Origin of the sequence: Marinomonas fungiae, from assembly GCF_001418205.1 — a bacterium.
GTDB lineage: Bacteria > Pseudomonadota > Gammaproteobacteria > Pseudomonadales > Marinomonadaceae > Marinomonas > Marinomonas fungiae.
Genome location: NZ_LIQF01000004.1, coordinates 286,653 through 343,012 on the forward strand (window position 1 = coordinate 286,653; position 56,360 = coordinate 343,012).

Genomic DNA, 56,360 nt, shown 5'->3' on the forward strand with positions numbered 1-56,360 from the left:
AAGGAGAAGCATTTCAGGCTGGGCGCTACGAGCTGGAGTTTGCTATCGGTGATTATTTCGCGGAGCAGGGCATCGAGATGCCTGAGCCGCGCTTTCTCGATGTGGTGGTATTGCGCTTTGGCATTGCAGACGAAGACAGCCACTATCACGTACCGTTACTCGTGACGCCATACTCTTACAGCACCTATCGTGGCAGTTAGTTGAGCATGGGTAGTGCTTTTCTGCACGCTAATGGTGCAAGTTTCATCTCAGACAAAGGTTTCACTGTTTAACAAATAACTGAAACTATTGTTTCATCAGGCTTTGACGGCGAAGCAATATTCTGGGCACGGTTCTTGCGATAGGAAACTAATCTCAGAATTTGCAACGCAGAGGAGTCGCTATGAAAGCAATCATCATTGGAGCTGGCATCGGTGGTATGTCAGCTGCGGCCGCACTGGATCAACAAGGTATAGATTGTGAGGTTTTTGAAGCCGTCAAAGAAATGAAACCTGTCGGCGCGGCAATCTCGATTTGGTCTAATGGCGTCAAATGCATGAACCATCTCGGCATGGGGAAAATCTTAGATGACCTTGGTGGTCCGATGCACAACATGGCGTATTTGGAAGGTTTTAGTGCTGCACAGATGACGCGTTTTAGCTTAAAGCCTCTAGTCGCTGAAGTGGGCGAGCGCCCATGTCCTGTGTCCCGCGCCGACCTGCAAGCACGCATGATCGATTGCTGGGGTCGTGGCAAAGTTCAGTTTGGCAAGCGTTTGGAATGCGTCAGCCAAGACGAAAACGGTGTGACGGCGACTTTTACCGATGGCACGACGGCTCACGGGGATTTTATGATCGCTGCCGATGGGGCTCATTCCATCGCTCGTGAATATGTTCTGGGCCACAAAGTGGAGCGTCGCTACGCTGGCTATGTGAATTGGAACGGCCTAGTAGAAATCGACGAAGCCATTGCCCCAGCGGATCAGTGGACTATGTTTGTTGCCGATGGCAAACGCGTTTCCGTCATGCCTATTGCTGACAACCGCTTCTACTTCTTCTTTGATGTACCTCTGCCAAAAGGGTTACCAGAAGATCGCTCGACGGTGATTAACGACTTAAAAGGCTACTTCGACGGCTGGGCCGAGCCGGTGCAACGTCTGATCGATGCCATCAATCCTGAAACCACCAACCGTATTGAAATCCATGATGTGGAACCCTTTAACCCATTGGTCAAAGGCCGTGTGGCGCTGCTAGGGGATGCCGGTCATAGCACCACACCGGATATCGGCCAAGGCGGCTGTGCCGCATTAGAAGACGCCGTGGTACTGGGGAAATGCTTCGCCGCCAGCTGCGATATCGAAGGCGCACTACAGTGCTACAACAACTCCCGGGTGGAACGCGTTAAAGACCTCGTCCTTAAAGCCCGCAAACGCTGTGAAGTCACCCACGGCTTTGACCCCGTAGAAACCCAAGCGTGGTATGACGAGCTTCGCGCTGAAACTGGCGTTGGCATCATCAGCGGCTTATCCAAAACCATCCTCGGCGGCCCACTGGGCTAACGCTCCGGCCTGAGATAATCCGCGTTCCTTCCCCTTGTTTCTTTAAGGGGAAGGTTAGGATGGGGTTAACTTCCTCGCAATCCTGATTCTATTCTAGGTTGCCAGCTTTTCCAGCTTCGGTGCTTACCAACTGCTTTGCTGCGCCATTCCATGCAATTCGCTTGCGCAAATTTCGGGTCGTTCCTCCCCTCGCCGCGTCAGCGCGAATCAAACGCATGGAATACCGCTAATGCGTTCTTGTAAGGGCCGTCTCGACCTGCGGCCATAAAACCAATAATCGGATTGGCTCTTGAGGCAGTAGAGGGTGCTTGCCTATCACCCCATTCGAGGCAATGCTCGGAACTTTCAAATGATATTAAGGTGTTACTTTTCTTACTGTCATTTGCAAAAAAAGACATTGTTATAATACCGCTTCTGTATAAACGTCTTCTAAAGCATCAAATACTTCTTCAGGCACTTCATACTTCAGCTGATCTCTACGCTTCTTAGAAATCTTGCCGTTTTGTTCTAAACAGAAGACTACCAACTTTGAAAGTGTTCTGTCATTAATATCGTACCGCTTATTGATATGGCGTTTTAGGGTGTCGTATTGGTTGAGATATGCCACTTCCTGCTTGATATAGTGTTCCATGGCTTCGTCACAGGCTTCCGCCATCAGCTCGGCACAGGCGGTGCCATCCCAATAGCGGTAGATGGACTCATGGCCTTTGAATTCAAAGGCGAAGTTTTCGGCATCAAGGTAATCCACTTGCCAGAAAGGGCGAGTCTCGGATGAGTAGGCGCTTAGTGCTTCTAAATATTCTCGCTCTCGGTTATAGAGTACCGCTGACACGGGCAGTAACAGGCCGTTCGCAAGTTGCCCGCTGCGACACAGTACGTGATGAAACATAAAGCGTGACAAACGGCCATTGCCATCCATAAAAGGGTGTAAGAATACAAAGCCAAATGAGATAACCGCGCCAAGCACAATGGGATCTACGTGCTCTGGCAACAGGTTGGTCAGTTGCTCCCACTCTTGCATGAGTTCTCGACATAAATTCGGTGAGGGTGGGACATACGTGACGCCGATAGAACCAGGGCCATTACTTAAGTAGTTCTGCTCATTGCGATAGGCCACGGCCCATTCATAGGGGTTGTTGATCGTGGCCTTTTGCAATTCTGTTAAATAGTCTTCATCGATTGCACGGGGGATGTGTGCTTGTCTCAGGAGGTTGGTGTAGCGCTGGATTTTATTCGTATCGGGCTGCTCTTTCTCGATAGCGAAAGAATCTTTGGTTTCACTGAGGTACACCCACGATAAAGCTCGGTTGAGCATGGCATCATCTAACTTATCAGTAAACTCTTTGGCTTTTTGAAGTGTGTTTTGTGCTAGAGCCTTTTCCAATCGTTCGGTGCGTCTCACAATGATGCTGTAGTCTAGTGAACCGATTAAATTGACATGGACGCGCCAGCGTTTATTTGCCTGGTTATCTGCGGTGATAAAACGCTTAGGATCTAATAAAGGGATATAGTTACCACGCGTCAATTCAGTGGTGCGTGGTAATAGCTGCTGGTTGAAATGCTCCCAGAGTAAACAGGCCATACGAATGTATTTGCCCATAGGCGAAGATTCATAGATTGCTAAAAGCTTGCTCTCGTCCACCTGAGGCAGAGCCTGAGAGAGTATTTGTAAATTAAGGTCTTCATATTTAAGAGCAAAGAGCACGTGATCGAGAATGTTCTCAGCAGGCGCTAATGCTGCGGGTATCGCTAAGGTATTCTCAATACGCTGAACCTTGGTTACGGGCATAACACGAGCTGACACCTGTAACGGCATGGCTGCGATGTCGGTGTATTCTAATAAGTGCGCGTAGCCTACGGGGGCATGTTTCATAGTTGGCCTAAAAAATATTTACAAAGCTAAGATTTTTCTTACATGGGGCTATTTGTCCGAGAAAATTCTTATAGTGTTAATATTTTTATTACAAAACGCGAATTACTCAAGAAAAAGTTTACAAGTAGGTGAGTAAGCACTTTAGAAAGGTGGTCGATCCTGAGGTATCAATTTGATGTGCTGAGAGGTCTCTTTGTCAGAGTGGATATTGGCTCGTTTGAGGAATAGATGAAGAAGAGTTAATTCTCTTATTATTTCTAAGGAATTTGAATAATGTTTAGAGTGCTGATTACAGTTCTAGTGACTATTGTTTCTTTGCTCGATTATCAAACTTATGCAGCCGCTGCTGAGGTGGATTCAGAAACAGGAAAGGTTGAACTTAATGAGTCCGTATCCATGACAGGTACGGCTGTCGCAACCTGGGAACGCCATCAGCTCGATGATGAGATTAGCTATAACTTAAGGCTTTATTTGGTTGTAGATGCTTCTGAATTAGATACACGATTAGTGGAAAAAATCCCTAATGGTCTTGCTTCAGACGAAATAGTGATTAACTTAAATTATCTTGATTATGGTGAAGGTCGGCTTGAAGCTATTCGAACCATTTTCGGAACTCCTATGTTTGACACCATTAGTCATGAAGTCGGCACTTATCAAAAGTTTGGCACGTTTACGATTGATCATCTCATGACGATTGTTGAATGTGATCATCGTGATTTTTACGCCGATTTCAGAAATTTTAAATCGAAAAAAGAAGGGCGGCATTTACCTCAGCCGTCTCTAGATTTGGGGTGTTCATAACGAAATAACCATTGACCAGCGACTTCCCAGACGCTCCCCCGGTATCAGGGGAGCGTGGTAAAGGATCAACGCTTATGTATGGCAAACCCTGCGGTGCCTGACGTTTCAAGCCCTGATTTGAGCTGCATATCTGGGATCGAGTAGTCGCCAAAGTTTTGCTTGCGAAAGGGGATGGGTTCTATACCCCAAAAGTTTTGTGCGATCTGTTTGAGGTTTTGGCTCGCTAATTCAAAGTCCTCGTTGGTAAATCTATCTGTACGATATAGGACGTGAGGCGGCAGTACGTCAAACCCTGGGTAAAATAACATTCCGTGTTGTATGGGGAAGAGTAGGTCGTTGATCGGGCCGTTGATTCCTCGCTCTCCAAAGTGTTCAGGCCATCCGCCGCAGGTGAAGGAGAGCATGGCGCGTTTGCCTTGCAGTGAGCCTTCTCCGTAGCGATCTCCCCAACGTTATCGTTCTGGTCGCCAACACCATAAATGCGCTCATGATGGAAAACTATGCCAGTCGCCTAACAACACCGAATCACAACCAGTTAGCGAGACTTCTGGAAGGTTTAGTTCAGTGCCTGTCGGAGCCTGTTAAGTGTTAGAAATTGATCTTTAAACTCTTTCGGAGGGATGGGGCGACTTAGGTAATAACCTTGTATTTGATCGCAGTCTAGCTGCTGTAATTGCTCCAGTTGTTCTTTGGTTTCAACGCCTTCAGCGATGGTTTTCATGCCGAGTTGTTGGGCGAGGGTGATCACGGCATTGACAATGGCATAGTCATTTGTGTCTGTTGTCATGTTGCGAATAAAAGATTGGTCGATCTTCAGTTTATAAACAGAGAAACGCTGTAGGTAGCTTAGGGATGAATAACCTGTACCAAAGTCGTCAATGGATGTCTGCACCCCCATTTGGTCGAAAGCTCTGATGGTTTCGATGGCTCTGTCTGGGTTGGTCATGGCGCCGCGTTCGGTGAGTTCTACCTCAAGTAAGTGTGAAGGAACTTGATATTCCTCTAGAAGCTTTCCAATAAGTGCAGGCAGGTCTTGGGTGCGAAACTGTACCACCGAGAGATTAACCGCCAACCTTACTGGTGTAATGCCTTGCTCTAACCATTGTTTAAGCAGTTTTACTGTTTCACGCAGTACCCATTCTCCAATGGCTAGGATCTGCCCGGTATCTTCGGCAATAGGAATAAATTCAGCCGGCGATACGGTGCCAAGTCTATGGCTATTCCACCTGAGTAGGACTTCGGCAGCGATCACTTGCCCCGTTTTTAAATCCATTTGAGGCTGCAAGTTGAGGGAGAGTTCGTTGGCATCAATCGCATCATGCAGTGAATTTTCCAATAAAAGTGTTCGTGTAGAGCGCGCTTGCATCTCTTTGGTGAAAAATGAGTAGCGGTTGCGGCCTTCTTTTTTGGCACTGTACATGGCGGTGTCGGCATGTTTGTAGAGGGTGTCGAAATCACTGCCGTCTTGTGGGTAGAGACTGATGCCAATGGACGGGGTGATAACAAACTGGTGGGGGTCTAGTTGGTAGCGTTGGCCGATGATATGGATTAACTCGATGGCTTTAGCTTCCGTTTGCTGCTCGTTAGCGTTCGGTAAAATGATAATAAACTCATCGCCACCTTGGCGTGCCACAAAGCCTGATTCCCCAATAAACTGTTTCATGCGTTCTGCAACACTGACGAGAAGGCGGTCACCTGTGCTGTGCCCCATGGTATCGTTGACATTTTTAAATCGATCGAGGTCGACAAATAGCAAGGCTACCCCTGCTTTCTTTTGCTCGCTGCATTGTAGTAGTCGGTTAAAATGCTTATACAGTGCGGAACGATTGGGGAGGGTTGTTAAAGAATCATGGCTTGCGAGCCATTCAACTTGCTGTTCGGCTTTCTTTCGATCCTCAATATCGATGCGAACGCCTAGCATACATGCTGGCTTACCATTCTCATCGACTTCGGTGACGGTGCAGCGAACGCCGACCCAACGATATTCTCCATTTGCATGGCGAATTCGTGCTTCATACTGATATCTGGTGGCTGGGCGTGAGCCTTCTAGAATAGATTTAATAGTATCTATTACATACTGGCGATCTTCTGGATGGATTTTTTTTAGCTCTTGGTTGCGATCGGCTTTGCCCTCAGTGGGAGGGTAGCCCAGCATTGTAAAATAGGAGGCGGAAGCAAACCAGATATCACGTTTGATGTCCCACTCCCATACACCTATATGAGTAACTTTGAGCGCGTTGTTCATCCGAATTTCCGCTTCTATGAGTTCGTCTTCTCTTTCTTTAAAAGCGGTAATGGGGTAGGCCTGACCAAGAACGGTATTGTTTGGCTGGCGTTGTTTTTTAATTTGATAGCAAGCGCTAGAGCCATCATGTTTCAAAAACCATTCTTCAGAGTCGTCTAAAGGTGCGCTAGAGAGCGGGTTTTGAATGAGACCTGAGGAGGGGGCGGAGCCAGTGTTGTCTTCCAATGCAATTGAGTCATTGATCAACTGTGAAAAAGCGTCATTACTATAGAGTAGACGGCCCTGCTGATCTTCTAACCAAACTGGGGTTACTACGGCCGCTAGTGTTTCATTGAGGCGTTCATTGCTTTGTTCCAATGTAAGAATGTGTTGTTGGAAGGCTTTATTTTTTACTCGTTGGCGGGCATAGATCGCAATCAACGCGATCACTAAAATGGATGTGATACAAGCGAACCAGAAGGACATGCTATTAAGCCCCTATTGTAGCAAACTACGTTTTTATTGTGTCGGGCCGTCCTTGCGTGAACAAACAAATATATATCAATGCTCCTTAGTATAGTGTTGCTATGTGAAAGGAGTACTGACCACCATAAACTATTTTCCAAATTGGTGGAATAGTCGCTGGTATGAAGAGTATCAGCCTTCTTCATGAAATCTCAGGTAAGCCTCGTGCCAGTACTGTCTGCGACAGGTTGCCGCTTTTGTAAGATTTATGCTCAGTTATTTGAATTTCTTTACCCAGTGTCAAGTATCCCTAAATCTCTAACGCAGGTAGCATTCTTGGTTAACTGATAGAGAACTATAGGATGTTTCGATGCGTATTAGTCTGTCTCACCAGCGAGTGGAAACACTAGGCTGGCCAGCATTGCTAAAGAATAGCATGCGTCTAATGAGTAAAGCGGTGTTAGCGGTCAGTGCGTTGGTCAGTGTGACGGCCTGTGCCGTATCTGAGCCAACCACGGTAAACCCAGCGGCGGATGAAGAGTTCAGTTACGCATGGTTAAAAGGCCATGCTCGTAATCTTGCCGAACAGCCGTTTGTTAGTGCAAAAGGTGATGTACCAGAAGTGCTTTCAAGCCTCGATTGGGATGAGTATCAGCAGTTACATTTCAAGCGTGAACAAAGCTTATGGCAGAAAGATGACACCGCTTACCGAGCGACTTTTTTCCATTTAGGTCAAGGCTTTATCACGCCTGTGCATATCAATGTGGTGGAAAATGGTAAATCCACGCCGGTCGACTATTCATCGAAGATGTTTGATTACGGTGATTCCCATGTGAATGGTAAGGCACTGCCGCAGGATCTTGGCTTTGCAGGCTTCCGCATGCAGTTTGGAACCGACTGGGAGCGCGACATTGTGGCGTTCTTGGGCGCGAGTTACTTCCGTGCGGTGGGGGCAGAGATGCAATACGGTTTGTCTGCCCGTGGTCTGGCCATCGATACGGCGATGAATAAGCCAGAAGAGTTTCCAGTGTTTACCAATTTCTGGTTTGAAAAGCCGACGCCAAACTCGGACGAAGTGACCATTTACGCGTTGCTTGACTCAGACAGCATCACTGGTGCGTATCGTTTTGATATTAAAGCGGGCGAGCCTTTGACGATGCGGGTGGATGCGGCTTTGTATCCACGTAAAGAGATTGAGCGTCTGGGTGTGGCGCCTTTGACCAGTATGTACATGATTGGTGAGAACGATCGTCGTACCAATTATGACTGGCGTCCAGAGATCCATGATTCGGATGGTTTGGAAATGCTGACGGGCAATGGTGAGCATATTTGGCGTCCTTTGGGCAACCCTGAGCAGCTGCGTTTCAATGCTTACATGGATAACAATCCGAAAGGCTTTGGTTTGATGCAGCGTGATCGTAATTTTGATCATTACCTAGATGATGGTGTGTTTTACGAGAAACGTCCGCATCTTTGGATTGAACCAATTGGCAACTGGGGTGAAGGGTCGGTGCAGTTGGTGGAAATCCCAACCTTAGATGAGACCTTCGACAATATTGTGGCGTTCTGGAACCCTGCACAAGAGATCGTGCCTGGCCAAGAGTTGCTCTACAGCTACAACATGTACTGGGGGAGTGAAGCACCAGTGCAGTCGGGCAAAGCGACGGTGCAAAGCACTTACACAGGGATTGGTGGTGTAGTCGGCAAAAAACGCGATTACTACAGCAAGCGTTTTGCCATCGACTTTGAAGGTGAAATTTTTCAAATGCTAGGCCAGAAAACCGAGGTGAAACCAGTGATTGAAACGTCCCGTGGGCGAGTGGAAATCACTTCAGCACGCCCTCAGCATCATATCGGCGGCTACCGTGCTATGTTTGATTTAGTTCCGGATGAGTCGGTTGCGCCGATTAATATCAAGGTACACCTTGAGGCCAATGGCCAGCCTATTTCTGAGACTTGGGTGTACCAGTGGAACCCTCCGGCTCCAGCAGATCGTGAGCTGTATAATGCGGGTCATTTGAAATAGTCATCCGATAAGGTTCGTTCAAACGCTCCATTTATGGGGCGTTTTTTTATTTAGCGGGTTGCGCTTTGGTAGACCATGGCGACTAGCTCGGGCTGTTTCACTCGATAGCGGCGCAGGCGTCCTTGAATATCATCGGGCAATGAGTGTTCGTCCTGCACTAAGACAAAATCATGCTGTTGATAAAATGGAATCAGCTCAGGCTGATTTAAGCAAAAGCTAGGTATGTGCTCAAATTCGCTTCTGAGGGCGTCAAGTAAGGTGCTCCCGTAGCCCTGCTGGCGATACTCTGGGTGGGTCACCAAGCCGGTCATTAATTGGCAATCCACAAAGGGTTTGATGCGCACGGCGGCGATGATGGTCGGTCCTTGTTTGATGACCCATAATGGCTCTGATTTGTTCGGTTTGCCGCTCGGGTAATAGGTCTGATAGAACTTTTTGACCAACGGAAACCAAAGCGCTTCGACTTGAGTGATGTTTGCAGAGGTACTCAATTTCCCGCCCTGATGCTAGTGATTTATCTGATATCCGCTATGATAAGCGTTTTACGTCATAGCTCAACGGGATATAACAAATGCGCTTACCACGACTGCTAGCCAGCTTGCTGCTATTGAGTTGCTCTTTGGGGCTACACGCCAGTGATTTAGCACAGGGTGTGAATGAATCCTTTGCGGACTACCGTGAGCGTTTGCGTCAGCACTTTTTAGAACAGAAAACATGGGTCAATCCTGCAGCACAAGAAGTAGAGATAGAAGCGGTGCTACCGTTTGAACACCGTCCGAGTGCCGAGTGTGTGACGGAGCAACGTGTAGGGGTATTGATGTTTCATGGCCTATCGGACTCCCCGTTTACATTACGAGACCCCGCGAAAGCATTGGCTGAGCAGTGTTTTCATACGCGTGTGATGTTGCTGCCCGGGCATGGCACAAAAGCCGAGGATCTGTTAGCCGTGACGCGCGATGATTGGCGCACCGCGGTGACCAATGCGGTGCAGCAGTTTTCTGACGAGGTGGATACCCTGTATCTGGCGGGCTTTTCCACCGGCGGTGCTCTAGTCACTGAATATGCTTGGTTGCACCCAGAGGATGTACAAGGCGTCGTACTGTTTTCGCCTTTGTTTAAGATCAATAGTGGCATTGATTGGTTGTCGCCAATCTTGGCTCCCTTTATAGATTGGCTGGATCATCACGAGTCGGATGATTACGCCAAATACGCTTCGATCCCGGTACCCGCGATTGCTCAGGCTTATAAATTGGCGAAAGAAGTGAAACAGCGCGTGTTAGATCACCCCGCTCAGGCGCCTGTTTTTGTCGCGCTTTCTGAAGAGGATGCAACGGTGGATTCGAGTGTCACGTTGGAGGTGTTTAAACAATCCTTTATGTCACAGCCAGAAAGCGAGATGGTGCTTTACAGTGTCAACCAAGGTAGTGGTTCGCAAGGCAGCGTACATATCATTAATACAGATTTACCAGAACAACGTATTTTTGGCTTGGCACACATGGCGGTACATGGTTCGCCAAATAATCCCTATTATGGCGTCCAAGGTGAGTACCGTATTTGTGCTTGGTATCTGGGAGAGGAAGAGCGTTACAACGAATGTCGCCTAGCACAAGATAACTGGTATGGGGAACGTTCCGATAGCTTATCAAAGCGCAGTAACTTAGCCGCGCGATTATCTTGGAACCCCTATTTTGATGATTTGATGCAGCGAGTATCTGGCTTTATTTCGACCACGTCCGAGAAAGCGCTTTAACTAGCGAATGCATTGGGCTGGCTGGAAATCTCTGAAATAAACATGTCGAGGATCCTATGAGAGAAGTATTGAGCTTGCTGAGCGACAGTAAGTTTCATTCTGGCGAGGAGCTGGGTGAAGCGTTAGGCGTAACCCGTGCGGCGGTTTGGAAACGCTTGAAAAAGTTAGAGTCCGTCGGCATTACCGTACACTCCGTGAAAGGGCGTGGTTATCGTATTCCAGAACGTCTGATTCTATTGGACGAGGCGCGCTTACGCGAGGCGGGTGTGGCCGAAGACATTGCCATAGATATTCCCTTTGAGACGCCGTCCACAAACGATGTGCTGAAGCAAAAAATTGCCTTGGGGGCACGTTTGCCAGCGTTAGTGGTGACTGAACACCAGACGCAAGGTAAAGGCCGCCGCGGCCGTGTTTGGGAAAGTGGTGTAGCGAAGAACATTACCATGTCATTTGCTTGGAAGTTTGAGCAAGGTCCTAGTGTGGTCGAAGGTCTGAGTCTGGCGGTGGGTGTGGTCATTGCCAAAGTATTGCGCAACTTGGGGGTGCCCAATCCAGGCTTAAAATGGCCCAATGATATTTTGATTGACGGGCAAAAAATCTGCGGCATCTTGCTGGAAATGATTGCCGACCAAGATGTCTGTCGTGTGGTGATTGGCATTGGTTTGAATGTGGAATCCACCCCTGAGCAGCAAGCGCGTGTGGATCAACCTTGGACGGATTTAACCTCGCGTTTGTCCTTTACGCCTGATCGCAATGAAATTATTGCTCAGATTACCGAAGGTCTGGTGGCGATGTGTGACGTGTTTGCGCATGGAAATGGTTTAGCCCATTACCATGCCCAGTGGCAGGCGTTTGATATGCTCTACAATCAACCTGTGATGATGTTTAGTGGTAATCGACAACAAGCTGGGATCGCACGCGGCGTGGATGCAAGCGGTGCACTGCGGCTAGAAACCAGTGAAGGTATTGAATTGTTGCACGGGGGCGAAGTCAGTGTGCGCAAACAAGTCTAGTACGCTAGTGATCGATGCGGGGAATACGCGCATCAAGTGGACTCTGTTTCAGGGTGACGTCATTGTCGATAAGTGGGCGCAAGATACGTTGGATGCGTGTCGTTGTGGAGCGCCTTCACAGATTGTCTTAGCCAGTGTCCGTGCTGCGGAGGCCGATGCGTCGCTGTTAGCAGAGATTCAAGCGACATTGCCGGATGCTTCGGTGACAAGTGTGCGCTCAGAGCGCCAAGCCTGTGGTGTGTGGAACTCCTATGTGGAGCCACATCGATTGGGAGTGGATCGCTGGTTAGGCGTGATTGCGGCGTTTAAAGAATACGGTGGTCCTGTCGTGATAGTTGATGCAGGCACGGCCATTAAGGCAGATTTTGTGGATGCTAAAGGTGTTCATCTGGGCGGCTATATTGTGCCGGGCTTGGATTTAATGGCCAGTAGCTTGATTGATAAAACCGCGAAGATTCGTTATCAGGAAAGTGAACAAACGGCTCAAATCGGTGAGATTCCGCACAGCACAGCGGATGCTGTGCAACAGGGTTGCTTGGAAATGGCGTTGGGCTTTTTGCAGCGATTGCACGGAAAGCACGGCGATGCGCGCTGGATTGCGACAGGTGGCTCTAGTCAGACGCTAATGGAGGTGCTTGCCATCGACTGCTGTTTAGACGAGCACTTGGTGGCTAAGGGCGCGAAATACGTATTGGATGAAGCGTTAGAAAGGTAGGACGTAGAATGAAGTGGGTCTTTTTGCTGCTGGTGTTGGCGAATGCTGGTGTGGTTGCTTGGCACGGTTTCGCTGCGGCAGATGTGCGCACAGAGCAGGCGCCGATTTATGCTCCGCCAGTCAGCGAGCGTATTTACTTAATTAGTGAGGCAAGACCGGAAGAGCCGGAGCAAGAGGTATCGTTAACCGAGTCGACATTAGCATCGGAACCTGAGCAGGCCTCTGCCGAAGCGATCTTAACGCAGCTGGATCAAGCCGTTGCCGCAGCGGTAGAGCGGAATGAAGGCGAACCGCGACAAGAAGAGAATTTGTTATGTCCGATGCTCGTCTTGGAGCGTGATGCTGATCGACGCCTAGTGTCTGAAACGCTGCGTAGGAATAACTTAGCGTTTACTCAAAATGAAACCAGTGGCAAACGTGACAAGTACTGGTTGTACATCGCAGCGCCGGAAAGCACCTCAAAAGCGCAAGATGTTGTGGCGGAGCTGAAATTGAAGCGGATTGACAGTTATGTGATTTCTCGAGGTGACATGAAGAATCGTATATCACTCGGTCTCTTTTCATCGAAAGAGCGAGCGCAGCAGGCGCAAGCGACTATTGCGCAGCGCTCTGGTATGCGTGTGAATATCTATGAGCATCAACGAACGGTTGCGTTGTATGAGTTGTTGTTAGATCAACCGATTACGGAAAACAATTGGCAGCAGTTTATGCAACAGTTGGATTTATCCAAGCTGTTAATAAAAATAGAAAAAAATCCTTGCTAGTGCTTGCAATTGAAAAAGCGATTCATATAATGGGCTCCACCTTTTGGGGCGTTGTGAGCAATGCTTAAAGTTTGTGGAGGGGTTCCCGAGTGGCCAAAGGGAGCAGATTGTAAATCTGCCACGAAAGTTTCGGTGGTTCGAATCCACCTCCCTCCACCATTTGCGGGCATGGTATAGTGGCTATTACCTCAGCCTTCCAAGCTGAAGAGGCGGGTTCGATTCCCGCTGCCCGCTCCAGTAATTCTGCTCATGTAGCTCAGTTGGTAGAGCACACCCTTGGTAAGGGTGAGGTCGGCAGTTCAAGTCTGCTCATGAGCTCCAGCATTTCTCAATGCTAAACCAAGCGAAAATCCAACCGCTTAGTTTTTTGTCTGAATTTTGGGCAAATACCACTTGCTAAATTTTAAACAAGTCGGTATCATCCTCCGCCCATACGAATGTAGGCCAGTAGTTCAGCTGGTAGAGCGTCGGTCTCCAAAACCGAATGTCGGGGGTTCGAATCCCTCCTGGCCTGCCATCTTTCGTATCCAATTTCTTAGCTAGGGATCACCTGAAGTATGAGTTCGAGTGCTGAAACTCAAGAGTCTCGCGGAGACGTTTTTAAGTGGGCGGTTGTTGTCCTTCTTATTGCTGTGGCTGTAGTAGGGAACAATTATTTTTCTGCTGAGTCATTGCTGTATCGCTTGATTGCTGTTTTGGTGCTGGCTGGTATTGCTGGCTTCGTTGCGCTGAATACGGCTAAAGGGCGTTCTTTTGCGAAATTGGCAAAAGAGGCGAAGACCGAAATTCGTCGTGTTGTATGGCCAACGAGACAGGAAACGGTTCAAACAACGTTGATCGTTTTGGCGGTTGTTATTTTTATGTCTCTCGTACTGTGGGGAGTAGATTCACTCCTTGGTTGGATCGTTTCCGCAGTAATAGGTTAGGAGTTGCTCGTGGCGAAACGATGGTATGTGGTACAAGCGTACTCAGGTTATGAAAAGCACGTGATGCGCTCGCTGAAAGAGCGAGTGGGCATTATGGGCATGGAAGATTTATTTGGCGATATCCTAGTTCCAACTGAGGAAGTGGTTGAGATTCGCGATGGCAAGAAGCGCAAGAGTGAGCGTAAATTCTACCCTGGCTATGTATTAGTTCAGATGGAAATGAATGACGACTCTTGGCACCTTGTTAAAGGTACAGCGCGTGTGCTTGGCTTCATTGGCGGCACAGCGGATAAGCCATCACCAATCACTGACCGTGAAGCAGATGCGATTCTGCAACGTGTGAATGATGGTGTGGATAAACCTCGTCCTAAAACATTGTTTGAAGTGGGTGAAGTGGTTCGTGTTAACGAAGGTCCATTTGCTGACTTTAACGGTGTGGTTGAAGAGGTTGATTACGATAAAAGCCGAATCAAAGTGGCAGTGCTTATCTTTGGGCGCTCTACGCCGGTTGATTTGGAATTTAGTCAGGTTGAGAAAACCTGATTGTATTAAACGGGTAGCCTTCGGGCAGTGACCCATCTGGAGTAAAAAATGGCTAAAAAAGTCCAAGCTTACATCAAGCTACAAGTTAAAGCGGGTCAAGCGAACCCAAGTCCACCAGTTGGTCCAGCACTTGGTCAACACGGTGTGAATATCATGGAATTCTGTAAAGCGTTCAATGCCAAAACTCAAGGCATGGAACCTGGTCTTCCAACGCCAGTTATTATCACTGTATACAGTGACCGTAGCTTCACATTCGAAACTAAATCTACTCCTGCTGCAGTTCTTCTTAAGAAAGCTGCTGGCATTAAGAGTGGTTCACCACGTCCAAACACTCAAAAAGTTGGTACAGTAACTCGTGCACAACTTGAAGAGATCGTAAACGCTAAGCAGGCTGATTTGACTGCAGCGGATATGGATGCTGCCGTTCGTACTATCGCAGGTAGTGCACGTGCAATGGGTCTAGAAGTTGAGGGTGTGAACTAATGGCTAAGCTAACTAAACGCGCTCGCTTGATCGCTGAAAAAGTAGACGCAGCAAAACTGTACTCTGTAGAAGAAGCAGTAGCTCTTCTATCTGAACTTTCTACTGTTAAGTTCAAAGAGTCTGTAGACGTATCTGTTAACCTAGGCGTTGACCCACGTAAATCTGATCAGGTTGTTCGTGGTTCTACAGTGCTTCCTAACGGTACAGGTAAAGACGTTCGCGTTGCTGTATTCGCACAAGGTGCAAACGCTGAAGCAGCTAAAGAAGCTGGTGCAGACGTTGTAGGTTTTGAAGACCTTGCTGAGCAAGTTAAAGCTGGCAACCTAGACTTCGACGTAGTAATCGCTTCTCCAGATGCGATGCGTATCGTTGGTCAACTAGGTCAGGTACTTGGTCCTCGTGGTCTTATGCCAAACCCTAAAGTTGGTACTGTAACACCTGATGTTGCGACTGCTGTTAAGAACGCAAAATCTGGTCAAGCGCGTTACCGTACTGACAAAAATGGTATCATCCACGCTGGTGTTGGTTCTATCGACTTCGCAGCTGATGCTATCAAAGGTAACCTAGAAGCGCTTCTAGCCGACCTACGTCGTGCTAAACCAGCATCTTCTAAAGGTGTCTACATGAAGAAAGTGACTTTGTCCTCTACAATGGGACCTGGTCTACAAATTGATTTAGGTGCGCTAAGCTTCTAAGTCAGAGCTTTGGGGTCTGTACAGCTTGCTGTATAGGCCGTCAAAGACCGCAGGAATCTAGCGATTTAATCAGAACGTTGAGAAACGTTTGTCCTGCGCAGATGGTGTGGCCCGATTCAGATTAACTGGATCCAACTCACCAGTAAGTACTCCGAATATTCGGAGAGTTGGTAAAATTTGGGGTTTTTATTGTGAAGACCCCTGCTAATCCAGGAGAAAACCAGTGGCATTAGGTCTAGAAGACAAAAAAGCCATTGTCGCCGAAGTTAGCGAAGCTGCCAAAGGCGCTTTGTCTGCTGTAGTAGCTGACTCTCGCGGTGTAACCGTGACTGACATGACAGCTCTTCGCAAACAAGCTCGCGAAGCTGGCGTTTACGTTCGTGTAGTACGTAACACTCTAGCTCGCCGCGCTGTAGAAGGCACAGACTTCGAATGCTTAAAAGATAGCTTCGTTGGTCCAACTCTTATCGCATTCTCTAACGAGCACCCAGGTGCGGCCGCTCGTGTATTGAAGACTTTTGCGAAAGGGAACGACAAATTTGAAGTTAAAGCATTGGCGTTCAACGGTGAGTTGATCCCAGCTGGCGACATTGATCGTTTGGCATCTTTGCCAACATACGACGAAGCAATCGCGAAACTAATGAGCGTTATCCAAGGTGCAACAAGCAAACTTGTACGTACTCTGGCAGCGGTTCGCGATCAGAAAGAACAAGAAGCAGCATAATTTTTATTTGCGCTTACTTGAATATTCAATTGGTTTTTGTTGCCTTAGGGCAACCACTAAATGTTAGGAAATCTGAGTCATGGCTCTAACTAAAGAAGATATCATCAATGCAGTAGCAGAAATGTCTGTAATGGACGTTGTAGAACTAATCTCTGCTATGGAAGAAAAATTCGGTGTAACTGCAGCTGTTGCTGCTGTTGCTGTAGCTGGTGGCGACGCTGCTGCTGCTGCTGAAGAGCAAACTGAATTTGACGTAGTTCTTACTGCTGCAGGCGATAAGAAAGTTAACGTTATCAAAGCTGTACGTGGCGCAACTGGTCTAGGCCTTAAAGAAGCGAAAGCAATGGTTGACGGCGCTCCAGCAACAGTTAAAGAAGGCGCTTCTAAAGAAGAAGCTGAAGCACTTAAGAAAGAGCTTGAAGAAGCTGGTGCTACTGTCGAAATCAAGTAATGTTACTTGTTTCACAAAAGTTCGACATCTAGTCGAAATGGCTGGTGGTTTTTTGCCACCGGCCTTTTTGGGTTTGTAAAACCCTATTAAAAATTTATTCTTTTTTTGAGAGAATGCTCTCTCAATTTCGGTAGGCCTGATTAAGAGGCCTTTTGCGTCAATGTGCACAAGCTGGGGAATGCTGATGGCTTACTCATACACTGAGAAAAAACGTATCCGTAAGGATTTCGGTAAACTGCCGCCCGTTTTGGATGTGCCATACTTGCTGGCAATTCAGCTTGAATCCTACCGTAACTTCTTGCAGGAAGGTAAAAATCCTGCAGAGCGTGGGGAACTGGGTCTGCATGGGGCCTTTAAATCTGTCTTTCCAATGGTCAGCTTTTCCGGCAATGCGGCGCTAGAATACGTCGATTACCGATTGGGCAAGCCAGTATTTGATGTAAAAGAGTGTCAGCTACGTGGTGTTACGTATGCCGCTCCTTTACGTGTTCGTGTGCGTCTTATCATTTATGATAAAGAATCTGCGAACAAGGCAATCAAAGACATTCGCGAGCAAGAAGTCTACATGGGTGAAATCCCATTAATGACAGAAAACGGTACGTTCGTAATTAACGGTACTGAGCGTGTTATCGTATCTCAGTTACACCGTTCACCTGGTGTGTTCTTCGACCACGACCGTGGCAAGACTCACTCATCAGGTAAACTTCTACACTCTGCTCGTGTAATTCCTTACCGTGGTTCTTGGTTGGACTTCGAGTTTGATCCAAAAGACTGCGTGTTCGTTCGTATCGACCGTCGTCGTAAACTGCCTGTAACAATCTTGTTACGTGCGTTAGGTTTTGATACTGAACAAATTCTAGATACTTTCTTCGATACTACGCGTTTCTACTTGAGCCGTGATGGTGTGGAAATGGAACTGGTTGCAAGCCGCCTACGTGGTGAAACCGCTTCTTTCGACATCACAGACCAAGATGGCAACGTGATCGTAGAAGAGACTCGCCGTATTACTGCGAAACATATCCGTCAGATGGAAAAAGCTGGTCTAGAGCGTCTCTCTGTTCCTCTTGAGTACCTATTGGGTAAAGTAACGGCTAAAAACCTTGTGCATCCAGGCACGGGTGAGTTGATCGCTGAAGCGAACACGGAGATGTCGGTTGATCTACTAGAGGCACTGGTTGCTGCTGGTATCAAAGAGATTGATGTTCTTTACACGAACGATCTTGATCACGGTCCGTTTATTTCTGATACCTTGCGTATCGATCCTACTAACAACCAGTTGGAAGCATTGGTAGAAATCTACCGTATGATGCGCCCTGGTGAGCCGCCAACCAAAGAATCTGCTGAAGGCTTGTTCCAAGGCTTGTTCTTCTCAGAAGATCGTTATGATCTGTCTGGCGTTGGTCGTATGAAATTCAACCGTCGTTTGGGACGTGATGAAGACGAAGGTCTAGGTATTCTAGATAACGACGACATCATCGCTGTTCTGAAGACATTGCTAGATATCCGTAACGGTAACGGTATGGTCGACGATATCGACCACCTAGGTAACCGTCGTATTCGTTCTGTCGGTGAAATGGCCGAGAACCAATTCCGTGTTGGTTTAGTACGTGTAGAGCGTGCCGTGAAAGAGCGTCTGTCTATGGCAGAAGCGGATGGCCTAATGCCACAAGATCTATTGAACGCTAAGCCAGTGGCTGCAGCGATCAAAGAATTCTTCGGTTCTAGCCAATTGTCACAGTTCATGGACCAAAACAACCCGCTTTCTGAGGTCACTCATAAGCGTCGTGTTTCGGCATTAGGCCCCGGTGGTCTAACTCGTGAACGTGCGGGCTTCGAGGTTCGAGACGTACACGCAACCCACTACGGTCGTGTGTGTCCAATCGAAACACCTGAAGGTCCAAACATCGGTCTGATCAACTCGCTATCTACTTACGCGCGTACTAATAGCTACGGCTTCTTAGAAACGCCTTACCGTAAAGTGGTTGATGGCAAAATGACTGACGAAACGGTTTACGTTTCGGCAATCGATGAAGCGAAATACGTTATCGCACAAGCGTCTGTGAACGTTGATGAAGAAGGTCGTCTAGTAGACGAACTTGTTCAGGTTCGTCACATGCATGAAACGACTCTACTACCAAAAGAGAAAGTAAACCTAATGGACGTGTCACCACGTCAGGTTGTATCGGTAGCAGCGTCGCTTATCCCATTCCTAGAGCACGATGACGCCAACCGTGCCTTGATGGGATCGAACATGCAACGTCAGGCTGTACCAACACTAATTGCTGAGAAACCAGTAGTTGGTACCGGTATGGAGAAGAACGTAGCGAAAGACTCAGGTGTATGTATCGTTGCTCGTCGCGGCGGTGAAATCGAGTCTGTTGATGCGAGCCGTATCGTAGTACGTGTGAACTCTGAAGAGACCGAAGCGGGTGAAGCGGGTGTGGATATCTACAACCTGACCAAATACGTTCGTTCAAACCAGAATACATGTATCAACCAGCGTACTTTGGTACTGAAAGGTGACAAAGTAGCACGCGGCGACATCATGGCTGACGGTCCTTCTGTAGACATGGGTGATCTAGCGCTTGGTCAAAACATGCGTATCGCCTTCATGCCTTGGAACGGCTTCAACTTCGAGGACTCGATCCTAGTATCTGAGCGCGTTGTAGAAGAAGATCGTTTCACTTCGATTCACATTCAAGAGCTAACGTGTGTGGCTCGTGATACGAAGCTTGGGCCTGAAGAAATCACTTCAGATATCCCGAACGTAGGCGAAGGTGCGCTATCGAAACTTGATAGTGCTGGTGTGGTTTACATCGGTGCAGAAGTAGAACCAGGTGACATCCTAGTTGGTAAAGTGACGCCGAAAGGCGAGACGCAGCTAACCCCTGAAGAAAAACTTCTACGCGCAATCTTTGGTGAGAAAGCGTCTGACGTAAAAGATACGTCTCTACGCGTGAAAACCGGTACTCGCGGTACAGTTATCGACGTACAGGTGTTCACTCGTGACGGCATCGAGAAAGACGATCGTGCGAAGTCTATTGAGAAATCTCAACTTGACCAAGTTCGTAAAGACTTGAACGAAGAGTTCCGCATTGTTGAAAAAGCAACGTTTGAGCGTCTAGCTGAAGCATTGGTAGGACAACAAGCGGAAGGTGGTCCAGGTCTTGCGCGCAATGCCATCATCACCGAAGAATATCTAGCGAACCTTGATCACCCAGAGTGGTTCAAGATCCGTGTAGCCAACGAAGAAGCGAGTGAGCAGCTTGAAAAAGCTCAAGCCGCTTTGATCGAGCGCCGCAAAGAGCTAGACGCGAAATTTGAAGATAAGAAACGCAAGCTACAAACGGGCGATGATTTGGCACCAGGCGTGTTGAAGATCGTTAAAGTATACGTAGCTGTAAAACGTCGTATCCAGCCAGGTGATAAGATGGCGGGTCGTCACGGTAACAAGGGTGTAATCTCTAAGATCATGCCTGTTGAAGACATGCCGTACGATGAAAACGGCGATCCAGTTGATATCGTACTAAACCCACTGGGTGTACCGTCTCGTATGAACGTAGGTCAGGTACTTGAAACTCACTTGGGTGCAGCAGCGAAAGGCTTGGGTCGTAAGATCGACGAAATGCTTAAGATTGAGCGTGAGAAAGCAGAAACTGTTAAAGAGCTTCGTGCTTTCCTAAATGAAATCTATAACGGTTACGAAGGCGATCTTCGTCCAGCTCGTACAGAAGACCTAGACAGCTTCTCTGATGAAGAGATTCTAGTGTTGGCATCAAACCTTGTGAAAGGTGTGCCAATGGCGTCTGGTGCCTTCGACGGTGCTAAAGAAGCTGAGATCAAGCGTATGCTTCGTCTTGCAGGCATCAACGAGAGTGGTCAGATCAAGCTATTCAACGGCCGTACTGGTGAAGCGTTTGAGCGTCCTGTAACCGTTGGTTACATGTACATGCTTAAGTTGAACCACTTGGTAGATGATAAGATGCACGCTCGTTCAACTGGCTCTTACAGCCTTGTTACTCAGCAGCCGCTGGGTGGTAAAGCGCAATTCGGTGGTCAGCGTTTTGGTGAGATGGAGGTATGGGCACTTGAAGCATACGGTGCTGCCTACACGCTACAAGAAATGTTGACTGTTAAGTCGGACGACGTGAACGGTCGTACTAAGATGTACAAAAACATCGTAGACGGCGATCACCGTATGGAGCCAGGCATGCCTGAATCCTTCAACGTATTGGTGAAAGAAATCCGTTCTCTTGGTATCGACATCGAGCTAGAAAACGAATAAGCACGAATCACATTTGACCTGCTGGGAGGGTTAATCCCTCCCAGCCTTACGAGTGGGGCGAATATCCATGAAAGACTTATTAGGTCTTCTAAAAACACAGGGACAATCAGAAGAGTTTGATGCGATTCGCATTGGCTTAGCTTCTCCAGATATGATTCGTTCATGGTCTTATGGTGAAGTTAAAAAGCCAGAAACCATCAACTACCGTACGTTCAAGCCTGAACGTGACGGTCTGTTCTGTGCCAAAATCTTTGGTCCTATTAAGGACTACGAATGTTTGTGTGGTAAATACAAACGTTTAAAACACCGTGGTGTCATTTGTGAGAAGTGTGGCGTTGAAGTTGCGTTGTCGAAAGTGCGTCGTGAGCGCATGGGACACATCGAGCTAGCTTCGCCGGTTGCTCACATTTGGTTCCTAAAATCTCTTCCATCTCGTATCGGTCTTATCATGGATATGACCCTACGTGATATTGAGCGTATTCTTTACTTTGAATCATTCATCGTGATTGACCCAGGCATGACAACGCTTGAAAAAGGTCAGCTACTAAACGATGAGCAGTACTTCGAAGCGCTAGAAGAGTTTGGTGATGAATTCGACGCTCGTATGGGTGCTGAAGCGATTCAATGCCTACTTCGCGATATGGATCTGCCTGAAGAAATCAGCACCATGCGTGAAGAGTTGGGTTCAACGAACTCTGAAACACGTATTAAGAAGCTGTCTAAGCGTCTGAAACTGATTGAAGCATTCCATCATTCTGGTAACAACCCAGAGTGGATGGTGCTAGATGTTCTACCAGTGTTGCCACCAGATCTTCGCCCTCTAGTGCCACTAGAAGGTGGTCGTTTTGCAACGTCTGATTTGAACGATCTTTACCGTCGTGTAATCAACCGTAACAACCGTCTAAAACGTCTTCTTGAGCTAGCGGCTCCAGACATCATCGTACGTAACGAAAAACGTATGCTACAAGAGTCTGTTGATGCGCTACTAGACAACGGTCGTCGCGGTCGTGCGATCACAGGTTCGAACAAGCGTCCTCTGAAATCTTTGGCAGATATGATCAAAGGTAAGCAAGGTCGTTTCCGTCAGAACCTTTTGGGTAAACGTGTAGACTACTCTGGCCGTTCTGTAATCACAGTAGGTCCTTCTCTACGTTTGCACCAGTGTGGTCTGCCGAAGAAGATGGCACTTGAGCTATTCAAGCCATTCATCTTCTCTAAGCTAGAACTTCGTGGCATGGCAACAACCATCAAAGCGGCGAAGAAAATGGTTGAGCGTGAAACGCCGGAAGTTTGGGATATTCTTGATGAAGTAATCCGCGAACATCCTGTGATGCTTAACCGTGCACCAACGCTTCACCGTTTGGGTATCCAAGCGTTTGAACCGATTCTAATCGAAGGTAAAGCGATTCAGTTGCACCCACTTGTGTGTGCGGCTTACAACGCCGACTTCGACGGTGACCAGATGGCGGTACACGTACCATTAACAATCGAGGCTCAACTTGAAGCGCGTGCGTTAATGATGTCTACCAACAACATCCTGTCACCTGCTAACGGTGAGCCGATCATCGTTCCTTCTCAGGACGTGGTATTGGGTCTGTACTACATGACGCGTGAGAAAATCAACGCGAAAGGTGAGGGCATGGCCTTCGCTGATATCAAAGAAGTACACCGTGCTTATGGTGCGAAACAAGTTGAGTTGCACGCGAAAATTAAAGTGCGTGTAAATCAAGTTGATACAACGCTTGAAGGGGAAAAGGTGCCTTCAACGTTCATCGTTGACACAACGGTTGGTCGTGCATTGTTGTTTGATGTGGTACCTGATGGCCTACCATTCTCGGTTATCAACCAGCCGATGAAGAAGAAAGCAATCTCGAACCTAATCAACGAGTGTTACCGTAAAGTGGGTCTGAAAGAGACTTGTATTTTCGCTGACCAATTGATGTACACAGGTTTCCAATACGCGACAGCGTCTGGTTCCTCTGTAGGTGTTGACGACTTCGTAATTCCGCCAGAAAAAGCAGAGATCATTGCTCGTGCGGAAGCAGAAGTTAAAGAAATCGAATACCAATTTGCCGACGGTCTTGTGACGCAAGGTGAGAAGTACAACAAGGTTATCGACTTGTGGTCTCGTACCAACGAAACCGTTACTGAAGCCATGATGAAAAACTTGGCGAAAGAAACGGTAATCGACAAAGACGGTAACGAAGTTGAGCAGCAATCATTTAACTCAGTTTACATGATGGCCGACTCTGGTGCCCGTGGTAGTGTGGCTCAGATGCGTCAGCTAGGTGGTATGCGTGGTCTGATGGCGAAACCGGACGGTTCCATCATCGAGACACCGATCACTGCGAACTTCCGTGAAGGTCTATCAGTACTTCAGTACTTTACCTCTACTCACGGTGCTCGTAAGGGTCTTGCCGATACCGCCTTGAAGACAGCGAACTCTGGTTACCTAACGCGTCGTCTAGTAGACGTTGCACAAGACTTGGTAATCACAGAAGTAGACTGTGGTGCAGAAAACGGTCTGCTGGTAAGTGCTTTGATTGAAGGTGGTGACGTAGTCGTTCCACTAGGTCAGCGCGTACTAGGTCGTGTGGTAGCGCAAGACGTAATCGATACTAAGGGTGACGTTGTTGTTGCTCGTGGCGTGTTGATTGATGAGCACATTGTTCGTGCAATCGAAGCAGCGGGTGTGGACGAGATGATCGTTCGCTCAGTAATCAGCTGTGAAACGAAGCACGGTGTGTGTGCAAGCTGTTACGGTCGTGACTTGGCTCGTGGTCACTTGGTTAACATCGGTGAAGCGGTCGGCGTTGTGGCAGCACAGTCTATCGGTGAGCCAGGTACACAGCTAACAATGCGTACCTTCCACATCGGTGGTGCGGCATCGCGAGCGTCAGCCGTAGACAGTGTTCAGATTAAGAGTGCTGGTACCGTACGTTTCCATAAGATGAAGAGCATTGAGCGTGAAACAGGCCAATTGGTTGTTGCATCGCGTTCTTCTGAGTTGGCGATTGCGGACGAAGCGGGTCGTGAGAAAGAGCGTTACAAGCTTCCTTACGGTGCGGTACTAAGTGTTCGTGAAGGTGATCAAGTAACAGCTGGTCAAGTATTGGCTAACTGGGACCCACACACCCACCCAATCGTTTCTGAGATGCAAGGTAAACTTGAATTCTCTGGTATGGATGAAGGCGTTACCATTCGCCGTCAGTCGGATGAGCTAACTGGCTTGACGACGATCGAAGTCCTCGAGATGAAAGATCGTCCTTCATCTGGTAAAGACATCCGTCCTACTATCTCGGTAGTAGACGAGAACGGCGCGCCAGTGATGATTCCTGGTACTGAGATGCCTGTACAATACATGCTTCCTGAGAAGGCTCTATTGAGCTTAGATCACGGTGCAACCATCAAGTCTGGTGAAGTATTGGCACGTATCCCACAAGAATCTCAAGGTAACAAGGACATCACCGGTGGTCTGCCACGCGTAGCTGACTTGTTCGAAGCGCGTCGTCCGAAAGATCCGGCTGTCATGGCGGAAGCAACGGGTGTAGTAAGTTTCGGTAAAGAGACAAAAGGTAAGATCCGTTTGGTGATCACACCACAAGATGGTGGTGAGCCAATCGAAACTCTGATTCCTAAGTGGCGTCAAATCAACATCTTCGACGGTGAAGAAGTTGCTAAGGGTGAGATCATTGCCGACGGTCCTCTGAACCCACACGACATCTTGCGTCTTCAGGGTGTAGCAGCACTGGCTGATTACATCACTAACGAGATTCAAGAGGTTTACCGTCTACAGGGCGTAGGTATCAACGACAAGCACATCGAAGTTATTGTGCGTCAGATGCTGCGCAAAGTAGACATCATTGATTCAGGTGATACTAACTTGATTCAAGGTGACCAGGTTGAGTACACGCAAATGCAAGAAGCAAACGAAGCTGCTATGGCAGAAGGTCGTTTCCCTTCTAAATACGAGCGCGTATTACTTGGTATTACTAAAGCTTCTTTGGCGACTGAGTCATTCATCTCTGCGGCATCGTTCCAAGAGACGACTCGTGTCCTAACAGAAGGTGCGGTAACTGGTAAGAAAGACCATCTACGTGGTCTGAAAGAAAACGTTGTAGTAGGTCGTCTGATCCCTGCGGGTACAGGTTTGGCTTACCACAGCGGTCGCAAAGCTAAGAAAGAGCTTGCGCAAGCAACGGCTGAAGGTAGTGCATCAGTAAGTGCTTCGGATGTAGAAGAAGCATTAAGTGCGGCATTGAAAGACTAGACGTCATTGTATACGTAAGGGAGGCGAAATTTTGTTCGCCTCCCTATTGACTGTTTTATAGGCGCAAATTACACTTGCGCCTCCTTATTTTTGGCGATTTCCGCCAATAGAATTGGATGTGGAGCTTGTTAAATGGCAACCGTTAACCAGTTGGTTCGTAAACCACGTAAACGTAAAGTGGCAAAAAGTGACGTTCCTGCGTTACAAGCTTGTCCGCAACGCCGCGGCGTCTGCACACGTGTATACACTACTACGCCTAAGAAGCCTAACTCGGCTTTGCGTAAAGTATGTCGTGTTCGCTTGACGAACGGCTTCGAAGTTACTTCCTACATCGGTGGTGAAGGTCACAACCTGCAAGAACACAGCGTAGTGCTGATTCGCGGCGGTCGTGTAAAAGACCTTCCAGGTGTTCGTTACCACACAGTACGTGGTAGCTTGGATACTTCTGGCGTACAAAATCGTAAGCAAGGCCGTTCTAAATACGGTACTAAGCGTCCTAAGTAAGCTTTATCGCTACTTTAATCGTTTAGACATAATTTTTTAATACAGTAAGGCCGAGCACAGAGATGGTCTCGGACTCACCTGAAGAGGATAATATCCATGCCTAGAAGACGTGTAGTCGCTAAGCGTGACGTGCTTCCAGATCCAAAACACGGAAGCCAACTTCTTGCAAAATTCATTAACCACGTAATGGTTAGTGGCAAGAAATCTGTAGCTGAAAGCATTGTATACGATGCTCTAGACACAGTTGCAGCACGCGCAAAAACTGAAGATGCAATGTCAATCTTCGAAAAAGCACTTGAATCAATCCAGCCAATGGTTGAGGTTAAATCTCGCCGTGTTGGTGGTGCAACTTACCAAGTACCTGTTGAAGTACGTCCAGCTCGTCGCTCAGCGCTATCTATGCGTTGGTTGGTAGATGCTGCACGTAAGCGTGGCGAAAAATCTATGGCGCTACGTCTTGCAGGCGAAATTATGGACGCGTCTGAGAACAAAGGTTCAGCTGTTAAGAAACGTGAAGACGTTCACCGTATGGCTGAAGCGAACAAAGCGTTCTCTCACTACCGTTTCTAATCATCCGGAGAAGCTTAAGTGGCACGTAAAACACCCATCAATCGTTACCGCAATATCGGTATTTGTGCGCACGTTGATGCGGGTAAAACGACTACTACTGAGCGTGTTCTGTTCTACACCGGTCTTTCTCATAAGATCGGTGAAGTTCATGATGGTGCAGCCACCATGGACTGGATGGAACAGGAACAGGAACGTGGTATCACGATCACTTCAGCAGCAACGACTTGCTTCTGGAGTGGGATGAGTCAGCAGTTTGATCAGCACCGTATCAATATCATTGACACCCCTGGGCACGTAGACTTTACCATTGAGGTGGAGCGTTCTTTGCGTGTTTTGGATGGTGCGGTAGTGGTATTGTGTGGATCATCTGGTGTACAGCCTCAAACTGAAACGGTATGGCGCCAAGCAAATAAATATGAAGTGCCGCGTATGGTGTTCGTCAATAAGATGGACCGTACTGGTGCGGATTACTTTAGCGTTGTTCGTCAACTTAAAGAGCGCTTGGGTGCAACCGCAGTGCCAATTCAAATCAACATCGGAACGGAAGAAAATTTCGCTGGCGTTGTGGATTTGTTATTGATGAAGGCCATTATGTGGAATGAAGAAGATCAGGGTATGACTTATACCTTGGAGGACATTCCGGCAGAGTTGGTTGACGTTGCTGAAGAGTGGCGTGAAAAAATGGTTGAGGCCGCAGCCGAAGCAAATGAAGAATTGATGGATGCCTACCTTGAAGAAGGTGAGTTGTCTGTCGATGATATCAAGGCGGGCTTGCGTGCACGCACACTGGCTAACGAGATAGTGCTGGTAACTTGTGGCTCTGCGTTTAAAAACAAGGGTGTGCAAGCAGTGCTGGATGCAGTGGTAGAGTATTTACCATCGCCGCTTGAGGTTAAGGCAATCGAAGGCACCCTAGAGGATGCTGAGACGGTCGTGACACGTGTGGCGGATGATGATGCGCCGTTTGCGTCGTTAGCGTTTAAAATTGCGACTGATCCGTTCGTAGGTACTTTAACTTTCATTCGTGTATACTCTGGCGTCCTGAATTCAGGTGATGCGGTATACAACTCGGTAAAACACAAGCGTGAGCGTGTGGGTCGTATGGTCCAAATGCATGCGAATAACCGAGATGAAATCAAAGAAGTGCGCGCAGGCGATATCGCGGCTTTGATTGGGATGAAAGACGTTACTACTGGGGATACGTTGTGTGACGGCAAAGATATTGTTGTTCTAGAGCGTATGGAATTCCCAGAGCCAGTAATCTCTGTGGCAGTTGAGCCTAAATCTCAAGCGGATCAAGATAAAATGGCTGTGGCTCTCGGTAAGCTTGCGCAGGAAGATCCATCTTTCCGCGTCGAGACACATGAAGAGACAGGTCAAACAATTATCTCGGGTATGGGCGAGCTTCATCTAGATATCCTGGTGGATCGAATGAAGCGTGAATTTAAAGTTGACGCGAACATTGGTAAGCCGCAGGTGTCGTACCGAGAAAAAATTCGCAAAGAAGTGGAAGTTAACCACAAATTTGTGCGGCAATCTGGTGGCCGAGGACAGTACGGTCACGTTGTTATGAAGCTGGTTCCTACCGAAAAAGAAGGCTTGGAATTTGTGAATGAGATTGTCGGTGGTGTTATTCCGAAGGAATACATCCCAGCTGTCGAAAAGGGTATTTCAGAGCAAATGAAGAACGGTGTTATCGCTGGCTACCCATTGCTTGGGTTGAAAGTGGTATTGTTCGATGGTTCGTACCATGATGTTGACTCTAATGAAATGGCCTTTAAAATTGCAGCTTCTCAAGGTTTAAAGAAAGGCGCTGCGGATGCAGACCCTTGTGTTCTTGAGCCTGTGATGAAGGTAGAAGTTGTAACTCCTGAAGAGTACATGGGGGACGTGATGGGTGACCTGAATCGTCGTCGTGGGCTTGTTCAGGGGATGGAAGATTCCCCATCTGGTAAGATTATCCGAGCGGAAGTGCCGTTAGGCGAGATGTTTGGTTATGCAACGGATGTGCGTAGTTTGTCGCAAGGGCGTGCAAGTTATGCAATGGAATTCCTGAAATACGCTGAAGCGCCAGCTAGTGTGGCAGACGCGATCATCAAAAATTGAAATTTAATCATCATACTTACTAATCATAAGGTGTATGTATCATGGCAAAAGCAAAGTTCGAACGTAGTAAACCACACGTTAACGTTGGTACAATCGGTCACGTTGACCACGGTAAAACTACCCTAACAGCAGCACTTACTCGCGTATGTGCAGAAGTATTCGGCGGTACAGCTGTAGCGTTTGACGGTATCGACAACGCTCCAGAAGAGCGTGAGCGTGGTATCACAATCTCTACTTCTCACGTAGAGTACGATTCAACTGATCGTCACTACGCACACGTAGACTGTCCTGGACACGCCGATTATGTTAAGAACATGATCACTGGTGCTGCTCAGATGGACGGCGCGATCCTTGTTTGTGGTGCGACTGACGGTCCAATGCCACAAACTCGTGAGCACATCCTTCTTTCTCGTCAGGTAGGTGTACCTTACATCGTTGTATTCCTAAACAAAGCAGACCTTCTAGCTGAAGACTGTGGCGGTGCTGACACTGAAGAATACGCAGAGATGCTAGAGCTTGTAGAGATGGAACTACGTGACCTTCTTTCTGAGTACGACTTCCCAGGTGATGACACTCCAATCATCCCAGGTTCTGCCCTAATGGCATTGAACGGCGAAGACGACAACGAAATGGGTACAACTGCTGTTAAGAAACTAGTTGAAACTCTAGACACTTACATTCCTGAGCCAGAGCGTGCAATCGACGGTGCATTCATCATGCCTATCGAGGACGTATTCTCTATCCAAGGTCGTGGTACTGTAGTAACTGGTCGTGTTGAGCGCGGTATCATCAAAGTTGGTGAAGAAGTTGAAATCGTTGGTATCAAAGATACTACTAAAACAACTTGTACTGGCGTTGAGATGTTCCGTAAGCTTCTAGACGAAGGTCGTGCTGGTGAGAACTGTGGTATCCTTCTTCGTGGTACTAAGCGTGACGAAGTTCAACGTGGTCAAGTACTAGCTAAGCCAGGTTCTATCACTCCTCATACTGAGTTCCAAGCGGAAGTATACGTACTTTCTAAAGATGAAGGTGGTCGTCACACTCCATTCTTCAAAGGTTACCGTCCACAGTTCTACTTCCGTACAACTGACGTAACTGGTTCTTGTGAACTTCCAGAAGGCGTAGAGATGGTTATGCCTGGTGACAACATCCAGATGACTGTTACTCTAATTCACCCAATCGCGATGGACGAAGGTCTACGTTTCGCGATCCGTGAAGGTGGCCGTACAGTAGGTGCTGGTGTAGTTGCTAAAGTTCTTAAATAATTTTTGCTTCAGCAGAAATTCTAAGTAACTGAGTAAAAAAGGCTGCTCTTTGGGCAGCCTTTTTTTATGAGGGCTGTTTTTAAAATTGGTTACTTGACAACCAATTTTAAAGCGGCTAACATTCGCCGTCCTTAAATAAGGATGGTAAGTCAAATTCTGTACAGATGACTTATCTGAACATAGTATTTGGAGTTGGAAATGCAAAGCCAAAAAATCCGTATTCGTTTGAAAGCTTTCGATCACCGTCTGATTGATGCTTCAACGCAAGAGATTGTGGACACTGCTAAGCGCACTGGCGCTCAAGTACGTGGTCCAATTCCACTTCCTACTCGCAAAGAACGTTACACAGTGCTGATTTCTCCACACGTAAACAAAGATGCGCGTGATCAATACGAAATCCGTACACACAAACGTGTTCTAGACATCGTTGAGCCAACAGAAAAAACTGTTGACGCTCTAATGAAGCTAGATCTTGCGGCAGGCGTGGAAGTACAAATTTCTTTGGGCTAATCCCCAAAGTTTTAGGGGTGCGATAACCAGCAAGTATTTGTTGGCCTAAGCACAATAGTGGAACGATCTGGAATGGTCGGCCGTAGCGGGTGATAGCCCCGTACACAACTGGCAATTGAGGTATAAAATGGCTATTCAATTAGTCGGACGTAAAGCCGGAATGACACGTATCTTCAACGAAGATGGTGTATCCGTGCCAGTAACCGTTATCGAGGTTGAACCGAACCGTGTAACACAGGTGAAGAACGCAGAAACTGATGGCTACTCAGCTGTACAAGTAACTGTAGGTACTCGCCGTGCAACTCGTGTAAACAAAGCTGCTGCAGGTCACTTTGCAAAAGCTAATGTTGAAGCGGGCCGTGGTTTGTGGGAGTTCCGCCTTTCTGGTGACGAAAAAGAAATCAATGTTGGCGACGAGCTAACAGTAGCGGATTTTGAAGCTATTACTAAAGTTGACGTAACTGGTCAATCTAAAGGTAAAGGTTTCCAAGGTGGCGTTAAACGTCACAACTTCCGTACGCAAGATGCTACACACGGTAACTCATTGTCTCACCGTGCTCCTGGTTCCATCGGTCAATGTCAAACACCTGGTCGTGTTTGGAAAGGCAAAAAGATGGCTGGTCACATGGGCGCAGCTCAAGTAACAACTCAGTCTCTAGAAGTTGTTCGCGTTGATGCTGAGCGTAACCTTATCCTTGTTAAGGGTGCGGTTCCTGGCGCTGTAAATGGTGACGTAATCGTTCAACCAGCAGTTAAAGCTCGCTAAGAGGGGTAGACAATGAACTTGAATCTAACAGGTGCTGAAGGAACTGTAGAAGTTTCTGACGTAACCTTTGCGCGTGAATACAACGAAGCGCTAGTTCACCAGGTTGTAACTTCTTACCTGGCTGGTGCTCGTCAAGGCTCTCGTGCTCAGAAAACTCGCTCTGAAGTAGCCGGTGGTGGTAAAAAGCCATGGCGTCAAAAAGGTTCTGGCCGCGCACGTGCTGGTACAATCCGTAGTCCTCTATGGCGTACTGGTGGCGTAACTTTCGCTGCTAAACCTCAAGATCACTCTCAGAAAGTAAACAAGAAGATGTATCGTGCAGCAATGCGCACCATCTGGTCTGAGCTTGCTCGTCAAGGCCGTCTTGTTGTAGTTGAAGAGCTTTCTATCGAAGCTCCTAAAACTAAGCTTTTCAAAGCTAAAATGGCTGAATTGAATGTTGAGAACGCGTTAGTAGTAGCGCAAGAGCTAGACAGCAACCTGTTCCTAGCTGCTCGCAACATTCCGAACGTTGACGTTCGTGATGCAGCGTCTGTTGACCCTGTTAGCTTGATTGCATACGACAAAGTGTTGGTGACAGTTGGTGCTCTGAAACAAGTTGAGGAGGCACTAGCATGATCGGCGAACGCATTTATAAAGTGTTGTTAGGTCCACACATCTCTGAGAAAGCGACTATCGTTGCAGAAGGTAACGGTCAGTACGTATTCCGCGTAGTAAAAGACGCGACGAAACCAGAGATTAAACAAGCAATCGAAGCGTTGTTTGAAGTCAAAGTTGAATCTGTACGCACGTTGAACCAAAAAGGTAAAACAAAGCGCACAGTTCGTGGTCTAGGCAAGCGTAGCGACGTTAAAAAAGCGTACGTACGTTTGGCAGAAGGCCAAGAAATTGATTTCTTGGGCGCTGAATAAGGGGAGATAGGTCAATGGCTGTTGTAAAAAGTAAGCCAACGTCTGCAGGCCGTCGTCACGTTGTTAAAGTTGTTAACACTGACTTGCATAAAGGTGCGCCATACGCTCCTTTGCTAGACAAAAAAAGCAAGTCTGGTGGCCGTAACAACAACGGACGCATCACTACGCGTCACGTAGGTGGTGGTCATAAGCAGCATTACCGTGTTGTAGATTTCCGTCGTAACAAAGATGGCATCCCAGCGGTAGTTGAGCGTTTGGAATATGATCCAAACCGTTCTGCACACATTGCACTAGTTAAATATGCTGATGGTGAGCGTCGTTACATTATCGCTTCCAAAGGTATGGAAGCTGGTTCTGTTGTTTCTAGCGGTGCAAATGCCCCTATCAAAACAGGTAACACTTTGCCTCTGCAAAACATCCCTGTAGGTAGTGTGGTTCACTGTATCGAGCTTAAGCCAGGTAAAGGTGCGCAAATCGCACGTTCTGCTGGTGCTTCTGCTCAGCTTGTTGCTCGTGAGGGTCGTTACGTAACTCTTCGCCTACGTTCTGGCGAAATGCGTAAAGTTCTTACTGAGTGTCGTGCAACTCTAGGTGAAGTATCTAACTCTGAGCACACTCTACGTGTTCTAGGTAAAGCTGGTGCTAAGCGCTGGCGCGGTGTTCGTCCTACAGTTCGCGGTGCGGCAATGAACCCGGTTGACCACCCACACGGTGGTGGTGAAGGTCGTAGCTCTGGTGGTCGTCACCCAGTTACTCCTTGGGGTGTTCCTACTAAAGGTCATAAGACTCGTAAGAACAAACGTACTGATAAACTTATTGTACGTCGTCGTACTAAGTAATAAGAGGAAACGACTGTGCCACGTTCACTAAAAAAAGGTCCTTTTATCGACCTTCATTTGTTGAAAAAGGTAGAGGCTGCGGTAGAAAAGAATGACCGTCGTCCAATTAAAACTTGGTCGCGCCGTTCTACAATCTTCCCTGAATTCGTAGGGTTGACTATCGCTGTCCATAATGGTCGCCAGCATGTCCCAGTTCTAGTATCTGAGGATATGGTCGGTCATAAATTGGGTGAGTTCGCTCCGACCCGTACCTACAAGGGTCACGCTGCGGACAAGAAAGCCAAACGGTAATTAAGGGGTATTAATCATGAGTGAAGTAAGCGCTTCATTGAAGGGTGCTCGCCTCTCAGCGCAGAAGGCCCGTTTGGTAGCAGATCAAATCCGCGGCAAATCTGTAAGCGAAGCACTGAACATTTTGGCGTTCAGTCCTAAAAAGGCGGCAGCAATTGTCAAGAAAGTACTAGAGTCTGCTGTAGCAAACGCTGAGCATAACGAAGGTGCTGATATCGATGACTTGCGTGTTTCTACGATCTACGTTGACGAGGCTATGACTCTAAAACGTATCAAGGCTCGTGCCAAAGGCCGTGCTGATCGTATTTTAAAACGCGGTTGCCATATTACAGTTAAAGTCGCTGACTAATTAGGAGATACCCAATGGGTCAGAAGGTTCATCCAACTGGAATTCGCCTAGGGATAGTTAAAGACCATACTTCTACTTGGTATGCGAACAACCAAAACTACTCTAAGCAACTTTTAAACGATCTTCAGGTACGTAAATACCTAGAAGAAAAACTTGTTCAGGCTTCTGTTTCTCGTATCGAGATCCAGCGTCCTGCACAAACAGCTCGTATTACTATTCACACTGCTCGTCCAGGTATCGTGATTGGTAAGAAAGGCGAAGATGTTGAGAAACTACGTAACGCTGTATCTGCAATGATGGGCGTGCCAGTTCACATCAACATCGAAGAAATTCGTAAACCAGAACTAGATGCTAAATTGGTTGCGCAAAATATTGCTGGCCAGCTAGAGCGTCGTGTTATGTTCCGTCGTGCAATGAAGCGTGCAGTACAAAACGCTATGCGTGCCGGCGCGAAGGGTATCAAGGTTCAGGTAAGTGGTCGTCTGGGCGGTGCAGAAATCGCACGTGCAGAATGGTACCGTGAAGGTCGTGTGCCTCTACACACTCTACGCGCTGACATCGACTACGCTACTTATGAAGCTCTAACAACTTACGGCATCATCGGTGTTAAAGTTTGGATCTTCAAAGGCGAAATCTTGGGCGGTATTGAACAAGTGCGTGCTGATAAAGGCGCACAGAAGAAGAAGTCTAAGTAGGGGGTAGTCAATGTTACAGCCGAAACGTACTAAGTTCCGTAAGATGCAAAAAGGCCGTAACCGCGGTCTAGCACTTCGCGGTAACCAAGTTAGCTTTGGTGAATTCGGATTGAAATCGACTGAACGTGGTCGAATCACCGCTCGTCAAATTGAAGCGGCGCGTCGTGCAATGACTCGTCACATCAAGCGTGGTGGTAAAATTTGGATCCGTGTATTCCCAGATAAGCCTATTACTCAGAAGCCTCTAGAAGTGCGTCAGGGTAAAGGTAAAGGTAGCGTAGAATACTGGGTGGCTCAAATCCAACCAGGTAAGATGCTTTATGAAGTTGAGGGTGTATCTGAATCTCTAGCTCGCGAAGCTTTCGCGCTAGCAGCAGCTAAGCTTCCTCTAGCTACAACTTTCGTAACGCGTACGGTGATGTAGATGAAAGCAAAAGAATTGCAAGAAAAGTCTGTAGCTGAGCTACAGCAGACCTTGATCGAACTACTACGTGAGCAATTTACTCTGCGTATGCAGAAAGCCACTGGTCAGTTGGCTCAAACGCATTTGCTCTCGCAAGTTCGCCGCAATATCGCACGTGTTAAAACCGTGCTAAATGATAAGGCAGGTAACTAAGATGGCAAGTGTAGAAACTCAAGCTCGTACAGCTACTGGTAAAGTAGTAAGCGATAAGATGGATAAATCCATCGTGGTACTAGTTGAGCGTACTGAACGTCACCCGCTATACGGTAAGTTCGTTCGTCGTTCTTCTAAACTACACGCTCATGATGAAAACAACGAGTGTCAAGTTGGTGATACAGTTAAGGTTGTTGAAACACGTCCTTACTCTAAAACTAAAACTTGGAAACTGGTTCAGGTTGTTGAGAAAGCAGCTGCTGTATAAGCAGCTCCTTCCTTCATGAGACTTGTTATCTAATTTGATTGGAGAGCAGAAATGATTCAAACAGAATCGATGCTTGATGTAGCAGATAACAGCGGCGCAAAGCGCGTTCAGTGTATTAAAGTACTGGGTGGCTCACATCGTCGTTATGCTACAATTGGTGACGTAATTAAAGTCACAGTTAAAGAAGCGATCCCACGTGGTCGTGTTAAGAAAGGCCAAGTTATGAACGCAGTTGTCGTTCGAACTAAGAAAGGTGTGCGTCGTCCTGATGGCTCAGTGATCCGTTTTGATGTAAACTCAGCGGTTCTATTGAACGCATCTGGCGCGCCGATTGGTACACGTATCTTTGGCCCTGTGACACGTGAGTTGCGTACAGAGCAATTCATGAAAATTGTTTCTCTTGCACCAGAAGTGCTGTAAGAGTTAGGGGACCGAATATGCGTAAAATCAAACGTGACGATGAAGTCGTAGTAATTGCTGGTAAAGACAAAGGCAAACGCGGCAAAGTTGTTAAAGTAGTAGACGAGAACCGCGTAATTGTTTCTGGCATCAATATGGTCAAGAAACATGAAAAGCCAAACCCTATGAAGGGTACGACTGGCGGCATCGTTGAAAAAGAAGCACCTATCCAGGTTTCTAACGTAGCCATTTTTAACAATGCTACAGGTAAAGCGGATCGCGTAGGCTTTAAGGTAAATGAAGACGGTACTAAAGTACGTGTTTTCAAATCTAACAGCGCAGCGATTGACGCCTAAGAGCGAGAATTATAGCCATGGCGAGACTTAAGCAAGTTTATAAAGATCAAGTAGTTGCTAAACTGACTGAACAGTTTGACTACAAAAACGTAATGGAAGTGCCTAAAATCACTAAAATTACGTTGAACATGGGTGTTGGTGAAGCTATCGCAGACAAGAAACTTCTTGAGAATGCGGTAAATGATCTTACAGCACTTAGCGGCCAAAAAGTTGTAGTAACAAAAGCGCGCAAATCTGTTGCGGGCTTTAAAATCCGTGACGGTTACCCGATCGGTTGTAAAGTTACTCTACGTGGCGACCGTATGTGGGATTTCTTCGACCGTTTGGTTGATGTTGCTATTCCACGTATCCGTGACTTCCGTGGTTTGAACCCGAAGTCTTTTGACGGACGCGGTAACTACAGCATGGGTGTTAAAGAGCAGATCATCTTCCCAGAAATCGATTACGATAAAGTAGACCGTGTACGTGGTATGGATATTACCATTACAACGACTGCTCGTACCGACGAAGAAGGTCGTGCTTTGCTAGCCGCCTTTAGTTTCCCTTTCAAGAAATAAGAGGTAGGAATCATGGCTAAAGTATCAATGATTCAACGCGAAGCTAAGCGCACAAAATTAGTAGCTAAGTACGCTGAAAAGCGTGCTGCTCTAAAAGCGATCATTAACGACGTTAATGCATCGGACGATGAAAAGTGGGAAGCAACGCTTAAACTGCAAGCGCTTCCACGCGATTCATCTTCTTCACGCCAGCGTAACCGTTGTCAGGTTACTGGTCGTCCACACGGTGTATTCCGTCGCTTCGGCTTGTCTCGTATCAAGCTACGTGAAGCAGCGATGCGCGGTGACGTACCAGGCTTGAAGAAAGCTAGTTGGTAAGCAAGTAGAGCACTATCATAATACATTGCAGTGAGGGGGTGTCCAAATACTGGACATTCCGCTCGCTGCTGTGTACTATGCGCGAGCTCTATTTGCTGCACAATGGTTTTTTCTATTAGGAGCTCTTAAATGAGTATGCAAGATACACTTGCGGATATGTTTACTCGTATCCGTAACGCACAGTTGGCTGCAAAAACAACTGTGTCTATGCCTTCATCAAAAATGAAGGTGTCTGTTGCTAACGTTCTTCGTGAAGAAGGTTATGTAAACAGTGTTAGCGTTGAAGAAGGCGTTAAGCCTACTCTTACTATCGAACTTAAATACTTCGACGGTAAGCCAGTAATCGAAGAGATCAAGCGCGTCTCTCGCCCAAGTTTGCGTCAATACAAAGCATCAGCAGACCTACCAAAAGTAGAAGCAGGCCTAGGCGTTGCTATCATCTCTACTTCTAAAGGTCTTATGACTGATCGTGCAGCTCGTGCTGCTGGTATTGGTGGCGAAGTAATCTGCACAGTATTCTAGGAGTTAGTATGTCTCGAGTTGCGAAAAGCCCTGTGACGCTTCCTAGTGGTGTAGAAGTTACTCTAAAAGGCCAGTCAATCGCTGTTAAAGGTGGTAAAGGTCAGTTAGAGTTTAACGTCCACGCAAGCGTTGAAGTTAAGCAAGAAGAAAACGTTCTTACTTTTGCTCCACGTGATGGTGCAAAACAAAGCCGTGCACTAGCTGGTACTACTCGTGCCCTAGTTAACAACATGGTTACTGGTGTTAGCCAAGGCTTTGAAAAACGTCTACTACTACAAGGTGTAGGTTACCGTGCTGCTGTTAAAGGCAACGTTTTGAACCTAGCACTAGGTTTCTCACACCCAGTAGATTACGAGTTGCCAGAAGGCATTACTGCTGAGTGTGCATCTCAAACTGAAATCGTTCTTCGCGGTATCGACAAGCAAGCGCTAGGTCAAGCGGCTGCTGAAGTTCGCGGCTTCCGTCCACCAGAGCCATACAAAGGCAAAGGTGTTCGCTATGCTGACGAAGTTGTTCGCCGTAAAGAAGCTAAGAAAAAGTAGTAGGTAAGCATTCATGAACACTAAGAAACAATCTCGAATTCGTCGTGCTCGCCGCACACGTTTGCATATTCGTGACCTAGGTGCGAACCGTCTTACTGTAAATCGCACGCCACGTCACATGTATGCGCAAGTTATTTCGCCATGTGGTAGTAAGGTTCTAGCAAGCGCTTCTACTCTAGACGCGAGCCTACGTTCTTCTGCGACTGGTAACAAAGATGCAGCTGCTAAAGTAGGTGCACTTATTGCTGAACGTGCTAAAGAAGCTGGCATCACTGCTGTTGCTTTCGACCGTTCTGGCTTCAAATACCACGGTCGCGTTCAAGCGCTAGCTGATGCTGCGCGTGAAGCTGGTCTAGAGTTCTAAGGGGTAGCAAATGGCAGTTAACGAACAACAAACTAGCGATCTACAAGAGAAGCTAGTACAAGTAAACCGCGTTGCTAAAGTAGTTAAGGGTGGTCGTATCTTCTCTTTCACTGCTTTGACAGTAGTTGGTGATGGTAACGGTAAAGTGGGCTTCGGTCGTGGTAAAGCACGTGAAGTTCCTCAAGCTATCCAAAAAGCAATGGAGCAAGCTCGCCGCAACATGGTAAGCGTTGCTCTTGATGGCGACACACTACAATACCCAGTTAAAGCGGTTCACGGTGCATCTAAAGTGTACATGCAGCCAGCTTCTCAAGGTACTGGTGTAATCGCGGGTGGTGCAATGCGTGCGGTTCTAGAAATCGCAGGCGTTCACAACGTACTAGCTAAATGCTACGGTTCAACTAACCCTGTAAACGTTGTTCGCGCAACGATCAAAGGTTTGGCTGACATGCGTGCACCTGAGCAAATCGCTGCAAAACGCGGTAAGTCTGTCGATCAAATTTTGGGGTAATGTGAAATGGCTAACAAAACCATCTCAGTACAACTGACTCGTAGCCCAATCGGTCGTCTTCCAAAGCACCGTGAAACAGTTAAAGGCTTGGGTCTTAAAAAGATCGGTCAAGTTCGTGAGCTAGAAGATACACCTTCAGTTCGTGGCATGATCAATAAAGTTTATTACATGGTTAAAGTGGTAGGAGAGTAACATGTTCCTAAATACTATTCGCCCTGGCGAAGGTAGCAAGCATGCTCCTAAACGTGTAGGCCGCGGTATTGGTAGCGGTTTGGGCAAAACTGGCGGTCGAGGCCATAAAGGTCTTAAGTCTCGTTCAGGTGGCTCAGTTAAACCAGGTTTTGAAGGTGGTCAGATGCCTATCCAGCGTCGTCTACCGAAATTTGGTTTCACTTCACGTCAGGCTCAGTATGTAGCTGAAGTTCGTCTAAACGAACTAGCCGCAGTGAATGCAGAAGTTGTAGATTTGGCTGCTCTTAAAGCTGCCGACATCCTAGGTGACAAAATTAAGACAGCGAAAGTTATCTTGTCTGGCTCTATTGAGAAAGCAGTGACTGTACGTGGCCTTAAAGTTACTAAAGGTGCTCGTGCTGCGATCGAAGCAGCTGGCGGAAAGATCGAGGAATAGATGACAAAGCGTGGCTCACTACCAGCAGGAATGCAAAGCGGACTTGGCGAGCTTTGGGCTCGAATCCGTTTTGTTTTTCTAGCAATTATTGTATATCGAATCGGTGCACACATCCCGGTACCTGGCATTAACCCAGATCGCTTGTCTGCACTGTTTGACCAGAACGAAGGCACAATCCTGAGTTTATTTAACGTATTCTCAGGCGGCGCATTGGAGCGTATGAGTATTTTTGCTCTAGGTATCCTGCCCTATATTTCTGCCTCGATCATTATGCAGTTATTGACAGTGGTGAGTCCGCAACTAGAGCAACTTAAGAAGGAAGGTGAAGCGGGTCGTCGTAAGATTACCCAGTACACTCGTTACGGTACGGTTCTTCTTGCACTTGTTCAGTCTGCCTCTATGGCGGTCGGCCTAGCTAGCCAAGGCATTTCGTTCAGTTCAGGTTTGGAGTTCTACGCGGTTGCGGTGGTTACTCTTGTAGCTGGTACGGTTTTCTTGATGTGGTTAGGTGAGCAGGTTACTGAAAAAGGCATTGGTAATGGTATTTCTATCCTTATCTTTGCCGGTATCGTTGCAGGTCTTCCTTCTGCTCTAGGTCGTTCATTTGAATCGGCCCGTCAAGGTGATATCAATATCCTTGCGCTGCTTTTGATTGGTGTGTTGGCAATCGCTACCATCGCGTTCGTAGTCTTTATTGAACGTGGTCAGCGTCGTATTACCGTCAACTATGCTAAGCGTCAGCAGGGTAAAAAGGTGTTTGCCGCACAAAAGAGCCATTTGCCGCTTAAAGTGAATATGGCGGGTGTAATCCCACCAATCTTTGCTTCTAGTATTCTTCTGTTCCCAGCGTCGATCGGCCAATGGTTCGGTCAAGGTGAGGGGATGGAGTGGTTGCAAAATATTTCTTTGGCTCTAGCTCCTGGGCAACCGCTATATGTGCTGTTGTTTGCGATAGCAATTGTTTTCTTTTGCTTCTTTTATACAGCGCTGGTGTTCAACCCTAAAGATGTGGCAGATAACTTGAAAAAGTCCGGTGCGTTCTTGCCGGGCATTCGTCCAGGCGACCATACAGCTCGATATATCGACGGTGTTATGACTCGTTTGACGCTATTCGGTGCATTGTATATCACGCTAGTGTCATTGATGCCTCAGTTCTTTGTTGTGGCATGGAATGTTCCTTTCTACTTCGGTGGTACTTCGATGTTGATCGTAGTCGTCGTGGTGATGGACTTCATGTCTCAAGTACAAAGTCACTTGATGAGTCATCAATACGAATCATTAATGAAAAAGTCTAATCTGACTGGATATGGTCCAAATGGCCTAATGCGTTAAGCATAGGTTGGAGTTGAACATGAAAGTACGTGCATCTGTAAAGAAAATCTGTCGTAACTGTAAAATCGTTCGTCGTAACGGTTCAGTTCGAGTGATCTGTTCTGAGCCTCGTCACAAACAACGTCAAGGCTAATAGCTAGATTATTCGATGATGGGAGGGTGGTTGATTTTTGTCCGCTATGCTGGCATAATCTGCCACCCTCATGAAAGCAAAGTGATGAAGTGATTCATCCATAACAACGGAGTAAAGTGAATGGCCCGTATAGCCGGTGTCAATATTCCTGACAATAAACATGCGGTCATTTCTCTAACTTACATCTTCGGGATTGGTCGCACTCGCTCAAAAGAAATCTGCCAAGCTGCAGGTATCGAAGAAACCGCTAAAATCGGTTCTCTAAGCGATGAAGTGCTAGACCGTCTACGTGGCGAAGTTGCTAAGTTTACTGTAGAGGGTGACCTCCGCCGTGAAGTCAGCATGTCTATCAAACGTTTGATGGACTTAGGCTGTAACCGTGGTATCCGTCACCGCCGCAGCTTACCAGTTCGTGGTCAACGTACCAAAACGAACGCTCGTACGCGAAAAGGCCCTCGTAAGCCAATTCGTAAGTAATTCAACGCGTTTCGCTCTAGTACATTAAGTCTACTAGAGCTGAGCATTAGATTTAGGAAAAGTGCAATATGGCTAAGCCAGCAACGCGCAATACCAAGAAAAAAGTCAAAAAGACGGTCGTCGACGGTGTTGCTCATGTACATGCGTCTTTCAACAACACGATCGTGACTATCACTGATCGCCAAGGCAATGCTTTGTCTTGGGCGACTGCGGGTGGTTCAGGTTTCCGTGGCTCTCGTAAAAGTACTCCTTTCGCTGCACAGGTTGCTGCGGAACGTGCAGGTGCTGTTGCGCAAGAGTTCGGTCTTAAGAACGTTGACGTAATGATCAAGGGCCCTGGTCCTGGTCGTGAATCCGCAGTTCGTGCATTGAATGCACTAGGTCTGCGCATCAATAACATCACAGACGTGACGCCAATTCCGCACAACGGTTGCCGTCCGCCTAAGAAACGTCGCGTTTAAGAGGAGACAGAACACATGGCTCGTTATTTAGGTCCTACTTGTAAACTGTCTCGTCGTGAAGGCACAGACTTACAACTTAAAAGTGGCTCACGCGCTCTAGAATCAAAATGTAAAGCAGAAACAGTTCCTGGTGTGCACGGTGCACGTCGTGGTCGTCTTTCTGATTACGGTCTACAGCTACGTGAAAAACAAAAAGTTCGTCGTATTTACGGCATTCTTGAAAAACAATTCCGCAACTACTACAAAGAAGCTGCTCGCATCAAAGGTGCAACTGGTGAAAACCTTCTGCAACTTCTTGAGTCACGCCTAGACAACGTAGTTTACCGTGCAGGCTTCGGCTCTACACGTGCGGAAGCTCGTCAGCTAGTTGGCCACAAGGCTATCCTAGTTAACGGCGAAGCGGTTAACATTGCATCTTTCCAGGTTAAAGCTGGTGATGTTGTGTCTATCCGTGAAAAAGCTAAGAAGCAGTTGCGTGTACAAAACGCACTAGAGCTATCTAAAAATCGTTCGCCGATCCACTGGATCGAAGTTGATTCAACTAAATTGGAAGCAACTTACAAAGCTGCTCCAGAGCGTGCCGATTTATCAGCTGAAATTAATGAGAACCTAATCGTCGAGCTTTACTCTAAGTAATAGCTAGATGGTTAGGATTAAGAAATAGGTGGATCTATGCAGCGTTCAGTGAGCGAATTGTTAACCCCACGCAACATCGAAGTACAAGAGCTAGGCCAATCACGTGCTAAAGTGACACTACAGCCACTAGAACGTGGTTTTGGTCACACTTTGGGCAACGCGTTGCGTCGTATCCTTTTGTCTTCTATGCCTGGTTGTGCAATTGTCGAAGTAGAAATCGACGGTGTATTGCATGAGTACAGTGCGATTGAAGGGGTAAAAGAAGACGTTATTGAAATTCTTCTTAACCTAAAAGGAGTTGCGATCGCTCTACACGGGCAAGATGAAGCAACTCTAACACTAAGTAAGAAAGGTCCTGGTGTCGTGACAGCTGGTGATATCCAACTTGTTTCTGATGCTGAGATTTCTAACCCAGATCATGTTATCTGTCACCTTGATGATACTGCTGAACTAAATATGCAGATCAAGGTAGCACGTGGTCGTGGTTATGAGCCTGCTGACGCTCGTGTTGCTAGCGACGATGAGACTCGTCCAATTGGTCGCTTGCAGCTGGATGCCTCTTTCAGTCCTGTTCGCCGTGTTGCGTACAGCGTAGAGAATGCTCGTGTAGAGCAGCGTACTGACCTAGATAAGCTTGTCATTGACATCGAATCTAACGGTACAATCGACGCTGAAGAAGCAATTCGTCGTGCAGCGACTATTCTACAACAACAGATCGCGGTATTTGTCGCTCTAGAGAGTGAAAGCGAGACAGTTGTAGAAGAAGAAGAGGATGAGATTGATCCGATTTTGCTACGCCCGGTTGATGATCTTGAGCTAACCGTTCGCAGTGCTAACTGTCTGAAAGCAGAAAACATCTACTACATCGGTGATTTGATTCAGCGTACAGAGGTTGAGCTACTTAAAACGCCTAACCTAGGTAAGAAATCATTAACTGAAATTAAAGATGTTTTAGCACAGCGCGGTCTGTCTTTGGGAATGCGTCTAGAAAACTGGCCACCAGCTAGTTTGAAAGACGATAGCAAAGTTCTAGCTCGCTAGATCATTGTTCCCTGACCACCGTAGTTTGGTAAGGAATATATAATGCGTCATCGTAAGAGTGGACGTCACTTAAACCGTACTAGCTCTCATCGCAAAGCGATGTTCAAAAACATGGCTGCTTCTCTATTCGAGCACGAAGTTATTAAAACTACGTTGCCGAAAGCCAAAGAACTTCGTCGCGTTGCTGAGCCTTTGATCACATTGGCGAAAGAAGATTCGGTTGCGAATCGTCGCCTAGCCTTTGCACGTACTCGTAGCAAAGATGCAGTAGGTAAATTGTTCTCTGAGCTTGGTCCTCGTTACCAAGGTCGTCCTGGTGGTTACGTTCGCATTCTAAAATGCGGCTTCCGCGCAGGTGACAATGCACCTATGGCTTACGTTGAACTGGTTGATCGTCCAGTTGCGGAAGCTGCAGACGCTGAATAATACAGCATTTGCTTTAAAAAAGCCGAGCTTATAGCTCGGCTTTTTTGTGTCTAGAAGTTACTTAAGTGCTTCTGTAGTAAATTAAAAAAAGGAGCGGTTAAGCTCCTTTTTTGCTGAGGCTTAGGCCAGCATGGGTTTTAAGAAGCGTGCCGTATGAGAGGTTTTATGTTCGGCTACTTTTTCTGGCGTGCCTTCGGCAATAATGTAACCACCCCCACTACCTCCTTCAGGACCTAGATCGACAATCCAATCCGCTGTCTTGATGACATCCAAGTTATGCTCAATGACCACAATGGTGTTGCCGTGGTCGCGTAGGCGATGCAGAACAGAAAGCAGTAACTCTATGTCGGCAAAGTGCAACCCCGTCGTGGGTTCGTCCAATATGTACAGGGTCTTGCCGGTATCTCGTTTTGACAGTTCTTTGGCGAGTTTAACCCGCTGTGCTTCACCACCAGATAATGTGGTAGCAGCTTGACCGAGGCGAATATAGCCAAGCCCCACATCAATTAATGTTTGCAATTTGCGAGCAATGGACGGCACTGGATCAAAGAACTCACGCGCTTCTTCAATGGTCATCTCTAAGCATTCGTGAATGTTTTTACCCTTGTAAGTGATTTCAAGCGTTTCTCGATTATAGCGTTGCCCTTTACAGACATCACATGGTACATAAACATCTGGTAAGAAGTGCATTTCGACTTTAATGACACCGTCACCCTGACAGGCTTCACAACGACCACCCTTAACGTTAAAAGAGAAACGCCCAGGTTTGTAGCCACGGGAGCGAGCTTCTTGAGTGGCGGAAAATAGCTCACGCATAGGCGTAAAGATGCCAGTATAAGTCGCTGGATTAGAGCGCGGGGTGCGACCGATGGGGCTCTGGTCAATATCAACGCATTTGTCGAAATGATCCAGCCCTTCGATGCTTTCATGCGGTGCGGCAGTAAGGGTAGTGGCTCCATTTAAGGCAGTTGCAGCTAAGGGGAATAAGGTGCCATTGATTAAGGTCGATTTACCTGAGCCCGAAACCCCAGTGACACAGGTCATCACGCCGACGGGGATATTTAAGGTGACATCATTTAGATTGTTACCCTTTGCTCCATGTAACGTAAGCTGCTTACCCTGCGTCGCTTGATGGCGTATAGCAGGTATTTCAATCTTACGTTTTCCAGTTAAGTATTGGCCTGTTATCGATGCCTCACAGGCCATAATGTCTTCTGGTGTCCCAGAAGCAATTACTTGTCCACCATGGACACCAGCTCCCGGGCCAATATCAATTAGATGGTCAGCCACACGAATGGCATCCTCATCGTGTTCGACCACAATCACAGTGTTCCCTAAATCACGTAAGCGCGTTAGAGTGCTGATCAAGCGCTCATTGTCTCGCTGGTGCAAACCAATTGAAGGCTCATCGAGAATATACATAACGCCCACTAAACCGGCACCGATTTGGCTAGCTAAGCGAATTCGCTGGGCTTCGCCGCCAGATAGAGAGTCCGCTTTACGATCCAATGTTAGGTAATCTAGGCCTACGTTGACTAAGAAGCTTAAGCGATCACGGATCTCTTTGAGGATCTTTTCGGCGATTTCACCTTTCGCCCCAGATAGTTTTAGCTCTTCAAAATATTGTAGGCATTCGGCGATCGGCTTTTTGACAATATCGGGTAATGTTTCGTTGGCAATAAAAACATTTCGCGCCGCTTTATTTAACCTCGTACCATGACAAGAGCTGCAAGGCTTGGTGCTAATGTACTGGGAAAGGTCGTCACGAACTGAGTCCGACTCGGTCTCATGGTATCGGCGATTCAAGTTTGGTAGTACGCCTTCAAAGACATGGGAACGGATCATCTTGTCGCCACGTTCGTTGATGTAAACGAAGTCGATTTTGTCTTTACCCGAACCATTTAAAATAACGTTTTGGTATTCTTTCGGAATGTCTTTGAATTTCGCGTCTATATCAAAGCCATAGAAGTTTGCTAACGCATTGAGCTGTTGGAAATAGAAAATACTACGTCGCCCCCAGCCGCGAATGGCCCCTTCACCAAGAGTTAGGTTTTCATCTTGGATAACACGCTCTGCATCGAATGCTTGCTCTGTCCCCAAACCATCACAAGTCTGACAAGCGCCATTTGGGTTGTTGAACGAAAATAGGCGAGGCTCAAGCTCGGTGATTGCGTAGCCACAGACTGGGCAAGCAAATTTACTGGAGAACACTAGCTCGTCCGCCTCGTCGTCCATGTTGATGACTTTAGCGATACCGTCGGATAGCGATAAACAGGTTTCAAAAGATTCTGCTAAACGCAGTTGAAGATCCGATCGTACCTTAAAGCGATCAATCACAACTTCGATAGTGTGTTTTTTATTTTTCTCTAGTGCAGGAGCATCGTCTAAGTCCACTACAATGCCGTCAATTCGAGCTCGCACAAAGCCCTTCGATAATAGCTCGCTGATGGTGTGCAAATGCTCACCCTTACGATCCTTAATGATCGGTGCCAACATCATCATTTTGCTTTCTTCTGGCAGCGATAATACTTTATCGACCATTTGGCTGATGGTTTGTGCTTCTAAGGGCTCGCCGTGATCGGGGCAGCGTGGTTGTCCTGCACGGGCAAACAGCAAACGCAGGTAGTCGTAAACTTCGGTAATGGTGCCGACAGTCGAGCGCGGGTTGTGTGACGTCGACTTTTGCTCAATGGAGATCGCTGGTGAAAGGCCTTCAATATGGTCTATGTCGGGCTTTTCCATCATGGACAGGAACTGACGTGCGTAAGTCGAGAGGGATTCGACATAACGACGTTGGCCTTCGGCGTACAGGGTGTCAAATGCAAGAGATGATTTGCCTGACCCTGAGAGTCCGGTAATCACTACCAGCTTATCGCGAGGAATGTCCAAATCGATGTTTTTAAGATTGTGGGTCCGCGCACCGCGAAGGGTAATAGTGTCCATGAGTCTCCAAAATGTAATGCAACCAAGGAAAAAGTCATTCAAAATAGAATAACTGTCTATTTTTACAGTAGTTAAAATAGAGCTTCAACGGTATTTTTAGTAAAATCTGCGATCTTTCAACAATCACCTCTAAATACGCAAGTAGTAGCAACTATGGATGTCATTGAACGCCGCTCAGTTTTAGCCCTCGCGATGGTCTATTTATTTCGCATGTTGGGCTTGTTTCTGATTATGCCTGTTATCAGCATTGCCGCCGACGGCCTAGATGGTGCGGATGCCGCGCTTATTGGTGCTGCCATCGGTATCTATGGTTTCACACAGGCCTCATTGCAAATTCCTATGGGGATGATGTCTGATAAAATCGGCCGCAAACGCGTGATTTTATTCGGTTTGGTGTTGTTTGCCTTGGGGAGTGTAATTTGTGCGAATGCTGACAGCATCATGAGCTTGATCTTTGGTCGAGCCATTCAAGGAGCAGGCGCTATTGCGAGCACTTTGATGGCCCTGCTCAGTGATGTGACAAAAGAAGAGAACCGTACCAAAGCGATGGCCAGCGTAGGGATCAGTATTGGTGCTTCGTTTATGCTGTCATTGATCCTTGGCCCGATTTTGTTTCAATGGCTCGGGTTATCTGGCTTATTTTACCTATCGTTTACCTTTTCAATCGTCGGTATGGCGTTGATTGTGTGGGCTGTTCCTAATCAAACACAGCATACCTTTCGTCGTGATACCACACCAAGCTTGGTTGCATTGGGTGGCGTATTAAGGGATGCGCGTTTACGCTTTTTGAACATCAGTGTGTTGCTGTTACATGCGAGTTTAACGGCATTGTTTGTTGCGATTCCGAGTCTTTTAATTCATCGTTACGGGTTATCCTTGGGTAAGCACAGCATTCTTTACCTGCTAGTCATGGGAGGAGCCTTTATTTTGATGTTGCCTCTGATCATCGCCGCTGAAGGTAAAGGTAAGATGAAACAGGTGCTGACCTTGGTGATCGCCATTATTGGCTTAACGACGATTTTGATGGAATGGTCGTCGCAGCTATGGTTATTTGCCGTAGCCGTGTGTTTGTTCTTTGTGGCATTCAACACATTAGAAGCGACATTACCATCGGTGATTAGTAAACTTGCCCCTGTGGGGTACCGTGGTACCGCGATGGGGGTATTCTCAACGCACCAATTTATGGGGGCGTTTATCGGCGGCGTGGGTGGCGGATGGTTGCTGCAACATACGTCGGTGACCATGCTCTTCACTGTGATTGGTTGTATCTGGTTGGTATGGGCGCTGGTCAGTGCACTGCAACCAGCGCCACAGCAAGTGTCCAGTATGGCCTTCAGTGTTGCCGCGCAAAGTGCGCAGGACGTGCAACAGCTAACTCAGCAACTAATGAAAATCCAAGGAGTGGAAGATGTACAGATTTTTACAGATGAGCAAACTGCTTATCTTAAAGTGAACAAGAAACAACTCGACAAAGAAGCGTTGCAACGTATTGCACCGCAGGTCAAGTAAACGCTTTATTGAATTTATTGGAGTAACGTCATGGCACGTGGAATCAACAAAGTCATCATCATTGGTAACGCTGGTAGCGACGCTGAAGTGCGCTACATGCCATCGGGCGCAGCGGTTGCCAACGTGAGTTTGGCTACAACTGAAAGCTGGCGTGACCGCCAAACCGGTCAAATGCAAGAACGTACTGAGTGGCACCGTGTCGCTTTTATGGACCGTGGTAACTACCGTCTAGGTCAAATCGCAGGGGATTTCATCAAGAAAGGTTCAAAAGTTTACGTAGAGGGCTCGCTACGTACCCGTGAGTGGGAAAAAGATGGCATCAAACGTTACACGACAGAAATCGTTGCTAACGAAATGCAACTGCTAGACGGCCGTGCTGATGGTCCTCAAGGCGGTGATTTTGGTGGTCAGCAAGCACCACAGCAAGGTGGTTACGGCAATGCACCACAACAGGGTGGTTACGGTAATGCGCCACAACAAGGCGGCTACGGTGCTGCCCCTGCTGCTGAACCACAAGGTTACGGTCAAGCACCACAGCAAGGTGGTGGCTTCGCCCAGCAGCCAGCGCAACCACAGTCATTCGGTAGCTGGGGCAACCAGCCGCAGCAAGCGCCAGCACAACCAAAAGCACCAGAGCCGGCTAAGCCACAACAGCCAGCGCCAAGCTTCGATGACTTTGATGACGATATTCCGTTCTGACAAAGACAAGCATATTGCTAGCACTGCAAGGGCCACTGTAAATGTGGCCCTTTTTTGTATATAGCGTGAAACATTTAAACAGAGCTACCTCTTTACCGCAAAAACCTCTAGCGTATATAGGTGAGTCGTAAGGAGGAGAGCAGATGCTAGAGTTGGACTTTGACTTAATATTGCAGCACTTTATTCAGTTGGGCATGGCATTCTTGTTGTCATTACCCATTGCGTTTAATCGTGAGCATCATGATCGAGGCGCTGGGTTACGTACTTTTCCGCTGGTTACGATTGCATCTTGTTCCTTCATGTTGGTTGGCATGAGTGTTTACCAAGGCTCAGACGCGGAAGCACGGGTCATGTATGCTGTCATAACGGGTATGGGCTTTATTGGTGGTGGCGCCATTTTTAAGAGTGGAGATTCGGTATCGGGTACGGCAACAGCGGCCGGTATTTGGAATACAGGGGCTATTGGGGTGTCTGTGGCCTACAATCGTTATGAAATAGCGATACTGTTGTCGCTTATTGGTTTTTTGATTTTTCAGTTTTCTGGTACCTTGAAACGACAAAGCACTGAGTAACCTTAGCTTAAATTAGTTGTTATTTGGTGATGCTGGTATACTCATGAAAGTTTTAACAGCCTTGTTGTTTGCCATTGGAGACTCAATGTTTGGCGCACACAGGGGTTTTACCCTACAGCTTGATTGGGCTCCTTCGGGAGCCTTTTCTGCATTTATATGTCCTAGACTTTAGGGTAAAAAGTTTTGAGGTAACGTATGCAAGAGGACGATGATTTCTCTTTGTTCGCGCAAGAAGTTCAAGGTATTCGCCCGCTGAAAAAAACTGAGGTGTACCTTGGTAAGAAGCAGGGTGGGGTGGACTTTGTTGAGCGCCAGAAGGCCGCACTAATTGCCAAAGTGGAAGACCGTAACTATTTGTCGAAAGACTTTGTGGAGCGCGTCGATCCGGATGACATGTTGGAATACAAAAAAGACGGTGTGCAAGATGGTGTATTCAAACGACTGCGACAAGGTAAATATGGTATCGAGTCGCGCCTAGATTTACACCGTCGAACGGTGGAGCAATCTCGTCGTGAAGTTTTTCAATTTGTTGAAGACTGTATGCAACATGATATTCGTGTCGGCATCATTGTGCATGGCAAAGGAGATCGAACACCCGATCCACAGGATCAAGCCACCATTAAAAGCTTTATTAATAAATGGCTACGTGATTTAGACGATGTCATGGCATTTCATAGTGCGCAGCGACATCATGGCGGACTTGGTGCCGTCTATGTACTGTTCCGTAAGAGCGAAAAAGCGCGTTTGGAGAACTGGGAGCGTCATCAAAAACGTTAAACCAGCATCGGTGACTATCTGTGCCGTTCAAACTACATTCTTGATATAATTCACACGCTTTATTGCTTGAGATTGGGGCGATAACGCCCAATGATTCTAGTAATAGAAAACGATTTTTACAGGGGTAATTTATGACCATGAAGAACGCACATCACCCAGCGTTTACCGCCATTCGCAGTGAATTTATTGAAGCGCTGAATGTGACGGTACAAGAGTATGAGCACAAGGTAACGGGCGCCAAGCATTTTCATATTGCCTCTGACAACGACGAAAATGTGTTTCTGGTGGGCTTAAAAACCGTACCAACCGATTCTACTGGTGTGGCGCACATTCTCGAACATACGGTCCTTTGTGGTTCTGAACGTTTCCCAGTGCGTGACCCATTCTTTATGATGATACGTCGTTCTTTGAACACCTTTATGAACGCCTTCACCTCGTCAGATTGGACCGCTTATCCATTTGCCAGCAAGAATAAAAAAGACTTTCGCAATCTTTTAGACGTTTACCTAGATGCGGTGTTCTTTTCTCGTCTAGACCGATTGGATTTTTCCCAAGAAGGTCACCGTTTGGAGTTTGCTGAGCCAACGAATCCCGATTCAGAGCTCACGTTCAAAGGCGTAGTATTCAACGAGATGAAAGGCGCTATGAGCTCGCCAACCTCGGTTCTATGGCAAGCACTGACCAAATACCTTTGCCCAAGCAACACGTACCACTTCAACTCAGGTGGTGAGCCAACGGATATCCCAGATTTGTCCTACGACGATTTGATGGCTTTCTATCGTAAGCATTACCACCCGTCGAATGCGGTATTTATGACGTTCGGTGATATTCCAGCAGATGAGTTACAAGCGGAATTTGAAAGCAAAGTATTGAGTCGTTTCGAGCGTTTAGACGACCAAGTCAGCGTGCCAAACGCAAAGCGTTACTTCTCGCCAGTACGTGTAGAAGAAGGTTATGCCACAGATGAAGCTAAAGAAGATGGCAGTCACGTTGTAGTGGGCTGGCTATTGGGTGAAAGTATCGACCTTGCCCAGCAATTTGAAGCACAGCTACTATCAAGTGTGCTACTAGATAACTCTGCATCGCCATTACGTCGTGTGTTGGAAAACTCTGACCTAGGTTCTTCACCCTCACCTATGTGTGGTCTAGAAGACAGCAATAAAGAGATGAGTTTTATGTGTGGCCTTGAAGGCGTGAAGCGTGAAAACGCCGCGCAGGTGGAAGCGCTGGTACTGAAAACACTAGAAGATATTGCCGAAAATGGCGTTGACCAAGAGATGGTGGAAGCTATGCTGCATCAACTTGAGTTAAGCCAGCGTGAAATCGGTGGCGATAGCTACCCATACGGTTTGCAGCTGATTCTCTCGGCGCTTTCAACCGCTGTGCACCAAGGGGATGTGATCGCTCAGCTTGATTTAGATCCTGTGATCGAGAGTATGCGTGAAAAAGTGCTGCACAAAGACTACATCCCAACACTGGTACGTGACTTACTACTATCGAATGCCCACCGTGTGACACTTACGCTGAGCCCTGATGAAGCATTAGAAGCGCGCCGTAACCAAGCGGAAAAAGACCGCTTAAGCAAAATCAAAGCAGGTCTGAGTGAAGAACAAAAACAGCATATTGTCGAGCGTAGCCAAGCGTTGAAAGCACGCCAAGAGCAAGTCGATGATATGAGCATCTTGCCGAAAGTTGGCTTAGACGATGTGCCTGCTCGTCTGCCTGAATACGAGAATGAGCAAGTTACGCAAAGCCTGCCGATTACCTTCTACCCGCAAGGAACCAATGGTTTAGTGTATCAGCAATTGGTGACGGAACTTCCGGCTTTGACGGAACAAGAAACCCAGCATTTACCGCTGTACTGCTACCTAGTAACCGAGCTTGGTGTAGGCGAACAAGACTATCTTGCGATCCAGTCACGCCAAGCGCAAGTCTGTGGTGGTTTGGGGGCGTCCTCTTCAATTCGACCGGTACTGATTGATAAGCAGCGTGTGAATGGCTACTTCGTTCTGAGTTCAAAAGCTTTAGTGCCCAATGCTCAGGCAATGACCGAACTGATGGCGCAGACCTTTAATGATGTACGTTTTGATGAAACGGGTCGTATTAAAGAATTAATCGCCCAGCGCCGTGCGCGCCGTGAACGCTCAATTACTGGCCAAGGTCATTCTTTGGCCATGAGCGCAGCCTCAAGCGGTATGTCTGGCTTGTCTGCTCAGCAAGAAGCTTGGGGTGGCATGAGCGGCATCCGTGAGGTGATTGCTCTGGATGATGCACTAAAAGCTGATCCAAACGCTATGACCGCACTCTGTGCAACGTTAGAATCAATCCATGGCAAGCTTGCTGGTGCTGCAAAGCAAGTGTTATTGGTCGCTGAACCGCATCATAAAGACGCGCTACTTGAGGCGATTACACCTGCTTGGCAAAACGTAGCGAACCATGAGCAGGTATCACACTTCTCATTGCCTGCGATCGATAAGAATATCAAACAAGCTTGGGTAACGGCGACGCAAGTAAGCTTCTGTGCCAAAGCCTTTAAGTCGGTTTCTGGTGAACACCCTGATGTACCCGTTCTAACCGTATTGGGTGGCTTCCTACGTAATGGCTTTTTACACCGAGCTATTCGTGAACAAGGTGGCGCCTACGGCGGTGGAGCAACCTTCGATGCTAGTTGTGGCGCGTTCCGCTTCTACTCGTACCGTGATCCACGTTTACTAGAAACACTGGCGGATTTCGATGCGTCGATTGAATGGTTGCTGTCAACTGAGCATGCTTACGATGCACTAGAAGAAGCAATTCTAGGTGTGATTGGTTCGATGGATAAACCAAGTTCGCCAGCAGGGGAAGCGCAGAGTGACTTCTTCCAGCAGCTACATAATCGTACGCAAGCCTACCGTGAAGCGTTTCGTGCAGGGGTGTTGGCGGTAACGGTCGACGATTTAAAACGCGTCGCTAAGCTTTACTTAACAAAAGAGAATGAAAGTACGGCAGTGGTCACGGCAACTTCTAACAAAGCCATGTTAGAGGAAGCGGGCTTCGAGATTTGTACTCTATAACCATAACGATAATTTCAACCTGAATGGACAGTTCAATGGATCAGTTTCATGACATACGCCCTTACAACGACGATGAGGTCGCCGGGGTGTTACAAAATTTGGTAAATACGCCAGACTTTATCGACACGATTGTCGGCTTTAAATTTACTAAATGGCCACAGTGGACACGTGGATTCTTAGCGATGGTCGTTAAGCACGTATTGCAAAAGGAAGTGCGCAAAATAAATGATGTGCATGCATTCCAGATGCAAGTGGCCGACTACATGGAGCGTATGATCAAAACCACCACCAGTAATGTGGAATACCGTGGGATTGAGAAGCTTGCCAAAAATGAAGGCTACTTGTTTCTATCGAACCATCGCGATATTGCCATGGATCCTGCGTTTGTAAACTATGGCTTGTATCTCAATGGTTTGGCGACGGTACGTATTGCTATTGGTGATAACTTGTTGCGCCGTCCATTTGTGTCAGACCTAATGCGTTTGAATAAGAGTTTTATCGTTAAGCGTTCGGTGAATGGGGTGCGTGAGATGATGGCGGCGTTTGGTCAGCTATCGGATTACATCACCTATTCTCTGACGCAAGAACACTGCAATATCTGGATTGCACAAAAAGAAGGACGCGCTAAAGACGGTCTTGATCAAACCGATCCGGCGATTATCAAGATGTTCTACATGAGTCAGAAAAAGCAAAAAGTGGCTTTTCCTGATGCCATGCAAAATCTGAAAATCGTGCCAGTATCGATTTCTTATGAATACGATCCTTGTGCCTTTGATAAGGCCCGTGAGTTACATCAGAAATCGACTACAGGCTCTTATCAGAAAGCCGAGTTTGAAGACATTGATAGCATCCGCAAAGGGATTGTGGGGCGCAAGGGCAAAGTGATTGTTACCTTTGGTGATGTGATTGATCACAACTGCGCCACGCCGGACGACATGGTGGCTGAAGTAGATCGCCAGATCATTGGCTCTTATGCGATTCAGTCTACCAATACTGCAGCGTTGAAAGTACTAAATGGGGAGCCAAGTGGCGACTCTGTATTTGATGAATACATGGCAACTTGTCCAGATGAATTACGTGAAACGGTGCTGCACATGTACGCCAATCCACTGATTCAAAAGCAAGAGCGTGGCCTTTAATCGGCTAAATGAATACGGAGTAAGCGCTTTATGAAACCTCGGAATTCACTGCGGGCCTTAGTCGGCTCGTTATTATTTGCCGTTTGTTATGGCCTGCTAACTGGCTTCACTGGACTATTAGCGCCATTGATTGCCTGGATGCTTCCGCCTAGCTGGCGTCAGCCAGTGTTGAATGTCCATAATCACCTTCTGCTGTTTTTGTTCCGAGTGGTTGTCGGAGTGAAAGTAGAGGTCATTGGGCGTGAGAATTTGCCAGGTAAAGAGACGCCAGTGGTGCTTGCTGCAAATCATCAAAGTGAATGGGAAACTTACCTACTGCAGGTGCTGAAGACGCCGATCTCAACCGTGCTGAAGAAAGAGCTATTGTCGATTCCATTCTTTGGCTGGGGCTTGCGGATGGTGCAACCGATTGCGATTGATCGAGCTAAACGCGCGGGTGCTCTAAAGCAAATCTTGAAGCAAGGTAAAGAGCGTATTCAAGCGGGTCGTTCGGTGCTGATTTTCCCTGAAGGGACGCGTACCTTGCCGGATAAAGAGCGTGATTTTAACAAGGGTGCAGCGATGTTGGCGTCTTCTGCCAAAGCGCCGATTTTGCCGATCGTGCACAATGCTGGACACGTTTGGCCGGGCCGAACTTGGCGCCGATACCCGGGTACGATTACAGTGGTGATTGGCCCCTTGATTGAGGTGGAAGGCAAAGATACCAACCAAATCCATGAAGAGATGGAAACTTGGATGCGTAACGCCATGCGCCAGTATCCTTGAGAGACGCTTTCTTTAAGGCATAAAAAAACCGCACACTGTGCGGTTTTTTTTGATCTGCTCATAGTAAGCGAATGCTTAGCCTTCGTATTTTTTGAATACTAGGCTGGCATTAGTGCCGCCGAAGCCAAAGCTGTTAGACATAATCAGCTTAAGGTCAGCGTTGTCTTCGCGAGTCGTCACAACTGGGATGTTGCCAGCCTCTGGGTCAAGCTCTTCAACGTTAGCGGATGCGCAGATGAAGTTATTTTCCATCATAAGCAAGCTGTAGATCGCTTCGTGTACACCCGCAGCACCTAGTGAGTGACCTGATAGAGATTTAGTCGAGCTTACTTTCGGGATGTCATCACCAAAGGTTTCACGAACCGCTTGAAGCTCTTTCATGTCGCCTGCAGGTGTGCTTGTGCCGTGAGTATTGATGTAGTCAATTTTGCCATCAATCGTGCTCATCGCCATTTGCATACAACGAACCGCACCTTCACCTGATGGCGCTACCATGTCGTAGCCGTCAGATGTCGCTCCGTAACCTACGACTTCGGCGTAAATTTTTGCGCCGCGAGCTTTTGCATGCTCTAGTTCTTCAAGAACTAGTATGCCGCCACCGCCAGCAATAACGAAACCGTCACGATTTGCATCGTAAGCACGAGACGCTTTTTCTGGTGTGTCGTTGTACTTAGATGACAACGCGCCCATCGCGTCGAACATACAAGTCTGTGTCCAGCTCTCTTCTTCACCGCCACCTGCGAACACAATGTCTTGCTTACCTAATTGAATAAGCTCCATTGCGTTACCGATACAGTGTGCACTAGTAGAACAAGCAGACGTAATCGAGTAGTTCACACCTTTGATTTTGAATGGCGTCGCAAGACACGCCGATACGGTACTACCCATTGTCTGAGTAACACGGTATGGACCAACACGTTTAACGCCTTTCTCGCGTAGTGTGTCAGCTGACTCCACTAGGTTCT

General features: G+C 47.3%; 60 protein-coding genes, 4 tRNA genes and 1 pseudogene (2 of these 65 cut by a window edge). 59 read left to right on the top strand and 6 right to left on the bottom strand.

Going from position 1 to position 56,360, the window contains the following annotated elements; all coding sequences use genetic code 11:
- Together uraH and hpxO are read left to right on the top strand one after the other, a co-directional pair.
- Nucleotides 1-200 carry the 3' portion of a hydroxyisourate hydrolase gene (gene uraH / locus ASC49_RS08355; RefSeq protein ID WP_055462782.1) on the top strand. It extends 157 nt beyond the left edge of the window, so the window shows 200 of its 357 coding nt (coding positions 158-357); the start codon falls outside the window, past its left edge; the stop codon is at nucleotides 198-200.
- A gap of 182 nt (nucleotides 201-382) precedes the next feature.
- Entirely contained in the window at nucleotides 383-1,537 is a 1,155-nt protein-coding gene (gene hpxO / locus ASC49_RS08360; RefSeq protein ID WP_055462783.1) for an FAD-dependent urate hydroxylase HpxO, read from the top strand.
- A 400-nt stretch (nucleotides 1,538-1,937) separates the two neighbouring features.
- Here the strand turns inward: hpxO and ASC49_RS08365 are convergent, their stop codons facing one another.
- Complete coding sequence (locus ASC49_RS08365; protein ID WP_055462784.1) at nucleotides 1,938-3,410, bottom strand: Fic family protein; 1,473 nt, start codon at nucleotides 3,408-3,410, stop codon at nucleotides 1,938-1,940.
- 273 nt (nucleotides 3,411-3,683) lie between these two features.
- Between ASC49_RS08365 and ASC49_RS08370 the strand changes: the two genes are divergently transcribed.
- Nucleotides 3,684-4,211, top strand: coding sequence for a hypothetical protein (locus tag ASC49_RS08370; protein ID WP_055462785.1), 528 nt, complete (start codon nucleotides 3,684-3,686; stop codon nucleotides 4,209-4,211).
- Between the two features lie 65 nt (nucleotides 4,212-4,276).
- Here the strand turns inward: ASC49_RS08370 and ASC49_RS08375 are convergent.
- Both ASC49_RS08375 and ASC49_RS08380 read right to left on the bottom strand, forming a co-directional pair.
- A pseudogene (locus tag ASC49_RS08375) lies at nucleotides 4,277-4,636 on the bottom strand (NAD(P)H-dependent oxidoreductase); the annotation flags it as partial.
- Between the two features lie 131 nt (nucleotides 4,637-4,767).
- Nucleotides 4,768-6,921 (bottom strand): putative bifunctional diguanylate cyclase/phosphodiesterase, encoded by a 2,154-nt coding sequence (locus ASC49_RS08380; RefSeq protein ID WP_055462787.1) that lies wholly within the window; start codon nucleotides 6,919-6,921, stop codon nucleotides 4,768-4,770.
- A gap of 349 nt (nucleotides 6,922-7,270) precedes the next feature.
- Between ASC49_RS08380 and ASC49_RS08385 the strand changes: the two genes are divergently transcribed.
- Nucleotides 7,271-8,926: a glucan biosynthesis protein gene (locus tag ASC49_RS08385; protein WP_082443768.1), complete on the top strand. Its 1,656-nt coding sequence runs from the start codon at nucleotides 7,271-7,273 to the stop codon at nucleotides 8,924-8,926.
- Nucleotides 8,927-8,976: 50 nt separating this feature from the next.
- On the opposite strand, the gene ASC49_RS08390 is transcribed toward ASC49_RS08385, so the two are convergent.
- Entirely contained in the window at nucleotides 8,977-9,417 is a 441-nt protein-coding gene (locus ASC49_RS08390) for a GNAT family N-acetyltransferase (protein ID WP_072242075.1), read from the bottom strand.
- Nucleotides 9,418-9,497: 80 nt separating this feature from the next.
- On the opposite strand from ASC49_RS08390, the gene ASC49_RS08395 reads away from it, so the two are divergent.
- The 48 genes from ASC49_RS08395 (at nucleotide 9,498) to rplQ (ending at nucleotide 43,938) form a co-directional block, all read left to right on the top strand.
- On the top strand, nucleotides 9,498-10,676 hold the full coding sequence (locus ASC49_RS08395; RefSeq protein ID WP_055462788.1) for an alpha/beta hydrolase: 1,179 nt from the start codon (nucleotides 9,498-9,500) through the stop codon (nucleotides 10,674-10,676).
- 56 nt (nucleotides 10,677-10,732) lie between these two features.
- Entirely contained in the window at nucleotides 10,733-11,689 is a 957-nt protein-coding gene (locus ASC49_RS08400; RefSeq protein ID WP_055462789.1) for a biotin--[acetyl-CoA-carboxylase] ligase, read from the top strand.
- A complete protein-coding gene (locus ASC49_RS08405; protein WP_055462790.1) occupies nucleotides 11,670-12,404 on the top strand; it encodes a type III pantothenate kinase in 735 nt (244 codons plus the stop codon). The genes ASC49_RS08400 and ASC49_RS08405 overlap by 20 nt, the downstream gene beginning before the upstream one ends.
- A gap of 8 nt (nucleotides 12,405-12,412) precedes the next feature.
- Complete coding sequence (locus tag ASC49_RS08410; protein ID WP_055462791.1) at nucleotides 12,413-13,168, top strand: SPOR domain-containing protein; 756 nt, start codon at nucleotides 12,413-12,415, stop codon at nucleotides 13,166-13,168.
- Nucleotides 13,169-13,243: 75 nt separating this feature from the next.
- Nucleotides 13,244-13,327 (top strand) — tRNA-Tyr (locus tag ASC49_RS08415).
- Nucleotides 13,328-13,330: 3 nt separating this feature from the next.
- Nucleotides 13,331-13,405, top strand: a tRNA-Gly gene (locus ASC49_RS08420).
- A gap of 8 nt (nucleotides 13,406-13,413) precedes the next feature.
- Nucleotides 13,414-13,489 (top strand) — tRNA-Thr (locus ASC49_RS08425).
- 120 nt (nucleotides 13,490-13,609) lie between these two features.
- Nucleotides 13,610-13,685 (top strand) — tRNA-Trp (locus ASC49_RS08430).
- A 40-nt stretch (nucleotides 13,686-13,725) separates the two neighbouring features.
- The gene (gene secE / locus ASC49_RS08435; RefSeq protein ID WP_055462792.1) at nucleotides 13,726-14,094 is read left to right on the top strand and encodes a preprotein translocase subunit SecE; all 369 of its coding nucleotides are present in this window, start codon (nucleotides 13,726-13,728) and stop codon (nucleotides 14,092-14,094) included.
- A gap of 9 nt (nucleotides 14,095-14,103) precedes the next feature.
- Nucleotides 14,104-14,637 (top strand): transcription termination/antitermination protein NusG, encoded by a 534-nt coding sequence (nusG, locus tag ASC49_RS08440; protein ID WP_055462793.1) that lies wholly within the window; start codon nucleotides 14,104-14,106, stop codon nucleotides 14,635-14,637.
- Between the two features lie 48 nt (nucleotides 14,638-14,685).
- Nucleotides 14,686-15,120 (top strand): 50S ribosomal protein L11, encoded by a 435-nt coding sequence (rplK, locus tag ASC49_RS08445; RefSeq protein WP_055462794.1) that lies wholly within the window; start codon nucleotides 14,686-14,688, stop codon nucleotides 15,118-15,120.
- Nucleotides 15,120-15,815 carry a 50S ribosomal protein L1 gene (gene rplA / locus ASC49_RS08450; protein WP_055462795.1) on the top strand — a complete coding sequence of 232 codons (696 nt, stop codon included), beginning with the start codon at nucleotides 15,120-15,122 and terminating at the stop codon, nucleotides 15,813-15,815. The genes rplK and rplA overlap by 1 nt, the downstream gene beginning before the upstream one ends.
- Nucleotides 15,816-16,038: 223 nt before the next feature.
- Nucleotides 16,039-16,539 (top strand): 50S ribosomal protein L10, encoded by a 501-nt coding sequence (gene rplJ, locus ASC49_RS08455; protein WP_055462796.1) that lies wholly within the window; start codon nucleotides 16,039-16,041, stop codon nucleotides 16,537-16,539.
- 79 nt (nucleotides 16,540-16,618) lie between these two features.
- On the top strand, nucleotides 16,619-16,990 hold the full coding sequence (gene rplL / locus ASC49_RS08460; protein ID WP_055462797.1) for a 50S ribosomal protein L7/L12: 372 nt from the start codon (nucleotides 16,619-16,621) through the stop codon (nucleotides 16,988-16,990).
- A 184-nt stretch (nucleotides 16,991-17,174) separates the two neighbouring features.
- Complete coding sequence (rpoB, locus tag ASC49_RS08465; RefSeq protein ID WP_055462872.1) at nucleotides 17,175-21,275, top strand: DNA-directed RNA polymerase subunit beta; 4,101 nt, start codon at nucleotides 17,175-17,177, stop codon at nucleotides 21,273-21,275.
- Nucleotides 21,276-21,342: 67 nt separating this feature from the next.
- Complete coding sequence (rpoC, locus tag ASC49_RS08470; protein WP_055462798.1) at nucleotides 21,343-25,545, top strand: DNA-directed RNA polymerase subunit beta'; 4,203 nt, start codon at nucleotides 21,343-21,345, stop codon at nucleotides 25,543-25,545.
- Between the two features lie 132 nt (nucleotides 25,546-25,677).
- On the top strand, nucleotides 25,678-26,049 hold the full coding sequence (gene rpsL / locus ASC49_RS08475) for a 30S ribosomal protein S12 (protein WP_013659444.1): 372 nt from the start codon (nucleotides 25,678-25,680) through the stop codon (nucleotides 26,047-26,049).
- A 96-nt stretch (nucleotides 26,050-26,145) separates the two neighbouring features.
- Complete coding sequence (rpsG, locus tag ASC49_RS08480) at nucleotides 26,146-26,619, top strand: 30S ribosomal protein S7 (protein ID WP_055462799.1); 474 nt, start codon at nucleotides 26,146-26,148, stop codon at nucleotides 26,617-26,619.
- 18 nt (nucleotides 26,620-26,637) lie between these two features.
- Nucleotides 26,638-28,725, top strand: a complete 2,088-nt coding sequence (fusA, locus tag ASC49_RS08485; RefSeq protein ID WP_055462800.1) for an elongation factor G — start codon at nucleotides 26,638-26,640, stop codon at nucleotides 28,723-28,725.
- 41 nt (nucleotides 28,726-28,766) lie between these two features.
- A complete protein-coding gene (gene tuf / locus ASC49_RS08490; RefSeq protein WP_055462801.1) occupies nucleotides 28,767-29,990 on the top strand; it encodes an elongation factor Tu in 1,224 nt (407 codons plus the stop codon).
- A gap of 198 nt (nucleotides 29,991-30,188) precedes the next feature.
- Nucleotides 30,189-30,500, top strand: coding sequence for a 30S ribosomal protein S10 (rpsJ, locus tag ASC49_RS08495; RefSeq protein WP_012071937.1), 312 nt, complete (start codon nucleotides 30,189-30,191; stop codon nucleotides 30,498-30,500).
- A 127-nt stretch (nucleotides 30,501-30,627) separates the two neighbouring features.
- Nucleotides 30,628-31,266 carry a 50S ribosomal protein L3 gene (gene rplC, locus ASC49_RS08500; protein ID WP_055462802.1) on the top strand — a complete coding sequence of 213 codons (639 nt, stop codon included), beginning with the start codon at nucleotides 30,628-30,630 and terminating at the stop codon, nucleotides 31,264-31,266.
- A 12-nt stretch (nucleotides 31,267-31,278) separates the two neighbouring features.
- Nucleotides 31,279-31,884 (top strand): 50S ribosomal protein L4, encoded by a 606-nt coding sequence (gene rplD / locus ASC49_RS08505; protein WP_055462803.1) that lies wholly within the window; start codon nucleotides 31,279-31,281, stop codon nucleotides 31,882-31,884.
- Nucleotides 31,881-32,177, top strand: coding sequence for a 50S ribosomal protein L23 (gene rplW, locus ASC49_RS08510; RefSeq protein WP_055462804.1), 297 nt, complete (start codon nucleotides 31,881-31,883; stop codon nucleotides 32,175-32,177). The genes rplD and rplW overlap by 4 nt, the downstream gene beginning before the upstream one ends.
- A gap of 14 nt (nucleotides 32,178-32,191) precedes the next feature.
- The gene (rplB, locus tag ASC49_RS08515; RefSeq protein ID WP_055462805.1) at nucleotides 32,192-33,016 is read left to right on the top strand and encodes a 50S ribosomal protein L2; all 825 of its coding nucleotides are present in this window, start codon (nucleotides 32,192-32,194) and stop codon (nucleotides 33,014-33,016) included.
- Nucleotides 33,017-33,031: 15 nt separating this feature from the next.
- Nucleotides 33,032-33,307, top strand: a complete 276-nt coding sequence (gene rpsS, locus ASC49_RS08520) for a 30S ribosomal protein S19 (RefSeq protein ID WP_055462806.1) — start codon at nucleotides 33,032-33,034, stop codon at nucleotides 33,305-33,307.
- Nucleotides 33,308-33,323: 16 nt separating this feature from the next.
- The gene (rplV, locus tag ASC49_RS08525; RefSeq protein ID WP_055462807.1) at nucleotides 33,324-33,656 is read left to right on the top strand and encodes a 50S ribosomal protein L22; all 333 of its coding nucleotides are present in this window, start codon (nucleotides 33,324-33,326) and stop codon (nucleotides 33,654-33,656) included.
- 14 nt (nucleotides 33,657-33,670) lie between these two features.
- On the top strand, nucleotides 33,671-34,351 hold the full coding sequence (rpsC, locus tag ASC49_RS08530; RefSeq protein WP_055462808.1) for a 30S ribosomal protein S3: 681 nt from the start codon (nucleotides 33,671-33,673) through the stop codon (nucleotides 34,349-34,351).
- A gap of 10 nt (nucleotides 34,352-34,361) precedes the next feature.
- Nucleotides 34,362-34,775: a 50S ribosomal protein L16 gene (rplP, locus tag ASC49_RS08535; RefSeq protein ID WP_055462809.1), complete on the top strand. Its 414-nt coding sequence runs from the start codon at nucleotides 34,362-34,364 to the stop codon at nucleotides 34,773-34,775.
- On the top strand, nucleotides 34,776-34,967 hold the full coding sequence (rpmC, locus tag ASC49_RS08540) for a 50S ribosomal protein L29 (protein ID WP_055462810.1): 192 nt from the start codon (nucleotides 34,776-34,778) through the stop codon (nucleotides 34,965-34,967).
- Nucleotide 34,968: 1 nt separating this feature from the next.
- A complete protein-coding gene (rpsQ, locus tag ASC49_RS08545; protein ID WP_055462811.1) occupies nucleotides 34,969-35,235 on the top strand; it encodes a 30S ribosomal protein S17 in 267 nt (88 codons plus the stop codon).
- Between the two features lie 51 nt (nucleotides 35,236-35,286).
- Nucleotides 35,287-35,655 carry a 50S ribosomal protein L14 gene (rplN, locus tag ASC49_RS08550; RefSeq protein ID WP_055462812.1) on the top strand — a complete coding sequence of 123 codons (369 nt, stop codon included), beginning with the start codon at nucleotides 35,287-35,289 and terminating at the stop codon, nucleotides 35,653-35,655.
- A 17-nt stretch (nucleotides 35,656-35,672) separates the two neighbouring features.
- The gene (rplX, locus tag ASC49_RS08555; protein WP_055462813.1) at nucleotides 35,673-35,990 is read left to right on the top strand and encodes a 50S ribosomal protein L24; all 318 of its coding nucleotides are present in this window, start codon (nucleotides 35,673-35,675) and stop codon (nucleotides 35,988-35,990) included.
- A gap of 17 nt (nucleotides 35,991-36,007) precedes the next feature.
- The gene (gene rplE, locus ASC49_RS08560) at nucleotides 36,008-36,547 is read left to right on the top strand and encodes a 50S ribosomal protein L5 (protein ID WP_055462814.1); all 540 of its coding nucleotides are present in this window, start codon (nucleotides 36,008-36,010) and stop codon (nucleotides 36,545-36,547) included.
- 12 nt (nucleotides 36,548-36,559) lie between these two features.
- On the top strand, nucleotides 36,560-36,865 hold the full coding sequence (gene rpsN / locus ASC49_RS08565) for a 30S ribosomal protein S14 (protein WP_055462815.1): 306 nt from the start codon (nucleotides 36,560-36,562) through the stop codon (nucleotides 36,863-36,865).
- Between the two features lie 129 nt (nucleotides 36,866-36,994).
- Nucleotides 36,995-37,387 carry a 30S ribosomal protein S8 gene (rpsH, locus tag ASC49_RS08570; RefSeq protein WP_055462816.1) on the top strand — a complete coding sequence of 131 codons (393 nt, stop codon included), beginning with the start codon at nucleotides 36,995-36,997 and terminating at the stop codon, nucleotides 37,385-37,387.
- A gap of 8 nt (nucleotides 37,388-37,395) precedes the next feature.
- The gene (gene rplF / locus ASC49_RS08575; protein ID WP_055462817.1) at nucleotides 37,396-37,929 is read left to right on the top strand and encodes a 50S ribosomal protein L6; all 534 of its coding nucleotides are present in this window, start codon (nucleotides 37,396-37,398) and stop codon (nucleotides 37,927-37,929) included.
- Nucleotides 37,930-37,942: 13 nt separating this feature from the next.
- Nucleotides 37,943-38,293, top strand: a complete 351-nt coding sequence (rplR, locus tag ASC49_RS08580; protein WP_055462818.1) for a 50S ribosomal protein L18 — start codon at nucleotides 37,943-37,945, stop codon at nucleotides 38,291-38,293.
- A gap of 10 nt (nucleotides 38,294-38,303) precedes the next feature.
- On the top strand, nucleotides 38,304-38,804 hold the full coding sequence (gene rpsE / locus ASC49_RS08585) for a 30S ribosomal protein S5 (protein WP_055462819.1): 501 nt from the start codon (nucleotides 38,304-38,306) through the stop codon (nucleotides 38,802-38,804).
- Between the two features lie 6 nt (nucleotides 38,805-38,810).
- Nucleotides 38,811-38,996, top strand: coding sequence for a 50S ribosomal protein L30 (gene rpmD / locus ASC49_RS08590; RefSeq protein ID WP_055462820.1), 186 nt, complete (start codon nucleotides 38,811-38,813; stop codon nucleotides 38,994-38,996).
- Nucleotide 38,997: 1 nt separating this feature from the next.
- Nucleotides 38,998-39,432, top strand: a complete 435-nt coding sequence (gene rplO / locus ASC49_RS08595; protein WP_055462821.1) for a 50S ribosomal protein L15 — start codon at nucleotides 38,998-39,000, stop codon at nucleotides 39,430-39,432.
- On the top strand, nucleotides 39,433-40,764 hold the full coding sequence (secY, locus tag ASC49_RS08600; protein WP_055462822.1) for a preprotein translocase subunit SecY: 1,332 nt from the start codon (nucleotides 39,433-39,435) through the stop codon (nucleotides 40,762-40,764).
- Between the two features lie 19 nt (nucleotides 40,765-40,783).
- Nucleotides 40,784-40,897, top strand: coding sequence for a 50S ribosomal protein L36 (gene rpmJ, locus ASC49_RS08605; protein ID WP_055462823.1), 114 nt, complete (start codon nucleotides 40,784-40,786; stop codon nucleotides 40,895-40,897).
- Nucleotides 40,898-41,017: 120 nt separating this feature from the next.
- Entirely contained in the window at nucleotides 41,018-41,374 is a 357-nt protein-coding gene (gene rpsM / locus ASC49_RS08610; RefSeq protein WP_055462824.1) for a 30S ribosomal protein S13, read from the top strand.
- Nucleotides 41,375-41,442: 68 nt separating this feature from the next.
- Nucleotides 41,443-41,835, top strand: coding sequence for a 30S ribosomal protein S11 (gene rpsK / locus ASC49_RS08615; RefSeq protein WP_009836290.1), 393 nt, complete (start codon nucleotides 41,443-41,445; stop codon nucleotides 41,833-41,835).
- 15 nt (nucleotides 41,836-41,850) lie between these two features.
- On the top strand, nucleotides 41,851-42,471 hold the full coding sequence (gene rpsD / locus ASC49_RS08620; protein ID WP_055462825.1) for a 30S ribosomal protein S4: 621 nt from the start codon (nucleotides 41,851-41,853) through the stop codon (nucleotides 42,469-42,471).
- Between the two features lie 36 nt (nucleotides 42,472-42,507).
- Nucleotides 42,508-43,512, top strand: coding sequence for a DNA-directed RNA polymerase subunit alpha (locus tag ASC49_RS08625; protein WP_055462826.1), 1,005 nt, complete (start codon nucleotides 42,508-42,510; stop codon nucleotides 43,510-43,512).
- 42 nt (nucleotides 43,513-43,554) lie between these two features.
- Nucleotides 43,555-43,938, top strand: a complete 384-nt coding sequence (gene rplQ, locus ASC49_RS08630; RefSeq protein ID WP_055462827.1) for a 50S ribosomal protein L17 — start codon at nucleotides 43,555-43,557, stop codon at nucleotides 43,936-43,938.
- A gap of 120 nt (nucleotides 43,939-44,058) precedes the next feature.
- Here rplQ and uvrA read toward each other — a convergent pair whose 3' ends face one another.
- Nucleotides 44,059-46,881, bottom strand: coding sequence for an excinuclease ABC subunit UvrA (gene uvrA, locus ASC49_RS08635; RefSeq protein ID WP_055462828.1), 2,823 nt, complete (start codon nucleotides 46,879-46,881; stop codon nucleotides 44,059-44,061).
- 153 nt (nucleotides 46,882-47,034) lie between these two features.
- On the opposite strand from uvrA, the gene ASC49_RS08640 reads away from it, so the two are divergent.
- The 7 genes from ASC49_RS08640 to ASC49_RS08670 all read left to right on the top strand — a co-directional run bounded on the left by ASC49_RS08640 (nucleotide 47,035) and on the right by ASC49_RS08670 (nucleotide 55,395).
- A complete protein-coding gene (locus tag ASC49_RS08640; RefSeq protein ID WP_055462829.1) occupies nucleotides 47,035-48,390 on the top strand; it encodes an MFS transporter in 1,356 nt (451 codons plus the stop codon).
- A 30-nt stretch (nucleotides 48,391-48,420) separates the two neighbouring features.
- Nucleotides 48,421-49,089 (top strand): single-stranded DNA-binding protein, encoded by a 669-nt coding sequence (ssb, locus tag ASC49_RS08645; protein WP_055462830.1) that lies wholly within the window; start codon nucleotides 48,421-48,423, stop codon nucleotides 49,087-49,089.
- A gap of 143 nt (nucleotides 49,090-49,232) precedes the next feature.
- Complete coding sequence (locus ASC49_RS08650) at nucleotides 49,233-49,661, top strand: MgtC/SapB family protein (protein ID WP_055462831.1); 429 nt, start codon at nucleotides 49,233-49,235, stop codon at nucleotides 49,659-49,661.
- A 195-nt stretch (nucleotides 49,662-49,856) separates the two neighbouring features.
- Entirely contained in the window at nucleotides 49,857-50,438 is a 582-nt protein-coding gene (smrA, locus tag ASC49_RS08655; protein WP_055462832.1) for a DNA endonuclease SmrA, read from the top strand.
- A gap of 131 nt (nucleotides 50,439-50,569) precedes the next feature.
- Nucleotides 50,570-53,491, top strand: a complete 2,922-nt coding sequence (locus tag ASC49_RS08660; protein ID WP_055462833.1) for an insulinase family protein — start codon at nucleotides 50,570-50,572, stop codon at nucleotides 53,489-53,491.
- A gap of 35 nt (nucleotides 53,492-53,526) precedes the next feature.
- A complete protein-coding gene (locus ASC49_RS08665; protein WP_211262036.1) occupies nucleotides 53,527-54,630 on the top strand; it encodes a 1-acyl-sn-glycerol-3-phosphate acyltransferase in 1,104 nt (367 codons plus the stop codon).
- Between the two features lie 30 nt (nucleotides 54,631-54,660).
- Entirely contained in the window at nucleotides 54,661-55,395 is a 735-nt protein-coding gene (locus ASC49_RS08670) for a lysophospholipid acyltransferase family protein (RefSeq protein ID WP_055462835.1), read from the top strand.
- A 75-nt stretch (nucleotides 55,396-55,470) separates the two neighbouring features.
- Here the strand turns inward: ASC49_RS08670 and fabB are convergent, their stop codons facing one another.
- On the bottom strand, nucleotides 55,471-56,360 hold the 3' portion of the coding sequence (gene fabB / locus ASC49_RS08675; protein ID WP_055462836.1) for a beta-ketoacyl-ACP synthase I. Its footprint extends 325 nt past the window's final position; 890 of the gene's 1,215 nt are visible here — the last part of the coding sequence; the start codon falls outside the window, past its right edge; the stop codon is at nucleotides 55,471-55,473.

Coding starts and splice junctions, on each gene's coding strand:
- hpxO (WP_055462783.1), top strand. CDS start 383: ATGAAAGCAATCATCATTGGAGCTGGCATCGGTGGTATGTCAGCTGCG.
- ASC49_RS08365 (WP_055462784.1), bottom strand. CDS start 3,410: ATGAAACATGCCCCCGTAGGCTACGCGCACTTATTAGAATACACCGAC.
- ASC49_RS08370 (WP_055462785.1), top strand. CDS start 3,684: ATGTTTAGAGTGCTGATTACAGTTCTAGTGACTATTGTTTCTTTGCTC.
- ASC49_RS08380 (WP_055462787.1), bottom strand. CDS start 6,921: ATGTCCTTCTGGTTCGCTTGTATCACATCCATTTTAGTGATCGCGTTG.
- ASC49_RS08385 (WP_082443768.1), top strand. CDS start 7,271: ATGCGTATTAGTCTGTCTCACCAGCGAGTGGAAACACTAGGCTGGCCA.
- ASC49_RS08395 (WP_055462788.1), top strand. CDS start 9,498: ATGCGCTTACCACGACTGCTAGCCAGCTTGCTGCTATTGAGTTGCTCT.
- ASC49_RS08400 (WP_055462789.1), top strand. CDS start 10,733: ATGAGAGAAGTATTGAGCTTGCTGAGCGACAGTAAGTTTCATTCTGGC.
- ASC49_RS08410 (WP_055462791.1), top strand. CDS start 12,413: ATGAAGTGGGTCTTTTTGCTGCTGGTGTTGGCGAATGCTGGTGTGGTT.
- secE (WP_055462792.1), top strand. CDS start 13,726: ATGAGTTCGAGTGCTGAAACTCAAGAGTCTCGCGGAGACGTTTTTAAG.
- rplK (WP_055462794.1), top strand. CDS start 14,686: ATGGCTAAAAAAGTCCAAGCTTACATCAAGCTACAAGTTAAAGCGGGT.
- rplA (WP_055462795.1), top strand. CDS start 15,120: ATGGCTAAGCTAACTAAACGCGCTCGCTTGATCGCTGAAAAAGTAGAC.
- rplL (WP_055462797.1), top strand. CDS start 16,619: ATGGCTCTAACTAAAGAAGATATCATCAATGCAGTAGCAGAAATGTCT.
- rpoB (WP_055462872.1), top strand. CDS start 17,175: ATGGCTTACTCATACACTGAGAAAAAACGTATCCGTAAGGATTTCGGT.
- rpoC (WP_055462798.1), top strand. CDS start 21,343: ATGAAAGACTTATTAGGTCTTCTAAAAACACAGGGACAATCAGAAGAG.
- rpsL (WP_013659444.1), top strand. CDS start 25,678: ATGGCAACCGTTAACCAGTTGGTTCGTAAACCACGTAAACGTAAAGTG.
- rpsG (WP_055462799.1), top strand. CDS start 26,146: ATGCCTAGAAGACGTGTAGTCGCTAAGCGTGACGTGCTTCCAGATCCA.
- tuf (WP_055462801.1), top strand. CDS start 28,767: ATGGCAAAAGCAAAGTTCGAACGTAGTAAACCACACGTTAACGTTGGT.
- rpsJ (WP_012071937.1), top strand. CDS start 30,189: ATGCAAAGCCAAAAAATCCGTATTCGTTTGAAAGCTTTCGATCACCGT.
- rplC (WP_055462802.1), top strand. CDS start 30,628: ATGGCTATTCAATTAGTCGGACGTAAAGCCGGAATGACACGTATCTTC.
- rplD (WP_055462803.1), top strand. CDS start 31,279: ATGAACTTGAATCTAACAGGTGCTGAAGGAACTGTAGAAGTTTCTGAC.
- rplW (WP_055462804.1), top strand. CDS start 31,881: ATGATCGGCGAACGCATTTATAAAGTGTTGTTAGGTCCACACATCTCT.
- rplB (WP_055462805.1), top strand. CDS start 32,192: ATGGCTGTTGTAAAAAGTAAGCCAACGTCTGCAGGCCGTCGTCACGTT.
- rplV (WP_055462807.1), top strand. CDS start 33,324: ATGAGTGAAGTAAGCGCTTCATTGAAGGGTGCTCGCCTCTCAGCGCAG.
- rpsC (WP_055462808.1), top strand. CDS start 33,671: ATGGGTCAGAAGGTTCATCCAACTGGAATTCGCCTAGGGATAGTTAAA.
- rplP (WP_055462809.1), top strand. CDS start 34,362: ATGTTACAGCCGAAACGTACTAAGTTCCGTAAGATGCAAAAAGGCCGT.
- rpmC (WP_055462810.1), top strand. CDS start 34,776: ATGAAAGCAAAAGAATTGCAAGAAAAGTCTGTAGCTGAGCTACAGCAG.
- rpsQ (WP_055462811.1), top strand. CDS start 34,969: ATGGCAAGTGTAGAAACTCAAGCTCGTACAGCTACTGGTAAAGTAGTA.
- rplN (WP_055462812.1), top strand. CDS start 35,287: ATGATTCAAACAGAATCGATGCTTGATGTAGCAGATAACAGCGGCGCA.
- rplX (WP_055462813.1), top strand. CDS start 35,673: ATGCGTAAAATCAAACGTGACGATGAAGTCGTAGTAATTGCTGGTAAA.
- rplE (WP_055462814.1), top strand. CDS start 36,008: ATGGCGAGACTTAAGCAAGTTTATAAAGATCAAGTAGTTGCTAAACTG.
- rpsN (WP_055462815.1), top strand. CDS start 36,560: ATGGCTAAAGTATCAATGATTCAACGCGAAGCTAAGCGCACAAAATTA.
- rpsH (WP_055462816.1), top strand. CDS start 36,995: ATGAGTATGCAAGATACACTTGCGGATATGTTTACTCGTATCCGTAAC.
- rplF (WP_055462817.1), top strand. CDS start 37,396: ATGTCTCGAGTTGCGAAAAGCCCTGTGACGCTTCCTAGTGGTGTAGAA.
- rplR (WP_055462818.1), top strand. CDS start 37,943: ATGAACACTAAGAAACAATCTCGAATTCGTCGTGCTCGCCGCACACGT.
- rpsE (WP_055462819.1), top strand. CDS start 38,304: ATGGCAGTTAACGAACAACAAACTAGCGATCTACAAGAGAAGCTAGTA.
- rpmD (WP_055462820.1), top strand. CDS start 38,811: ATGGCTAACAAAACCATCTCAGTACAACTGACTCGTAGCCCAATCGGT.
- rplO (WP_055462821.1), top strand. CDS start 38,998: ATGTTCCTAAATACTATTCGCCCTGGCGAAGGTAGCAAGCATGCTCCT.
- secY (WP_055462822.1), top strand. CDS start 39,433: ATGACAAAGCGTGGCTCACTACCAGCAGGAATGCAAAGCGGACTTGGC.
- rpmJ (WP_055462823.1), top strand. CDS start 40,784: ATGAAAGTACGTGCATCTGTAAAGAAAATCTGTCGTAACTGTAAAATC.
- rpsM (WP_055462824.1), top strand. CDS start 41,018: ATGGCCCGTATAGCCGGTGTCAATATTCCTGACAATAAACATGCGGTC.
- rpsK (WP_009836290.1), top strand. CDS start 41,443: ATGGCTAAGCCAGCAACGCGCAATACCAAGAAAAAAGTCAAAAAGACG.
- rpsD (WP_055462825.1), top strand. CDS start 41,851: ATGGCTCGTTATTTAGGTCCTACTTGTAAACTGTCTCGTCGTGAAGGC.
- ASC49_RS08625 (WP_055462826.1), top strand. CDS start 42,508: ATGCAGCGTTCAGTGAGCGAATTGTTAACCCCACGCAACATCGAAGTA.
- rplQ (WP_055462827.1), top strand. CDS start 43,555: ATGCGTCATCGTAAGAGTGGACGTCACTTAAACCGTACTAGCTCTCAT.
- uvrA (WP_055462828.1), bottom strand. CDS start 46,881: ATGGACACTATTACCCTTCGCGGTGCGCGGACCCACAATCTTAAAAAC.
- ASC49_RS08640 (WP_055462829.1), top strand. CDS start 47,035: ATGGATGTCATTGAACGCCGCTCAGTTTTAGCCCTCGCGATGGTCTAT.
- ssb (WP_055462830.1), top strand. CDS start 48,421: ATGGCACGTGGAATCAACAAAGTCATCATCATTGGTAACGCTGGTAGC.
- ASC49_RS08650 (WP_055462831.1), top strand. CDS start 49,233: ATGCTAGAGTTGGACTTTGACTTAATATTGCAGCACTTTATTCAGTTG.
- smrA (WP_055462832.1), top strand. CDS start 49,857: ATGCAAGAGGACGATGATTTCTCTTTGTTCGCGCAAGAAGTTCAAGGT.
- ASC49_RS08660 (WP_055462833.1), top strand. CDS start 50,570: ATGACCATGAAGAACGCACATCACCCAGCGTTTACCGCCATTCGCAGT.
- ASC49_RS08665 (WP_211262036.1), top strand. CDS start 53,527: ATGGATCAGTTTCATGACATACGCCCTTACAACGACGATGAGGTCGCC.
- ASC49_RS08670 (WP_055462835.1), top strand. CDS start 54,661: ATGAAACCTCGGAATTCACTGCGGGCCTTAGTCGGCTCGTTATTATTT.